General features: G+C 60.6%; 48 protein-coding genes (1 of these 48 running past the window's edge). 35 read left to right on the top strand and 13 right to left on the bottom strand.

Annotated elements, in window-relative coordinates:
* Nucleotides 1-229, top strand: partial view of a DUF1178 family protein gene (locus VF285_RS00725; protein WP_346950697.1) — the 3' portion only. It extends 251 nt beyond the left edge of the window; only the last 229 of its 480 coding nucleotides appear in the window; its start codon lies off the left edge, out of view; the stop codon is at nt 227-229.
* A gap of 113 nt (nt 230-342) precedes the next feature.
* Here VF285_RS00725 and efp read toward each other — a convergent pair whose 3' ends face one another.
* From efp to VF285_RS00680, 9 genes are all read right to left on the bottom strand, one after another.
* A complete protein-coding gene (gene efp / locus VF285_RS00720; protein WP_346950696.1) occupies nt 343-900 on the bottom strand; it encodes an elongation factor P in 558 nt (185 codons plus the stop codon).
* Nucleotides 901-945: 45 nt separating this feature from the next.
* Nucleotides 946-2,040 (bottom strand): elongation factor P maturation arginine rhamnosyltransferase EarP, encoded by a 1,095-nt coding sequence (gene earP, locus VF285_RS00715; RefSeq protein WP_346950695.1) that lies wholly within the window; start codon nt 2,038-2,040, stop codon nt 946-948.
* Nucleotides 2,041-2,088: 48 nt separating this feature from the next.
* The gene (locus tag VF285_RS00710) at nt 2,089-3,285 is read right to left on the bottom strand and encodes a DUF2863 family protein (protein ID WP_346950694.1); all 1,197 of its coding nucleotides are present in this window, start codon (nt 3,283-3,285) and stop codon (nt 2,089-2,091) included.
* A gap of 160 nt (nt 3,286-3,445) precedes the next feature.
* Nucleotides 3,446-6,031, bottom strand: a complete 2,586-nt coding sequence (acnB, locus tag VF285_RS00705) for a bifunctional aconitate hydratase 2/2-methylisocitrate dehydratase (RefSeq protein WP_346950693.1) — start codon at nt 6,029-6,031, stop codon at nt 3,446-3,448.
* A gap of 127 nt (nt 6,032-6,158) precedes the next feature.
* Complete coding sequence (locus VF285_RS00700) at nt 6,159-6,458, bottom strand: GNAT family N-acetyltransferase (protein WP_346950692.1); 300 nt, start codon at nt 6,456-6,458, stop codon at nt 6,159-6,161.
* Complete coding sequence (locus VF285_RS00695; protein WP_346950691.1) at nt 6,448-7,899, bottom strand: bifunctional 2-methylcitrate dehydratase/aconitate hydratase; 1,452 nt, start codon at nt 7,897-7,899, stop codon at nt 6,448-6,450. The genes VF285_RS00700 and VF285_RS00695 overlap by 11 nt, the downstream gene beginning before the upstream one ends.
* Before the next feature lie 23 nt (nt 7,900-7,922).
* Complete coding sequence (gene prpC / locus VF285_RS00690) at nt 7,923-9,113, bottom strand: bifunctional 2-methylcitrate synthase/citrate synthase (RefSeq protein ID WP_346950690.1); 1,191 nt, start codon at nt 9,111-9,113, stop codon at nt 7,923-7,925.
* 47 nt (nt 9,114-9,160) lie between these two features.
* Nucleotides 9,161-10,054 (bottom strand): methylisocitrate lyase, encoded by an 894-nt coding sequence (prpB, locus tag VF285_RS00685; RefSeq protein ID WP_346950689.1) that lies wholly within the window; start codon nt 10,052-10,054, stop codon nt 9,161-9,163.
* Nucleotides 10,055-10,276: 222 nt separating this feature from the next.
* Nucleotides 10,277-11,266, bottom strand: a complete 990-nt coding sequence (locus VF285_RS00680) for a malate dehydrogenase (RefSeq protein ID WP_346950688.1) — start codon at nt 11,264-11,266, stop codon at nt 10,277-10,279.
* 207 nt (nt 11,267-11,473) lie between these two features.
* Here VF285_RS00680 and VF285_RS00675 point away from each other — a divergent pair, with 207 nt between their 5' ends.
* The 7 genes from VF285_RS00675 (at nt 11,474) to gltA (ending at nt 17,199) form a co-directional block, all read left to right on the top strand.
* Nucleotides 11,474-12,244 carry a GntR family transcriptional regulator gene (locus tag VF285_RS00675; RefSeq protein WP_346950687.1) on the top strand — a complete coding sequence of 257 codons (771 nt, stop codon included), beginning with the start codon at nt 11,474-11,476 and terminating at the stop codon, nt 12,242-12,244.
* 69 nt (nt 12,245-12,313) lie between these two features.
* The gene (gene sdhC / locus VF285_RS00670) at nt 12,314-12,724 is read left to right on the top strand and encodes a succinate dehydrogenase, cytochrome b556 subunit (RefSeq protein ID WP_346950686.1); all 411 of its coding nucleotides are present in this window, start codon (nt 12,314-12,316) and stop codon (nt 12,722-12,724) included.
* Nucleotides 12,724-13,104, top strand: coding sequence for a succinate dehydrogenase, hydrophobic membrane anchor protein (gene sdhD / locus VF285_RS00665; RefSeq protein ID WP_346950685.1), 381 nt, complete (start codon nt 12,724-12,726; stop codon nt 13,102-13,104). Before sdhC ends, sdhD begins: the two co-directional genes overlap by 1 nt.
* 1 nt (nt 13,105) lies before the next feature.
* A complete protein-coding gene (gene sdhA, locus VF285_RS00660) occupies nt 13,106-14,881 on the top strand; it encodes a succinate dehydrogenase flavoprotein subunit (RefSeq protein WP_346950684.1) in 1,776 nt (591 codons plus the stop codon).
* A 13-nt stretch (nt 14,882-14,894) separates the two neighbouring features.
* A complete protein-coding gene (locus VF285_RS00655) occupies nt 14,895-15,611 on the top strand; it encodes a succinate dehydrogenase iron-sulfur subunit (RefSeq protein WP_346950683.1) in 717 nt (238 codons plus the stop codon).
* 12 nt (nt 15,612-15,623) lie between these two features.
* Entirely contained in the window at nt 15,624-15,887 is a 264-nt protein-coding gene (locus VF285_RS00650) for a succinate dehydrogenase assembly factor 2 (protein ID WP_346950682.1), read from the top strand.
* 16 nt (nt 15,888-15,903) lie between these two features.
* Nucleotides 15,904-17,199 carry a citrate synthase gene (gene gltA, locus VF285_RS00645; RefSeq protein WP_346950681.1) on the top strand — a complete coding sequence of 432 codons (1,296 nt, stop codon included), beginning with the start codon at nt 15,904-15,906 and terminating at the stop codon, nt 17,197-17,199.
* A 107-nt stretch (nt 17,200-17,306) separates the two neighbouring features.
* On the opposite strand, the gene VF285_RS00640 is transcribed toward gltA, so the two are convergent.
* Nucleotides 17,307-19,601, bottom strand: coding sequence for an NADP-dependent malic enzyme (locus tag VF285_RS00640; protein ID WP_346950680.1), 2,295 nt, complete (start codon nt 19,599-19,601; stop codon nt 17,307-17,309).
* A 263-nt stretch (nt 19,602-19,864) separates the two neighbouring features.
* Between VF285_RS00640 and VF285_RS00635 the strand changes: the two genes are divergently transcribed.
* From VF285_RS00635 to VF285_RS00590, 10 genes are all read left to right on the top strand, one after another.
* A complete protein-coding gene (locus tag VF285_RS00635; protein ID WP_346950679.1) occupies nt 19,865-22,744 on the top strand; it encodes a 2-oxoglutarate dehydrogenase E1 component in 2,880 nt (959 codons plus the stop codon).
* Nucleotides 22,745-22,777: 33 nt separating this feature from the next.
* The gene (gene odhB / locus VF285_RS00630; protein ID WP_346950678.1) at nt 22,778-23,995 is read left to right on the top strand and encodes a 2-oxoglutarate dehydrogenase complex dihydrolipoyllysine-residue succinyltransferase; all 1,218 of its coding nucleotides are present in this window, start codon (nt 22,778-22,780) and stop codon (nt 23,993-23,995) included.
* 129 nt (nt 23,996-24,124) lie between these two features.
* Nucleotides 24,125-25,552 (top strand): dihydrolipoyl dehydrogenase, encoded by a 1,428-nt coding sequence (gene lpdA / locus VF285_RS00625; protein WP_346950677.1) that lies wholly within the window; start codon nt 24,125-24,127, stop codon nt 25,550-25,552.
* A gap of 7 nt (nt 25,553-25,559) precedes the next feature.
* On the top strand, nt 25,560-26,651 hold the full coding sequence (zapE, locus tag VF285_RS00620) for a cell division protein ZapE (protein WP_346950676.1): 1,092 nt from the start codon (nt 25,560-25,562) through the stop codon (nt 26,649-26,651).
* A 38-nt stretch (nt 26,652-26,689) separates the two neighbouring features.
* Entirely contained in the window at nt 26,690-28,018 is a 1,329-nt protein-coding gene (locus VF285_RS00615; RefSeq protein ID WP_346950675.1) for a tryptophan--tRNA ligase, read from the top strand.
* A 63-nt stretch (nt 28,019-28,081) separates the two neighbouring features.
* A complete protein-coding gene (locus VF285_RS00610; RefSeq protein ID WP_346950674.1) occupies nt 28,082-29,335 on the top strand; it encodes a sarcosine oxidase subunit beta family protein in 1,254 nt (417 codons plus the stop codon).
* A gap of 14 nt (nt 29,336-29,349) precedes the next feature.
* Nucleotides 29,350-29,637: a sarcosine oxidase subunit delta gene (locus VF285_RS00605; RefSeq protein ID WP_346950673.1), complete on the top strand. Its 288-nt coding sequence runs from the start codon at nt 29,350-29,352 to the stop codon at nt 29,635-29,637.
* Nucleotides 29,634-32,621 (top strand): sarcosine oxidase subunit alpha family protein, encoded by a 2,988-nt coding sequence (locus VF285_RS00600; RefSeq protein WP_346950672.1) that lies wholly within the window; start codon nt 29,634-29,636, stop codon nt 32,619-32,621. Before VF285_RS00605 ends, VF285_RS00600 begins: the two co-directional genes overlap by 4 nt.
* Entirely contained in the window at nt 32,611-33,234 is a 624-nt protein-coding gene (locus VF285_RS00595) for a sarcosine oxidase subunit gamma (protein WP_346950671.1), read from the top strand. Before VF285_RS00600 ends, VF285_RS00595 begins: the two co-directional genes overlap by 11 nt.
* On the top strand, nt 33,231-33,935 hold the full coding sequence (locus VF285_RS00590; RefSeq protein WP_346950670.1) for an SDR family oxidoreductase: 705 nt from the start codon (nt 33,231-33,233) through the stop codon (nt 33,933-33,935). The genes VF285_RS00595 and VF285_RS00590 overlap by 4 nt, the downstream gene beginning before the upstream one ends.
* A 65-nt stretch (nt 33,936-34,000) precedes the next feature.
* Here the strand turns inward: VF285_RS00590 and VF285_RS00585 are convergent, their stop codons facing one another.
* Entirely contained in the window at nt 34,001-35,506 is a 1,506-nt protein-coding gene (locus VF285_RS00585) for an aldehyde dehydrogenase family protein (RefSeq protein ID WP_346950669.1), read from the bottom strand.
* A 150-nt stretch (nt 35,507-35,656) separates the two neighbouring features.
* Here VF285_RS00585 and VF285_RS00580 point away from each other — a divergent pair, with 150 nt between their 5' ends.
* The 11 genes from VF285_RS00580 to VF285_RS00530 all read left to right on the top strand — a co-directional run bounded on the left by VF285_RS00580 (nt 35,657) and on the right by VF285_RS00530 (nt 47,715).
* On the top strand, nt 35,657-36,880 hold the full coding sequence (locus VF285_RS00580) for an NAD(P)/FAD-dependent oxidoreductase (protein ID WP_414648033.1): 1,224 nt from the start codon (nt 35,657-35,659) through the stop codon (nt 36,878-36,880).
* A gap of 27 nt (nt 36,881-36,907) precedes the next feature.
* Nucleotides 36,908-37,522 (top strand): XRE family transcriptional regulator, encoded by a 615-nt coding sequence (locus VF285_RS00575; RefSeq protein WP_346950668.1) that lies wholly within the window; start codon nt 36,908-36,910, stop codon nt 37,520-37,522.
* A 34-nt stretch (nt 37,523-37,556) separates the two neighbouring features.
* Nucleotides 37,557-38,483 (top strand): delta(1)-pyrroline-2-carboxylate reductase family protein, encoded by a 927-nt coding sequence (locus VF285_RS00570; protein WP_346950667.1) that lies wholly within the window; start codon nt 37,557-37,559, stop codon nt 38,481-38,483.
* Nucleotides 38,480-40,204: a thiamine pyrophosphate-binding protein gene (locus VF285_RS00565; protein ID WP_346950666.1), complete on the top strand. Its 1,725-nt coding sequence runs from the start codon at nt 38,480-38,482 to the stop codon at nt 40,202-40,204. The genes VF285_RS00570 and VF285_RS00565 overlap by 4 nt, the downstream gene beginning before the upstream one ends.
* Nucleotides 40,170-41,105 carry a branched-chain amino acid ABC transporter permease gene (locus tag VF285_RS00560; protein WP_346950665.1) on the top strand — a complete coding sequence of 312 codons (936 nt, stop codon included), beginning with the start codon at nt 40,170-40,172 and terminating at the stop codon, nt 41,103-41,105. Before VF285_RS00565 ends, VF285_RS00560 begins: the two co-directional genes overlap by 35 nt.
* Nucleotides 41,102-42,052 carry a branched-chain amino acid ABC transporter permease gene (locus VF285_RS00555; RefSeq protein ID WP_346950664.1) on the top strand — a complete coding sequence of 317 codons (951 nt, stop codon included), beginning with the start codon at nt 41,102-41,104 and terminating at the stop codon, nt 42,050-42,052. Before VF285_RS00560 ends, VF285_RS00555 begins: the two co-directional genes overlap by 4 nt.
* A complete protein-coding gene (locus tag VF285_RS00550; protein ID WP_346950663.1) occupies nt 42,042-42,836 on the top strand; it encodes an ABC transporter ATP-binding protein in 795 nt (264 codons plus the stop codon). The genes VF285_RS00555 and VF285_RS00550 overlap by 11 nt, the downstream gene beginning before the upstream one ends.
* 4 nt (nt 42,837-42,840) lie before the next feature.
* Complete coding sequence (locus VF285_RS00545) at nt 42,841-43,557, top strand: ABC transporter ATP-binding protein (protein ID WP_346950662.1); 717 nt, start codon at nt 42,841-42,843, stop codon at nt 43,555-43,557.
* A gap of 112 nt (nt 43,558-43,669) precedes the next feature.
* Complete coding sequence (locus VF285_RS00540; protein ID WP_346950661.1) at nt 43,670-44,848, top strand: ABC transporter substrate-binding protein; 1,179 nt, start codon at nt 43,670-43,672, stop codon at nt 44,846-44,848.
* A gap of 135 nt (nt 44,849-44,983) precedes the next feature.
* Nucleotides 44,984-46,429, top strand: a complete 1,446-nt coding sequence (locus VF285_RS00535) for an NAD-dependent succinate-semialdehyde dehydrogenase (RefSeq protein ID WP_346950660.1) — start codon at nt 44,984-44,986, stop codon at nt 46,427-46,429.
* A 98-nt stretch (nt 46,430-46,527) separates the two neighbouring features.
* The gene (locus tag VF285_RS00530) at nt 46,528-47,715 is read left to right on the top strand and encodes an acyl-CoA dehydrogenase (protein ID WP_346950659.1); all 1,188 of its coding nucleotides are present in this window, start codon (nt 46,528-46,530) and stop codon (nt 47,713-47,715) included.
* Between the two features lie 21 nt (nt 47,716-47,736).
* On the opposite strand, the gene VF285_RS00525 is transcribed toward VF285_RS00530, so the two are convergent.
* Nucleotides 47,737-50,082, bottom strand: a complete 2,346-nt coding sequence (locus VF285_RS00525) for a Tex family protein (RefSeq protein ID WP_414648032.1) — start codon at nt 50,080-50,082, stop codon at nt 47,737-47,739.
* A gap of 115 nt (nt 50,083-50,197) precedes the next feature.
* Between VF285_RS00525 and VF285_RS00520 the strand changes: the two genes are divergently transcribed.
* Nucleotides 50,198-52,213, top strand: coding sequence for an ATP-dependent DNA helicase (locus tag VF285_RS00520; protein ID WP_346950657.1), 2,016 nt, complete (start codon nt 50,198-50,200; stop codon nt 52,211-52,213).
* On the opposite strand, the gene VF285_RS00515 is transcribed toward VF285_RS00520, so the two are convergent.
* Nucleotides 52,200-53,036: an outer membrane protein assembly factor BamD gene (locus tag VF285_RS00515; protein ID WP_414648031.1), complete on the bottom strand. Its 837-nt coding sequence runs from the start codon at nt 53,034-53,036 to the stop codon at nt 52,200-52,202. The genes VF285_RS00520 and VF285_RS00515 overlap by 14 nt on opposite strands.
* A gap of 55 nt (nt 53,037-53,091) precedes the next feature.
* On the opposite strand from VF285_RS00515, the gene VF285_RS00510 reads away from it, so the two are divergent.
* The 5 genes from VF285_RS00510 to phaR all read left to right on the top strand — a co-directional run.
* The gene (locus VF285_RS00510) at nt 53,092-54,048 is read left to right on the top strand and encodes an RluA family pseudouridine synthase (protein ID WP_346950656.1); all 957 of its coding nucleotides are present in this window, start codon (nt 53,092-53,094) and stop codon (nt 54,046-54,048) included.
* Nucleotides 53,979-54,824, top strand: a complete 846-nt coding sequence (gene pgeF, locus VF285_RS00505; protein ID WP_414648030.1) for a peptidoglycan editing factor PgeF — start codon at nt 53,979-53,981, stop codon at nt 54,822-54,824. Before VF285_RS00510 ends, pgeF begins: the two co-directional genes overlap by 70 nt.
* Nucleotides 54,825-54,930: 106 nt before the next feature.
* Nucleotides 54,931-56,592, top strand: coding sequence for a PHA/PHB synthase family protein (locus VF285_RS00500; RefSeq protein ID WP_414648029.1), 1,662 nt, complete (start codon nt 54,931-54,933; stop codon nt 56,590-56,592).
* A gap of 12 nt (nt 56,593-56,604) precedes the next feature.
* Complete coding sequence (phbB, locus tag VF285_RS00495) at nt 56,605-57,342, top strand: acetoacetyl-CoA reductase (RefSeq protein WP_346950653.1); 738 nt, start codon at nt 56,605-56,607, stop codon at nt 57,340-57,342.
* Nucleotides 57,343-57,345: 3 nt separating this feature from the next.
* Nucleotides 57,346-57,671: polyhydroxyalkanoate synthesis repressor PhaR (gene phaR / locus VF285_RS00490; protein WP_346950652.1), on the top strand; the 326-nt coding region annotated here is incomplete at its 3' end.

The raw sequence follows: 57,671 nt of genomic DNA, 5'->3' as shown, positions 1-57,671 counted from the left end.
GCTGGCTCGCCTTCAGGCCGAAGTGCTGCGACAGATTCGGCGCATTGTGCGTCAGACGGATGACGTCGGAGCACAGTTCGCCGATGAAGCGCGCCGCATGCACAGCGGCGAAATCGAAGAGCGGCCGATTCGAGGCACGGCTTCGGCGCGCGAATGTGTCGAGTTGTCCGAGGAGGGGATTGCCATCATGCCGATTCCCGATATTCTGGATGACGACCGCCTGCAGTGAGCCGTTGAACTACCGCCACGTGCGGGCAACAAAAAAACCGGGCCATCTATGAACTGGCCCGGTTTTTTGTCGTTGCAGCATTTGCCCAGGCGTCTGGGCAAACCGATCGCGCTTTACATGACGCGGCTGCGGTATTCGTTGGTGCGGGTGTCGATCTCGATCTTGTCGCCGATATTGCAGAACAGCGGCACCTGAATGTCGTACCCCGTGTTGATCTTGGCGGGTTTCAGCACCTTGCCGGAAGTATCGCCCTTGACGGCGGGCTCGGTGTAGATGATTTCGCGCACGATGATGGTGGGCAGCTCAACAGAAATGGCACGGCCGTCGTAGAACACGACTTCGACCGTCATCCCTTCTTCAAGATAGTTGAGTGCGTCGCCCATGCTGTCGGCTTCGACTTCGTGCTGGTTGTATTCTTCGTCCATGAAGACGTACATCGGGTCAGCGAAATAGGAGTAGCTGCATTCCTTGGTTTCGAGCGTGACCTGGTCAAATTTTTCGTCTGCCTTGTAGACTGCTTCGCTGGGACTGCCCGTGAGCAGATTCTTGAATTTCAGCTTGACGACGGCGGCGTTGCGGCCCGATTTGTTGTATTCGGCCTTCTGGACGACCAGGGGGGCATTGCCGACCATGACGACGTTGCCAACGCGCAGTTCCTGTGCGATTTTCATAGAGATAAGATTCCGAGGCAGTGCGAAAGAAATAAACCACGCATTCTAACTCTTTTGCTGGTGGTGCACGCAAAAGTCCAGTAATTGGCTCACCAAGTCGGCCTGTGTGGCCAGTGCCTTCATCGCAGTCTGGCTCTGCTTCTCCCATGAGGTCCACTGCGAGGTGTGCAAGGTGGGCGCCAGTGCCCGCGCCATCTCGTCATTGTCGTCTCCGTTCCACGCGCGCTGTACGGCACATACCTCGGGTGACCACCGCATGCACGCCATCCAGGCTTCCAGCTTGGCAAGGTGAGCTCCGTCGTCTTGCGGATAAATTTGCCAGATGCCAGGGGCACCGGCCCAGAGCGAACGGACCAGAGAGTCTTCTCCCCGGACGAAATTCAGGTCGCAACACCAGAGCAGCTCGTCGAAGCGTGCTTGGGGCACGAAAGGGATGGATCTGACCTTGAGGGCCCCGGTGTCGTAGAGCGCTTCCGGGGTGGGGCCTGGTATCAAGACCCAGTTGGGGAGGGAATCTTGGGCGAGCGCCTGTTGCAGTCCTTCGAAGGGAGCCGTCGGATAACTGAAGAGCAGCAGACACCGTGCATCGTGCGGAAGGTCTGCCCAGCGTTGCCCTGTCAGATTCTCCAGGCGTTCGCGTCGGCTTTGCGCCTGTGCTTGCAGGCGGTGTGCGAGCAGATCCGGTTCACGCAGCAGCCCACCGGTTTTTTGTGTGAATCCCGGGAAGAAGAAATATTTTGGAACCCCATTAGCTTGCAGCGACGGCAAACCGTGGCAGCCTTCGACCCAGGTTTCTGCACTGAGGTACTCGAGGTTGATCCACAGACAATCCTGCCCTGCCATGGCGGCCTGGTAGCTTTCGGGAAGCACGCACGCAAATGCCTCGACGACGACACCTGCAGACGGCGGCTGGGTCGTTGCCGCCAGCTCCCATGGAAGGACGCGCACCGCATCAGTTTGCTGTATACCCTCGTTCGGACTCAGTGCCGGGACCAGTCGAGCGAGCGTACGCATGTCGTCGATCCAGAGGCGCACGACGTGTCCTCGGGCTGCGAGTTGCCGGGCGAGGCGCCAGCACACCCCTGCATCTCCATAGTTGTCGACGACGCGGCAGAAAATGTCGAACGCGGTGGGTGCCATGGTCGGGCCAGTATTCGGATCAGCCAAACCGGCCACCAGGTGGCGGGCTCAGTGCAGCTGCAGGGGTTCGGGATCGATTTCTTCCGGAAGCTCAGGGTGCTGCATTTCTCCCAGCATGTTCGGAAAATACGGTGCCCCACAGTCTTCGCAGAATTCCAGAGCCTGCAGGCCAGGCAGCCGGCGGATGTCCTGGATGCCCGCCTCGCGCAGCAGTGCCGCGATGGTGTCCCAAGGGTCGACCTGGCCTTCGGGGGTCTGGTCTGGCACCGATTCCTCACGGTTCAGGGCTGGCCAGACACAGCCGTAGATGACGTCGTTGCTCTGACGAGTGCAGAAGCCCACACGGTACTCTTCGATGTTCTGTTCACCACACGCCACGATCGCGCAGCGCAGGTCTGCCACAGGCAGTCGTGCGGCTGTCTGCAGCCAGGTGATGGCCGCCTTGAGTGTCAGCGGCCGGATGGCCTGATCCGCCTGACGAGTGCTGCTGTAGTACGCTTCGGGCGGCAGGTATTCCATGCTGCACCCAGTGAACGTAGTCTCGAGGATCTGGGCACAACCTTCCGCCCAGCGCGCAGTAATGGCCTCACGCCGTGAGGCGTCGGTGTCAGTCGACTGCCATTGAAATAGCGCCTGGCCCTGTGGCACCACGATGACGCCGATCAGGAAAAACGCATCTGCCAGGAGGTCCCCGGGCGACTCTGCGTCGTGGATGTCGGGGCGGGTACGCTGGCCGAGTGTCTGCTGCGCCATGGACTGCACCCAGCCGCGAGTTTCACGGAACGACTGTGGCAGGCGGTCGAAGCGGATCAGCTCAGGCAGCAGGCATGCCTGCGCCTCAGGGGCCAGAATCACGTCTTGCAGTAATGCAGAGACCTGCTGAACCTGCGCATCTCTGAGCCGCCCCTCGGGCAGCTGATAGCGTGTCCACGCGAGGCATGGGACAGAAAAGAGAAGCGCATCCCATGGTTTCCCTTCGTGTATCACCTGTGTCGATTCTGAATGCGTCTCTGCCTGCTCCACCAGCACATCGTAGGCCGCGGAATGCTGTTCCAGAAGATGATCGAGCGCGGCTTCTATGGTGCGGCCGCGCCGGGTCGTCAGGGCCTTGTCCAGAGCCTCACCCAGCTTCTGTTCCCAAAAGAGATCCTCGAGGCGACTGCCGGAGCGCGAAAGTGCCTCGGCCAAGGAGATCAAGGTCAGCGAAGTACGTGACGGGGCGGGGGGACGGGGATGGGAGGGCATGAGAGAAAGGGCTGGGCAGTGCGCGCAACGCCTGCGGTGTTGACCGAAGACCTTGCACTATACGGTATTAGTGTACTGCCTGCCCGAGTCATGAAAAAAGCCCTGGGGCAACGCCCCGGGGCTGATGGCAAGCCTTCTGCCGTGGTGTGGAGCTGAAGGCTCAGGCTTCGACCGTATTGGCCACTTCAGTGAAGTCCTCAATTTGATCGAAGTTCATATAGCGGTAGATGCGGCTGCCGTCTTCCGCCAGAACACCCATGTCCTTCAGGTACTCTGCACGCGTCGGGATGCGTCCCAGGCGTGAGCAGATGGCTGCCATTTCGGCCGAGCCCAGGAACACGTTGGTGTTCTTTCCCATGCGGTTGGGGAAGTTCCGCGTGCTGGTCGAGAACACCGTGGCACCTTCGCGGGTCTGGGCCTGATTGCCCATGCACAGCGAGCATCCTGGCATTTCCATGCGAGCGCCAGCCGTTCCGAAGGTGCCGTAATGCCCTTCTTTGGTGAGTTCGCTGGCATCCATCTTGGTAGGGGGAGCCACCCAGAGCTTGGAAGGCAGATCGCGCTGGCCTTCGAGCAGCTTTGCAGCTGCCCGGAAGTGACCGATGTTGGTCATGCAGCTGCCGATGAACACTTCGTCGATCTTCGTGTCTGCCACATCCGACAGCGTCTTGACGTCATCGGGGTCGTTCGGGCATGCGACGATGGGCTCCTGGATTTCAGCCAGGTCGATGTCGATGATGGCGGCATAGTCGGCGTTGGTATCCGGCTCCACCAGCTGCGGGTTGGCCAGCCAGGCTTCCATGTTCTTGATGCGCCGTGCCAAGGTGCGAGCATCCTGGTAGCCGTTGGCGATCATCCACTTGAGCAGCGTGATGTTGCTGTTCAGGTATTCGATGATGGGCTCTTTGTTCAGGCGCACCGTGCAGCCTGCTGCCGAACGTTCCGCTGAGGCGTCGGTCAGTTCGAAGGCCTGTTCGATCTTCAGATTGGGCAGGCCCTCGATTTCGAGGATGCGACCCGAGAAAATATTCTTCTTGCCTTTCTTTTCGACGGTCAACAGCCCTTTCTTGATCGCGTAGAGCGGAATGGCGTTGACCAGATCGCGCAGCGTGACGCCGGGCTGCATGCTGCCCTTGAAACGCACCAGCACGGATTCGGGCATATCCAGGGGCATGACACCCGTGGCGGCGGCGAAGGCCACCAGACCCGAGCCGGCCGGGAAGCTGATGCCGATCGGGAAGCGCGTATGGGAGTCGCCCCCGGTGCCGACGGTGTCGGGCAATAGCATGCGGTTCAACCACGAGTGGATGATGCCGTCGCCTGGGCGCAAGGCCACGCCGCCGCGCGTGCTCATGAAGGCCGGCAGTTCATGGTGTGTCTTCACGTCCACCGGTTTGGGGTAGGCGGCGGTGTGGCAGAAGGATTGCATGACCAGATCGGCCGAGAACCCGACACAGGCCAGATCCTTGAGTTCGTCGCGCGTCATGGGGCCAGTGGTGTCCTGGCTACCCACCGAGGTCATGCGTGGCTCGCAGTAAGTTCCTGGGCGCACGCCTTGGCCCTCGGGAAGACCGCAGGCCCGTCCCACCAATTTCTGCGCCAGCGAGAACCCTTTGCCGGAGTTCGCTGGTGCGTCGGGCAAGCGGAACAGCGTGGTAGGTGCAAGCCCCAGCGACGCGCGTGCCTTGGCTGTCAGGCCGCGGCCAATGATGAGCGGAATGCGCCCCCCTGCGCGGACTTCGTCCAGTAGCACGTCTGACTTGAGCTTGAATTCGGCGATGACCTTACCGTCCTTCAGCGCCTTGCCGTCGTAGGGGCGCAGTTCGATCACATCGCCCATGTTCATGGCCGAGGTGTCCAACTCGATGGGCAGTGCCCCCGAGTCTTCCATCGTGTTGTAGAAGATGGGCGCGATCTTGCCACCCAGGCAGACGCCGCCGAAGCGCTTGTTGGGCACGAAGGGGATGTCTTCCCCCGTGAGCCAGATCACTGAGTTCGTTGCCGATTTGCGGGAAGAGCCCGTGCCCACGACGTCGCCGACGTAGGCCACCACGTGACCCTTGGCCTTGAGTTCGTCGAGCAGCTTGATCGGGCCCACTTTGCCGGGCACGTCGGGCGTGATGCCGTCGCGCGCGTTTTTGAGCATGGCCAGTGCGTGTAGCGGGATGTCTGGCCGACTCCAGGCGTCCGGAGCCGGCGACAGATCGTCGGTGTTGGTTTCGCCCGTCACCTTGAAGACCGTCAGCGTCAGGCTTTGCGGCACGTCTGGACGGCTGGTGAACCATTCACCATCGGCCCAGCTCTGCAGCACGGCTTGTGCCTGTGCGTTACCGGCCTTGGCTTTTTCTTCAATGTCGTGGAATGCGTCGAATACTAGCAGTGTCTTCTTCAATCCTTCAGCAGCCGTGGCTGCGAGGTCCGCGTGATCCAGCAGTTCGACGAGCGCGCTGATGTTGAATCCGCCCAGCATCGTGCCCAGCAGTTCGGTGGCGTGCCTGGCATCGATCAGCGGGCACTTTTCTTTGCCCAGCGCCACGGCTGCGAGGTAAGACGCCTTGACCTTGGCTGCGTCGTCCACCCCGGCAGGCACACGGTGCGTGAACAAGTCCAGCAGGAATTCCGCTTCGTCCGCGGGCGGGCTTTTCAGCAGTTCGATGAGGTCGGCCGTTTGTTGGGCGGTCAGTGGCAGTGGCGCGACGCCGATGGCTTCGCGAGCCGCAGCTTCGGTGCGGTAAGAATCCAGCATGGTGGGGGTCCCGGAAAGAGTGCGTTTCAAACCGCGCCATTTTACGGGGCAAAGCTCATTTCAGCAACAGTCTTATATAAGATATAAGACATTGAAATGTTTTGTAGCTATTGCGGATTCAGAAGTGCTAGCCCATCAAATCCAGATACTCCGGATGCCTCTGCACGTACGCCGCCACGTACGAACAAGAAGGCTTCACCTTCCAACCTCGGGCGCGCGCTGTCTCCAGCGCCGCCCGTGTCAGATCCGCTGCGATCCCACGCCCCCCTACAGCGGGAGGCACCCCCGTGTGGCAGTAGTCGGCCAACGAGCCATCGAGCGCGTAATCCAGCACGCACAGATGACCCTCCTGGGTCGTTTCGAACCGGTGGGCCGCCTCATTGTGGATGATGATGCGGCCCGATTCCTTGACCGGATCAGATGACATACAGGTCCACGTACTCGTGCACCGGCATGGCTTCCAGCACGGCCTGGTCCAGCGAGACATCGAGAATGCGCTGTTGCTGCCGTGCCGGGAACTGCCGTGCCAGGTTCTTGCGGAATTTCGCTTCCAGCAGCGGAATGCCGTCCTTGCGCCGCCGCTTGTGCCCGATCGGGTATTCGCAGACGATCTCGTCCAGCTTTGACCCATCGTTGAACTCCACCGTCAACGCGTTGGCAATCGAACGCCTTTCGGGATCGTGGTAGTCATGGGTGAAGGCCGGATCTTCCACGCAGGTGATCTTTGCGCGCAAGTCATCGATGCGTGGATCGGAGGCTACCGTGTCTTCGTAGTCGCCGGCCGTCAGCCGTCCGAAAAGAATGGGGATGGCCACCATGTATTGCACGCAGTGATCGCGGTCGGCGGGGTTGTTCAACGGCCCCTTCTTGTCGATGATGCGGATGCACGCCTCGTGGGTACGAATCGTGATTTTTTTGATGTCCGCATCCGTCTTGCCCAGTGATTTCAGCCGGTCGTGGATCTGCATGGCGCATTCCACGGCGGTCTGCGAATGGAACTCCGCCGGGAACGAAATCTTGAAGAGCACGTTTTCCATCACGTAGCTGCCGTAGGGGCGTTGGAACTTGAACGGCTGGCCCTTGAAGAGCACGTCGTAAAAGCCCCAGACAGGAGCCGTGAGGACTGACGGGTAGCCCATTTCTCCTGTACGTGCCATGAGCGCCAGGCGTACCGCGCGGCTGGTAGCGTCGCCTGCCGCCCACGACTTGCGGCTGCCGGTGTTGGGAGCGTGCCGGTAGGTGCGCAGGCTTTGGCCGTCGACCCAGGCCAGAGACACCGCATTGATCGCCTCATCGCGTGAGAGCCCGAGCATTTGAGACACGACGGCCGTGGATGCGACCTTGACCAGCAGTACGTGATCCAGGCCCACTTTGTTGAACGAGTTCTCGAGCGCAATGCAGCCTTGGATCTCGTGCGCCTTGACCATGCCTTCGAGTACTGCCCGCATCGTCAGCGGGGCCTTGCCGGCCGCGATGGCATTGCGTGACAGCCAGTCGGCCACGGCCAGGATGCCGCCCAGATTGTCCGAGGGATGGCCCCATTCGGCGGCCAGCCAGGTGTCGTTGAAGTCCAGCCAGCGGATCATGCAGCCAATATTGAAGGCAGCTTGCACCGGATCAAGTTGAAACTGTGTGCCGGGTACTTTGGCACCGTTGGGCACTATAGTGCCAGGCACGATGGGGCCCATGAGCTTGCGGCAGGCCGGATATTCCAGCCCTTCGAGCCCGCAGCCCAAGGTGTCGATCAGGCAGTTACGTGCGGTTTCGAGCGCTAGCGTGCTGGTGATCTTGTAGTTGAAAACGTAGTCGACGATGTCCGTCAGCACCTGGTCGGGCTGGGGACGCACGTTGGAAATAGTCGCAGACATGAAGATTCCTGTGAAATTGCGGCTTATTTGCGCTTGGCGAGCGGGATGAACTTGAGATCTTCGGGGCCCACATAGTTGGCCGTGGGGCGAATGATCTTGTTGTCCACGCGCTGCTCGATGATGTGGGCAGACCAGCCCGCCATGCGGGCAATCACGAAGAGCGGAGTGAACATGCTCGTGGGCACGTTCATCATGTGATAAGAGACGGCCGAGAACCAGTCGAGGTTCGGGAACATCTTCTTTGCGTCCCACATGACGGCTTCCAGGCGGGCAGCAATATCGAACAGTTTGGTCGACCCTGAAGACTTCGACAATTTTTGCGCCACCGCCTTGATCACCTGGTTGCGGGGGTCGGACACCGTGTACACCGGGTGACCGAAGCCAATGACGATTTCCTTGGCCTCGATGCGCCGGCGGATGTCGGCTTCGGCCTCATCTGCCGTGTCGTAGCGGCTTTGAATGTCGAAGGCCACTTCGTTGGCCCCGCCATGTTTGGGTCCGCGCAGCGCACCGATGGCGCCCGTGATGGCCGAATACATGTCGGAGCCCGTTCCGGCGATCACTCGGCCTGTGAAGGTCGAGGCGTTGAATTCGTGTTCTGCGTACAAAATGAGCGACGTGTGCATGGCGCGTACCCATTCGTCCGAAGGCGTTTCGCCGTGCAGCAGGTGCAGGAAGTGCCCGCCGATGCTGTCGTCATCTGTTTCGACATCGATCACGCGCCCGTTGTGGCTGTAGTGGTACCAGAAGAGCAGGGCCGAACCCAGGCTCGCCATGAGCTGATCGGCGATGTCGCGCGCGCCGGGCAGATTGTGGTTGTCCTTTTCTGGCAGCACGCACCCCAGCGTGGAAGCAGCCGTGCGCATGACGTCCATGGGGTGGCTCGACGCCGGTAGCGCCATGAGCACGTCTTGCACCTGGATCGGCAGGCCGCGCAGCCGGCGAAGCTTGGCCTTGTAGGCGACCAGCTCGGACTTGTTCGGAAGCTTGCCGTGGATCAGCAGGTGGGCGACTTCTTCGAACTCGCAGGTATCGGCAATATCCAGAATGTCGTAGCCGCGGTAATGCAGGTCGTTGCCGCTGCGGCCCACCGTGCACAATGCCGTGTTGCCTGCCGCAATGCCCGACAGGGCGACAGATTTCTTGGGTTTGAAGCCGACTGGCGCTGCAGTGGCTGCTGTCTTGGAAGCGGCGGTTCTGGATTTTGTTGCCATGGAAAGTCTCCTTGGATATAAGGTAGTGTGCAGAGCGGTCTGGCCGCTCAGTTTGCGTTGTTCTTCTGAAACAAGGCGTCGAGCTGCTCTTCGAAGCGGTGGTAACCGATGCGCTCGTAGAGTTCTTCGCGAGTTTGCATCATGTCGATGACATTGCGCTGGTGGCCGTCCCGGCGGATTGCGGCGTATACGGTTTCAGCGGCTTTGTTCATGGCGCGAAAGGCCGATAGCGGATAAAGCACGATGCCGACCCCCGCACCGGCCAGGTCCTGCACGGAGAACAGAGGGGTCTTGCCGAATTCGGTGATGTTGGCGAGGACGGGCACCTTCAGGGATCGAGTGAATCGTGTGTAGGTTTCCAGATCATAGGACGCCTCGGCAAAGATGGCGTCTGCACCGGCCTCTGCGCAGGCGTGCGCGCGCTCCAGTGCCGCGTCCACCCCGACGACTGCAATGGCGTCCGTGCGTGCAATGATGTAGAAGTCGCTGTCGGTGCGGGCGTCTACTGCTGCCTTCACTCTATCGACCATTTCGTCGGTGGTGACGATTTCTTTGCCGGGGCGATGTCCGCAGCGCTTGGCGCCCACCTGGTCCTCGATGTGACAACCGGCGGCGCCGAATTTGATCAGCGATTTGATGGTGCGGGCGATGTTGAATGCAGAGGGTCCGAATCCCGTATCGATGTCGACCAGGAGCGGGAGGTCGCAGACGTCCGTAATGCGGCGGATGTCGGTGAGCACGTCGTCCAGGGTATTGATGCCCAGGTCGGGCAGCCCGAGCGAGCCGGCGGCGACCCCACCACCCGATAGATAAATGGCGCGGTAGCCGGCCCGTTGAGCGAGCAGGGCATGGTTGGCGTTGATGGCGCCAATGATTTGCAGGGGGGATTCTTCGATCAGGGCCTGGCGCAACAGGGCACCGGGTGAGGCAGGACGAGTCATGAGAGGGCTCCGGAAGACTGCCTGCCCCACAAGGACGCGCGGGCGGACAGGAGATGTCACCTCGTGGATGCCCCATTGACCTGACTGAGTGGTCCAGCTGGTCGATGTGGCACCGGAGATGCGGTTTCAGACCATTATCAGAGGGCAGCAGCAGAATATCTGTCACTGCCTGGACATTCGCGATCGAAGGGGCTTGTGACCCCTTCGATCGACCAGGGGAATTTATTTCAGCAGGTCCTTGATGCCGTCCCGTTCTTCAAGCAGCTCGTTGAGCGTGTGGTCCATGCGCTCACGCGAGAAGCTGTCGATTTCGAGGCCGGTCACACGGGTGTATTCGCCATTTGCCGTCGTGACGGGCACGCCGTAGATGATGCCTTCGGGGATCCCGTAGGATCCATCGGAAGGGATCCCCATGGTGACCCATTTTCCATTGCTGCCCAGCACCCAGTCACGCACGTGGCAGATGGCGGCGTTGGCAGCGGAAGCCGCCGATGACAGACCCCGGGCGGCAATGATGGCGGCGCCGCGCTTGCCCACGGTGGGGATGAATGTGTCGCGAATCCACGCTTGATCATTGATCAGCGATTGCACGGGCTGGCCGCCGACGGTGGCAAAGCGCGTGTCCGGGTACATGGTGGGCGAGTGGTTGCCCCAGACCACCAGCTTTTCGATGTCGCCCACCGGCTTGCCAATTTTGGCGGAGACCTGGGAGAGCGCACGGTTGTGGTCCAGGCGTAGCATGGCCGTGAAATTCTTGGCCGGAAGATCGGGGGCCGACTTCATGGTGATGTAGGCATTGGTGTTGGCTGGGTTGCCCACGACCAGAACCTTGACGTTGCGGCTGGCTACTTCATTCAGGGCCTTGCCCTGCGCGGTGAAGATCTGTGCGTTGACTTGCAGCAGGTCTTTGCGCTCCATGCCGGGGCCGCGGGGACGTGCGCCGACCAGCAGGGCTACGTCGGCGTCCTTGAAGGCAGTGCGCGGGTCGCTGTGGGCGCTCATGCCCTGCAGGAGCGGGAAGGCGCAGTCTTCGAGTTCCATCATCACGCCCTTGAGCGCGTTCTGAGCCTTTTCAGCCGGGATTTCGAGCAGTTGCAGGATGACGGGCTGGTCCTTGCCCAGCATTTCTCCGGAAGCGATGCGGAACAGCAAGGCATAGCCGATCTGACCGGCCGCGCCGGTGACGGCAACGCGCATGGCGGGTTTGGACATGGTGGTTCTCCTAGATGATGACGTCTCTTGAATACGGTAGAGTGCGGAAGGCACAAGCGCCGGAAAGAGTAGTGTATTTCAAGCGGAGACGTCAAGACTCTTATATCTTATATAAGACACAAGAGTATTAGACATCCTGACGTGGAAATGCGAAAATGCGCCAGTCTCAATTTGTAGCATGGCCGCCCTGCCGCACCTTACTTCCACATGACCGAATCGCGTCTCCTCGATCGTAAACAGCCCTTGGGCCGCACTTCACATAGTGCTGCGTTCAGCCCGCTGTATCAACAGATCAAGGGCTTGATTCTGCAGGGGCTGGACCGCGGGGAATGGAAACCCGGCGAGGCCATCCCCAGCGAACTGGAATTGGCCGGGCGGTTCCAGGTCAGCCAAGGCACCGTACGTAAGGCCATCGACGAGCTGGCAGCCGACAATCTTCTGATTCGGCGTCAGGGCAAGGGCACTTATGTCGCCACCCACAACGAGGCTCGGGTACGGTACCGTTTCTTGCGGTTGACGCCGGATGATGGCGGCCCGCAACCTTCTACCAGCGAGATTCTCGACTGCCGTCGCACCAAGGCCTCGGCCGAGATCGCCTCGGCACTGGGTTTGCGAGCAGGCGATGCAGTCGTCAATCTGCGCCGCGTGCTGTCCTTTGCCGATATTCCTACGATCCTCGACGATATCTGGTTGCCTGGGGGGCCCTTCAAGGGGCTCACGCTCGAGTCGTTGCTGCGTTACCGAGGCCCCATGTATGCGTTGCTCGAGACCGAATTTGGCGTGAGCATGGTGCGTGCCGACGAGAAAATCCGTGCAGTGTCAGCGACGGCATCTCAGGCTGAACTCTTGCAGATCCCTTTGGCCAGCCCCTTGTTGCAGGTTGAGCGTATTGCCTATACCTATGGCGATCGGCCGATGGAGCTGCGCCGAGGCCACTACGTTACCGAACGCTATCATTACCGAAACAGTTTGAATTGACCTCGCAATGGGCGACAATGCCAATTGGGGTCTTCCAGAATTCTTCCATTTATCCACTACGAGGGCATCATGTCTGATTCAACGAAGCCACGCCCGCAGTTCCGTAATCTGGGGTTGAGTGACCTCATGAGCTACCGTCTGCCGCCGGCTGCAAAAACGTCCATCTTGCATCGCGCCAGTGGCGCGCTGCTGCTTCTGGCCTTGCCTCTGGTGATCGTGCCTCTGTTTGGTCAGAGCGTTCAGTCACCCGAGACCTTTGCCGCCATGAAGGCGTGGGTGGCGTCGCCGTTGTGCAAGATCGTGCTGCTGGTCCTGATGTGGGGGTATTTCCACCACTTCTGTGCAGGCATCCGTTTTCTCACGCTGGATCTGCACATTGGCAATTCGCGTGAAGATTCACAGCGGTCCGGGGCCATCGTGATTGGTGTGGCGCTTGCCCTGACGGTGATTTTTGGTTTGAAACTTTTTGGAGCCTGGTAATGGCAGAAGCACGCATTGGTCGCCGGCGCCGCGTCGTCGGCGCGCATTACGGGGCCCGCGACTTTATCGTTCAGCGATCGACCGCAGTGATCATGGCCCTTTATACGTTGGCCCTGGTGATTTACGCGGTCTTTGCTCCTAGCCTTGATTTCAACTCCTGGCGAGCTTTTTTCATGTTCAGGGCAGGTGCGCTGCCGCTGGGGCAGATGTTGGCCTCGGTGGCTTTCCTGTCGCTGGCATGGCACGCGTGGGTGGGCGCTCGCGACATCTTCATGGACTACGCCCATTCAGATGGACTGCGTCTGTTCCTGGAAGTCGTCGCCATCCTGTGGATCGTCGCGTCGGTTGTGTTCTTTGGTCAAATTCTCTGGAGTCTGTAACGTGGCTGCTGTCAAGACATCTATTCCGCACCGCCGATTCGACGTGGTGATCGTCGGCGCTGGCGGGTCGGGCCTGCGTTGCGCCCTGCAACTCTCTCATGCTGGCCTTACCGTGGCTGTCGTGTCCAAGGTCTTCCCCACGCGTTCCCACACGGTGGCGGCGCAGGGGGGCGTCAGCGCCTCGCTGGGCAACATGAGCGAAGACCACTGGCAATGGCACATGTACGATACCGTCAAGGGTTCCGATTGGCTCGGCGACCAGGACGCGATCGAATTCATGGTGCGCGAGGCACCCAACGCGGTGTACGAGCTCGAACACTATGGCATGCCGTTCGACCGTAACGCGGATGGCACGATTTATCAGCGTCCGTTTGGCGGGCATACGGCCAATTTTGGCGAAAAGCCCGTGCAGCGCGCCTGTGCGGCAGCCGACCGCACGGGTCATGCCATGCTGCATACGCTGTACCAGCGCAACGTCGCAGCACACACGCACTTCTTCGTCGAATGGATGGCGCTCGACCTGCTACGCAACAACGCCGGCGATATCCTGGGCGTCACGGCCATGGAAATGGAAACCGGCCAGATGTACGTGCTCGAAGCCAAGCACACCGTGCTCGCCACGGGCGGGTCGGGCCGCATCTGGGCGGCCACCACCAATGCCTTCATCAATACGGGCGACGGACTGGGCATGGCGGCACGCGCCGGCTTGCCGCTTGAAGACATGGAATTCTGGCAGTTTCACCCCACCGGGGTGGCGGGCGCCGGGGTGCTCATTACCGAGGGGGTGCGCGGCGAAGGCGGCTTCCTGCTCAACAAAGACGGTGAGCGCTTCATGGAACGCTACGCGCCGCAGCTCAAGGACCTGGCGCCGCGCGACTTCGTGTCACGCTCCATGGACCAAGAGATCAAAGAAGGGCGGGGCTGTGGCGATGGCGGGCACGTGCTGCTCAAGCTCGACCACCTGGGCGCCGAGACCATCATGAAGCGTCTGCCTTCGATCCGCGAGATCGCCATCCGCTTCGCCAATGTAGACCCCATCCACGATCCGATTCCAGTCGTGCCAACCATCCACTACCAAATGGGTGGCATTCCAGCCAACATGCATGGACAAGTGGTCACGCAGGTCAATGGCGAAGAAAAGGTCGTCAAGGGTCTCTACGCCATTGGTGAGTGCGCAGCCATCTCGATTCACGGTGCCAACCGCCTGGGCACCAACTCGTTGCTCGACTTGCTGGTGTTTGGCCGCGCGGCGGGCAATCACATCATTGGGCAGCACCCCGAAAAGCAGCACTCGCACGAGCCGCTTCCCGACGCTGATGTCGAAGCATCCCGCGATCGGGTCGATCGCATCGAGAGTCGTACGTCCGGTACCAAGGCCCAAGACGTGGCGCACAAGATGCAGACCATCATGCAGGCTCACTGTGGCGTGTTCCGCAAGCTCGAGACGCTCAAAGAAGGCGAGAAATTCATTGCTGACCTGGTTCCTGAAGTCAACGACATCTACTTTGCCGACAAGTCCAAGACTTTCAACACGGCTCGCTTCGAAGCCTTCGAACTGACCAACATGATCGAAGTGGCGCGCGCAACGACCAAGTCGGCCGCCAATCGCCTCGAATCCCGTGGCGCCCACGCGCTCAACGAGTACCCCGAGCGCGATGACGTCAACTGGCTCAAGCACACCTTGTGGTTTGCCGAAGACAGCCGCCTGGAATACAAGCCGGTTCACATGAAGCCGCTCACGGTGGACACCATTCCGCCCAAAGCACGTACCTTCTAATCTGGATAGTGTCATGAGTGAAAAACGTACCATGAAGTTCGAGATTTACCGCTACGATCCGGATAAGGACGAGCGGCCCTATATGCAGAAGTTCGAGGTCGAACTGCAGCCGACCGACCGGATGCTGCTGGACGCCATCCTGCGTATCAAGAATGATCTCGACGATAGCCTGGCCATCCGCCGTTCTTGCCGCGAAGGGGTGTGCGGTTCCGATGCCATGAACATCAATGGCAAGAATGGCCTGGCCTGCATCACGAACTTGAAGACCGTCACGGAACCGGTCGTGCTCAAGCCCTTGCCTGGTCTGCCCGTCGTGCGCGACTTGATCGTGGACATGACCTTCTTCTACGATCAGTACCACTCAGTCAAGCCGTATCTGATCAACAACGATCCGCCACCCGAGAAAGAGCGCCTGCAGTCCCCCGAAGAGCGCGAGCTGCTCAACGGTCTGTACGAGTGCATCTTGTGTGGCTGCTGCTCGACGGCCTGTCCGTCGTTCTGGTGGAACCCCGACAAGTTCGTCGGTCCTGCCGGGCTGTTGCAGGCTTATCGCTTCCTCGTCGATTCACGGGATCAGGCCACGGACGAGCGTCTGGACGACCTCGAGGATCCTTATCGCCTGTTCCGTTGTCATACCATCATGAACTGTACGGATGTCTGTCCCAAGGGGCTGAATCCGTCCAAGGCCATCGGCAGCATCAAAGAAATGCTGGTGCGCCGTACGGTCTAGGGCCGTACCGCAATGTCTGGCGATCTGACCAGTCCAGATCGTGCCCGCCTGCGATGGCGGGCACGCCGTGGGTTGCTGGAAAACGACCTCATGATCACGCGCTTTCTCGATGCCTGTGAAGCGCAACTGACTGAGGCCGAGGTCCAGGCTCTGACAAAGCTCTTCGAGATGGACGATACCGATTTGCTCGATGTCCTTCTAGGACGCGCCGAGCTCCCGGCATCGTTTGACGAACCGCAGATTCGCCAACTCGTCGAGCGTATGAAATCGCTGTAATTTTAAGGAAAGTCACATGCAGCTATCCAATAAGAAAGCCACGCTATCGTTCTCTGATGGCAGCCCTTCAGTTGAATTTCCTGTCTACCAGGGCAGCATTGGCCCGGATGTGATCGACGTTCGCTCACTCTACGGCAAGACCGGGATGTTCACCTTTGATCCGGGCTTCAAGTCGACGGCCTCGTGCGAATCTGCCATCACCTTCATCAACGGCGAACAGGGGCAGCTTCTGTATCGCGGCTACCCGATCGAACAGTTGGCGCACAAGTGCGACTTCCTGTCGGTGGCCTACCTGATCATGAATGGCGAGCTGCCCAACGCGCAGCAAAAGCACGAATTCGATGATCTGGTCACGCACCACACGCTGGTGCACGAGCAGATGCACATCTTCCTGCGCGGGTTTCGCAGCGATGCCCACCCGATGGCCGTGTTGACGGGGCTGGTGGGTGCGCTCTCGGCCTTCTACCATGATTCCACCGATATCACGAACCCGCGTCATCGCGAGATCTCTGCCGTTCGCCTGATCGCCAAGATGCCGACCCTGGTCGCCATGGCCTACAAGCATTCCATGGGCCAGCCATTCATCTACCCGCAAAACAATCTGTCGTATACGGGCAATTTCCTGCGCATGATGTTCGCTACGCCCTGCGATGACTACAAGGTCAACGAGGTCGTCGAGCGTGCGCTGGATCGCATCTTCATCCTGCACGCCGACCACGAGCAGAATGCGTCGACTTCCACGGTGCGTCTGTGCGGTTCGTCTGGAACCAACCCGTTTGCGGCCATTGCAGCCGGCGTGGCGTGCTTGTGGGGCCCCGCCCACGGCGGTGCCAACGAAGCCTGCCTGAACATGCTCGAGCATTTGCAAGCCAATGGCGGCGTGGCCAAGGTGGGCGAGTTCATGGAAAAGGTCAAGGACAAGAATTCAGGCGTACGCCTGATGGGTTTCGGCCATCGTGTCTACAAAAATTTCGACCCTCGGGCCAAGCTCATGCAGGAAACCTGCCGCGAAGTGCTGGATGCGCTGGGTCTGCACAGTGATCCCCTCTTCAAGCTCGCCATGGAAGTTGAACGCATTGCGCTGGAAGACCGTTATTTTGTGGATCGCAAGCTGTACCCGAACGTGGACTTTTATTCGGGGATCGTGGAGCGTGCCATCGGTATTCCGTCGTCGATGTTCACTGCTGTCTTCGCGCTGGCGCGCACGGTTGGCTGGATTGCGCAGTGGAATGAAATGCTCTCTGACCCGGACTACAAGATCGGTCGCCCGCGTCAGCTGTACACGGGTTCTGCCTCGCGCGATGTGAAGTAATTCGCAGTTGCTGCCAAAAAGAAATCGGGCCTTTCGGGGCCCGATTTCTTTTTGGCTGGACGTCTAAAAAGACCTGCGGGCAGAAATCATTTGCCCGCAGGTCTTTTTTATCGGCCTTCGCCTGCTTCCTGCTGTGCGTCCACGACGGCCAGGGCCGTCATGTTCACGATGCGACGCACCGTGGAGCTGGTGGTCAGGATGTGCACAGGACGAGCCGCACCCAGGAGCACCGGACCCATGGCGACGCCGTGGCTACCCGTCATCTTGAGGATGTTGTAGGTGATGTTGCCGGTATCCAGATTCGGCGTGATGAGCAGGTTGGCCGGCCCTTTCAGCGTGGACTCCGGATAAGCCTTCAACCGGATGGCCTCTGACAGCGCCGAGTCGGCGTGCATTTCGCCGTCGACTTCGAGGTCGGGGGCCCGTTGCGTGATGAGACGACGTGCCTCGGCCATTTTGCGTGAAGATGCCGTCGGGCGGCTCCCGAAGTTGGAGTGTGAGAGCAGGGCTACCTTGGGTACGACGCCGAAGCGTCGAACTTCTTCTGCAGCCAGGATGGTCATGTCGGCAATCTGCTCGGCGGTGGGATCTTCGTTGACGTGTGTGTCGCAGATGAACAGCGTCTGGGTGGGGAGCATCAGAACGTTCATGGCGGCGAAGGTGCCGGCACCAGGTTTCAGGCCGATGACTTGATCGACATACTTGAGCTGATTGTCGAAGCGGCTGGCGACCCCGCAGAGCATGGCATCTGCATCGCCGCGCTGCAGCAGCATGACGCCAATGAGGGAGTTGTGCTTGCGCACCATCGCCTTTGCAATGTCGGGAGTCACGCCTTCACGGCCCAGGAGCTTGTAGTAGGCGTTCCAGGTTTCGTTGAAGCGCGAGTCGTCTTCCGGATTCACGACTTCGACGTTTTTACCGGGCGCCAGATGCAGGCCGAATTTGCGAATGCGCATTTCGATGACGGCTGGACGTCCCACCAGGATGGGTTGTGCGATCTTTTCTTCGATGACCGTCTGGGCGGCACGCAGAACGCGTTCGTCTTCGCCATCGGCGTAAATCACGCGCTTGGGCGATGCCTTGGCCTGGTTGAAGAGCGGGCGCATCAGCTGGCCGGAGTGGTAGACGATGCTCATGAGGGACTGTCGATAGGCGTCCATGTCCTGGATCGGACGTCGCGCCACGCCCGAGGCCGCAGCGGCCTCGGCAACCGCCGGTGCAATCTTCAGGATCAGGCGCGGATCGAAAGGCTTGGGGATGATGTAATCCGGGCCAAAGCTCAGATCCTGGTCTGCATAGGCGCTGGCCATTTCGGCGCTGGGTTCGGCCTCGGCGAGTTCGGCGATGGCCTTCACGCAGGCGAGCTTCATCTCTTCGTTGATGACGCTGGCCCCGCAATCCAGAGCGCCCCGGAAGATGAACGGGAAGCACAGAACGTTGTTGACCTGGTTCGGATAGTCGGAGCGGCCGGTTGCCACGATGCAATCCGGACGGGCGGCCTTGGCGTCTTCGGGACGGATTTCAGGGTCGGGATTTGCCAGGGCCAGAATGAACGGGCGGTCGGCCATGGTGCGCACCATGTCCTGCGTGAGCACACCAGGCGCCGAGCAACCCAGGAATACGTCGGCACCCTTGACGACGTCGGCCAGCGTACGGGCTGTCGTGTCCTGTGCGTAGCGTGCCTTGTTGGGTTCCATGTGTTCGTCGCGACCCTTCCAGATCACGCCGCGCGAATCCACCACGAACACGTTTTCGTGCTTGATGCCGAGCTTGACCAGCAGGTCCAGACACGCGATGGCGGCCGCGCCAGCCCCTGAGCAGATGAGCTTGACTTCGCCCATTTTCTTGCCCACCACTTTCAGCCCGTTAAGGACGGCGGCCGAGGAGATGATGGCAGTGCCGTGCTGATCATCGTGGAACACGGGGATCTTCATGCGCTCGCGCAGCTTCTTCTCGATGTAGAAGCATTCCGGCGCCTTGATGTCTTCGAGGTTGATGCCCCCTAGCGTGGGCTCCAGCGCTGCGATGATGTCGACCAGCTTATCGGGATCGTGTTCATTCAGTTCAATGTCGAACACGTCGATGCCGGCAAACTTCTTGAAGAGGCATCCTTTGCCTTCCATGACGGGTTTGGCCGCCATGGGGCCAATGTTGCCCAACCCAAGGACGGCCGTGCCGTTGGTCACGACACCGACCAGATTGCCCCGGGACGTGTACTTGGTAGCGGCAGGTTCCCCCTCCGCGTAAATGGCCATGCTGGCAGCCGCCACCCCGGGCGAGTAGGCAAGGGTCAGGTCATCCTGATTGGCCAGCGGCTTGGTGGGCACCACGGAAATCTTTCCGGGTGTCGGGTAGGCGTGATAATCCAGCGCCCTTTTGGCGCGATCGTCATTGAGGTCCATAGCGGCGTGTGCTCCTGCAGTCTGCTGGCGGGTTCTGAAGGGTGTTATGAAATGCCAACGCGAAACGACGCCGATTGCGCCGTTTCGAGCCGTCAAGTGTATACCCCAGTCTCAACCCGGGTATACTTTACCCTTAATACGGCATATGCAAGGCGTCGTACAACTGCCTTCTGCCCTGCTATCCGCCCATCGGTCTGGCCGAGTCGCGGAAGGTTTTGCAATCTGCATCGTTCGAGTGAAGCACTCGTCAGGTGAAGCACACAATGTCCACGGAACAAGAACTCCAGTCTAATTCCTATCTTTTTGGCGCCAACGCCCCATACGTAGAAGATCTCTACGAATCCTATCTAGGCAATCCCGGCGCCGTGCCGGTTCAGTGGCGCAGTTACTTCGATCAACTCCAGCACCAACCTGCGGCTGACGGCCGTGAGGCCACGCGCGATCAAGCGCATGCGCCCATTGTGGCTTCGTTTGCGCTGCGCGCCCGCGAAAACGCTTTCCAGGTAAAGCCCGCTGTTGCCTCCGACCAGGCTCTGGCCATTGCGGGCAAGCAGGTCTACGTTCAGTCCATCATTGCCGCCTATCGTTCGCTGGGCCTGCGTCTGGCGCAGCTCGATCCCCTGAAGCGCCGTGATCGCCCGGAAATTCCCGAGCTTGATCCCGCTTTTTACGGCTTGTCCGAAGCTGACCTCGATCAGATCTATTCGGCGACCAACACGTATTTCACCAAAGCCGATACGATGACCCTGCGGGACATCCTGAGGGCCTTGCAGGACACCTACTGCCGCAACGTGGGTGCCGAATTCATGCATATTTCTGATCCAACGGTCAAACGCTGGATTCAAGAACGCCTCGAGTCCACGCTGGGCTTGCCGGAATACACCAAAGAACAAAAGCACAACATCCTGCGTCAGGTCACTGAGGCCGAAGGCCTCGAGCGTTTCCTGCACACCAAGTATGTGGGCCAGAAGCGCTTTTCGCTGGAAGGCGGTGAAAGCTTCATTGCCGCCATGGACGAGGTCGTGAACCACGCGGGCGAAAACGGCGTGCAGGACATTGTCGTAGGCATGGCCCACCGGGGTCGCTTGAACATGCTGGTCAACATCATGGGCAAGATGCCGGGTGACCTGTTTGCCGAGTTCGAAGGCAAGCACACGCTGGCCTTGAGCGATGGCGACGTCAAGTATCACAACGGCTTCTCCAGCGACTTGTCCACGCGCGGCGGCCCAGTGCACCTGTCGCTGGCGTTCAATCCGTCCCACCTTGAAATCGTCGACCCCGTGGTCGAAGGCAGCGTACGCGCTCGCCAGGACCGTCGAGGCGACCACGAAGGCAGCCAGGTGCTGCCCGTCGTGGTTCATGGCGATGCCGCCTTTGCAGGCCAGGGCGTGGTCATGGAAACCCTGAACCTCTCGCAGACGCGTGGCTATGGTACGGGTGGCACGCTGCACATTGTCATCAATAATCAGATTGGCTTTACGACGTCGGACCCGCGCGACACGCGGTCGTCTACCTATTGCACCGACGTGGTCAAGCTCATCGAAGCGCCGGTATTTCACGTCAATGGCGACGATCCCGAAGCGGTCGTGTTCGTTACACAGATTGCACTGGATTATCGCTTGCAGTTCCACCACGACGTCGTGGTCGACATCGTGTGCTTCCGCAAGCTCGGCCACAACGAGCAAGACACGCCGTCGCTCACGCAGCCGCTCATGTACAAGAGCATCGGCAAGCACCCAGGCACCCGCAAGGTATACGCGGATCGTCTGGTAGCGCAGGGTATTCTGGCCGACGGCGAGCCCGACCAAATGGTCAAAGACTATCGCCAGCTCATGGAAGACGGCCAGCACACGGTGGAGCCGGTACTGACGGACTACAAGAACAAATATTCCACCGATTGGTCATCGTTTCTGTCGGCCAAATGGACGGACCACGCCGATACTGGCGTGCCGCTGGCTGAACTTACCCGGATTGGCGAGAAAATCACCCAGGTTCCAGATGGTTTCACGGTCCATCCTCTGGTCAAGAAGCTGCTGGGTGATCGCCTGGCGATGGCGCAAGGCACGCACCCTGTTGACTGGGGCATGGGCGAACACCTGGCTTTCGCAACGCTGCTGACCAATGGCTACGCCATTCGCCTGACGGGCCAGGATTCCGGCCGTGGCACGTTCAGCCACCGTCACTCCGTGTTGCACGATCAAAACCGCGAGCGCTGGGATGCGGGCGTTTATGTTCCGCTGGAACACGTCTCCGATACTCAAGCCAATTTCACGGTGATCGATTCGGTTCTGTCCGAGCTTTCCGTCCTGGCTTTTGAATACGGTTATGCGACGGCCGAGCCGAACGTCATGACCATCTGGGAAGCGCAGTTTGGCGATTTTGCCAATGGTGCGCAGGTCGTCATTGACCAGTTCATCACTTCGGGTGAAGCCAAGTGGGGGCGCCAGTGCGGCCTTACGCTCATGCTGCCGCACGGTTACGAAGGGCAGGGGCCTGAACACTCGTCAGCGCGTATTGAACGCTTCCTGCAGCTGTGCGCAGACAACAATATCCAGGTGGTGCAACCTACCAATGGCGCGCAGATCTTCCACGTGCTGCGCCGGCAGATGATTCGACCGTTCCGCAAGCCACTGGTCATCTTCACGCCCAAGTCACTGCTACGCAACAAACACGCGACGTCTTCTCTGGAAGATCTGGCAACCGGTACGTTCCAGCCCGTCATGGGTGAGGTCGACCCCGCGATCGTAGCCGACGACGTCAAGCGTGTCATGGTGTGTTCGGGCAAGGTTTATTACGATCTGGTGCAGGCCCGTGCTGACCAGAACCGCCAGGATGTCGCCATCTTGCGCATCGAGCAGCTCTATCCGTTTGCGCACAAGTCCTTCCAGACCGAACTGCAAAAATATCCCAATGCCAAGGAATTGGTCTGGGTTCAGGACGAGCCGCAAAATCAGGGCCCGTGGTTCTACGTGCAGCATCATCTGTACGAAAACATGAACGACGGGCAGCGCCTGGGCTACGCCGGCCGCCCGGCATCTGCCTCGCCTGCCGTAGGGTACCTAGCCAAGCATCAGGAGCAGCAACGCGCGCTGGTCGAGCAGGCGTTTGCCTCCAAGCTGAAAAGCTTCTCGATGATCAAATAAGACCAACACATTTAGACAATACGGAAAATTATCATGGCCATTACAGAAGTCCTCGTCCCGCAGCTTTCAGAGTCGGTTTCCGAAGCCACGCTGCTGAACTGGAAAAAACAGCCGGGTGAAGCCGTGCAGGCTGACGAGATCCTGATCGAAGTCGAGACCGACAAGGTGGTCCTCGAGGTTCCGGCTCCGGTGTCGGGGGTGTTGACTGAAATCGTCAAGGCCGACGGCAGTACCGTCACGGCGGGCGAAGTGCTGGCGCGCATCGACAATGCCGCCAAGGCATCGGCTCCGGCCCCGGCGGCCGAAGCACCCAAGGCAGCCCCGGTGGCTGCAGCTCCTGCTGCGGCCGAAGCGCCCAAGGCTGCGGCCAAATCTTCGGTCGCCTCGCCGGCCGCGGGCAAGATTCTGTCCGAAAAAGGCATTGACCCTGCTACCGTGGCGGGCTCCGGCCGCGATGGTCGTGTGACCAAGGGTGATGCCCTCAGTGCTTCGACACAGGCGGCGCCAGCACCCGCCACCCCCTCGGCCCCGGTTCCCGTGGGGCTGGACGGCCGCCCCGAGCAGCGCGTGCCAATGAGCCGTCTGCGCGCGCGCGTCGCCGAACGTCTGCTGCAATCTCAGTCTGAAAACGCCATCCTGACGACTTTCAACGAAGTCAACATGCAGGCCGTGATGGACCTGCGCAAGAAATACAAAGAAGCATTCGAAAAAGAGCATGGCGTGAAGCTGGGCTTTACGTCTTTCTTCGTGAAGGCGGCGGTGGCAGCACTCAAGCGCTACCCGGTGGTCAATGCCTCGGTCGATGGCAAAGACATTATCTACCATGGCTATTTTGATATTGGCGTGGCGGTTGGCAGCCCGCGCGGGCTGGTAGTGCCCATTTTGCGCAATGCCGACCAAATGTCGATGGCCGACATCGAAAAGCAGATTGCCGACTTTGGTCGTCGTGCTCAAGATGGCAAGATTACGCTCGACGAGCTCACGGGCGGTACCTTCTCGGTCTCCAACGGTGGCGTGTTTGGTTCCATGCTGTCCACCCCCATCATTAATCCGCCGCAAGCTGCCATTTTGGGGATTCACGCGACCAAAGAACGTGCCGTGGTTGAAAACGGCCAGATCGTGATTCGTCCCATGAATTATCTGGCACTGTCCTACGACCACCGCCTCATCGACGGCCGCGAGGCTGTTCTGGCGCTGGTGGCCATGAAGGACGCACTGGAAGACCCGCAGCGTCTGCTGCTCAATATCTGAGTCAATAGCTTGCCCGCGCCTTCGAGGCGCGTGGCGCAAGCCGTGTCGGGCAGCATGGCTCTGAACGACGCGGCTTTTTTTACGGACATGCTCTTTGCGCATGTCGGGTAATCTTTTTGTGAGACAGTGATGGCAAAACAATTTGATGTGGTCGTGATTGGTGCCGGCCCTGGAGGCTATACCGCGGCCATTCGAGCGGCACAACTGGGCCTGGGTGTCGCTTGTATCGACGCCTGGACCAGCCCCGCCGGCAAGCCCGCCCCTGGCGGTACCTGCACGAACGTCGGCTGCATTCCGTCCAAGGCCTTGTTGCAGTCGTCAGAGCATTACGAGCAGCTCAACGAACATTTTGCCGAGCACGGCATCACCGCGAAAGGTGTAAGCCTGGATCTGGCCAAGCTGATTGGCCGCAAGGACACGGTCGTTCGCCAGAATAACGAAGGCATTCTGTACCTGTTCAAGAAGAACAAGATATCCTTTTTCCATGGCACCGGGGCGCTGGTCGCCAAGACCGATTTCGGCTGGTTGATCAAGGTTTCCGGCAAGGCAGAAGAAGACCTCGAAGCTCGCCATGTGATCGTGGCGACGGGTTCCAATGCCCGTGAACTTCCGGGTGCTCCGTTTGACGAGGACCGCATTCTTTCCAACGATGGTGCGCTGCGTCTGGGTGCGATTCCCAAGAAGCTTGGCATCATCGGCGCGGGTGTGATCGGTCTCGAAATGGGCAGCGTCTGGCGGCGCCTGGGCGCTGAAGTCACTATCCTCGAAGCACTGCCTGATTTTCTCGGACCTGTGGATCGCGACGTCGCCAAAGAGACGCAGAAGGCCTTGGCCAAGCAAGGGCTGGATATTCACACGGGGGTGCGTATCACCGAAGTGAAGGCAGCCGCAAAGAACGTGACGGTTCAGTACACCGATGCAGCAGGTGCAGAACAAAAACTGGTGGTCGATCATCTCATGGTGTCCATTGGCCGCGTGCCGAACACCCAAGGGCTGGGGAGCGACACCGTAGGGCTCAAGCTCGACGAACGAGGCTTCGTGGTGGTCGATGCCGATTGCCGCAGCAACCTGCCCAACGTCTGGGCTGTGGGTGACGTCGTGCGCGGTCCCATGCTGGCACACAAGGCCGAAGAAGAAGGCGTGGCGGTGGCCGAGCGTATCGCGGGCCAGCATGGCCATGTGAACTTCGACACGATTCCATGGGTCATCTATACGTCTCCAGAAGTGGCCTGGGTGGGCAAGTCCGAGCAGGCACTGAAAGCTGCCGGGCAAGACTACAAGGTGGGCAGCTTCCCGTTCATGGCCAATGGCCGGGCGCGCGCACTGGGTGATACCACGGGCTTCGTCAAGATCCTGGCCGATGCCAAGACGGATGAAGTGCTGGGCGTGCACATCGTGGGGCCCATGGCCTCAGAGCTGATTTCCGAGGCCGTGACCATCATGGAATTCCGTGGTGCCTCTGAAGACATTGCCCGCATCTGCCATGCGCACCCCACGTTGTCCGAAGCTGTGAAAGAAGCTGCGTTGGCAGTCGACAAGCGCACGCTGAATATGTAAGGCTGGGATGAACGTCAGCGAGTATTTCGCGCAGGCTCTGCGCGAGAGGGGCTTCGTCGCCGACGAGGCCCAGCAGGCTGCAGTCCAGCGTCTGCAGCAGTATTACGATGCCTGGATCGAGTTCAAGCGGCAGCGCTCGAATCGCCTGAAAAAGCTCTTGCTGCATCCTGTCGTGCCCCGTGGCGTGTATTTATGGGGTGGGGTGGGGCGTGGCAAGAGTTTTCTCATGGATGCGTTCTACCAGACCGTGCCGGTCAAGCGCAAGGTGCGACTGCATTTTCATGAATTCATGCGCGGCGTGCACCGCGAGATTCGCGCGGTCAGCGGCGAGGCCGATCCACTGGATCATGTGGCGCGCAATATTGCCAAGCGCTACAGACTTATCTGCTTCGATGAGTTCCACGTCTCTGACGTGGCTGATGCCATGATTCTGTACCGGCTGCTCATGCGGCTGTTCGAATATGGCACGTCGTTCGTCATGACCTCCAATTACGAACCCTCCACGCTGTATCCCGATGGCTTGCATCGCGACCGCATTCTGCCGGCCATTGCGCTCATTCAGAATCAGATGGATATCCTGGAACTGGATGCGGGCATCGATTATCGACGCCAGACTTTGGCCGAGATCCGGACCTACATCACGCCTGTGGTGGCGTCCACCCACGACGAGCTGCGGTCGACCTTCAATCGCCTGGCGGATACGGCGGAACAAAAGCCTGTGCTTATGATCGAGAATCGCCCCATCCAGGCCATTGCCTTGGCGGGGACTGTCGTCTGGTTTGATTTCGAGGCGCTGTGCGGGACGCCCCGTTCGCAGAACGATTACCTGGATCTGGCCGATCGGTTCCAGACCGTGATCGTGTCGGACGTGCCGCGCATGGCGCCGCGACACGCCTCGGAGTCTCGGCGCTTCACGTGGCTCGTGGACGTGCTCTACGATCACAAAGTGAAGCTGATTCTGTCCGCTCAGTGCCCCGCCGATGAGCTTTATACTCAAGGCCCCATGTCCAATGAGTTTCAGCGGACGGTCTCGCGTTTGATGGAAATGCAGTCGCGCGAGTATCTGTCCGAGGCGCGTCGCATGGCCGTCGTCCTTTAGTCGGCCAGCATCACTCACTATTCGCAGGATTTATCCCCATGTCTACAGAGGTTACCCGTGTCCTGACGGGCATCACCACTTCCGGCACCCCGCATTTGGGCAATTACGCGGGCGCGATACGCCCCGCGATTCAGGCAAGTACACAAGCCGGTGTGGACGCGTTCTTCTTTCTGGCGGATTTCCATGCACTCATCAAATGTGGCGATCCTTCCATGGTGTCGCGTTCCCGCATGGAGATTGCCTCGACCTGGCTGGCAGCGGGCCTGAACCCCGACCGCGTGACGTTTTACCGTCAGTCGGACGTGCCTGAAATCCCTGAGCTGTGCTGGATGCTCACCTGCGTCACAGCCAAGGGGCTGATGAATCGCGCGCATGCTTACAAGGCGGCGGTGGACGCCAATGCAGCCAAGGGGGTAGAGCCTGACGATGGCGTCACCATGGGGCTGTTTTCATACCCGGTGCTCATGGCGGCCGATATCCTGATGTTCAATGCCCACCGCGTGCCGGTGGGCCGCGATCAGATCCAGCATCTGGAAATGGCACGCGACATTGCTCAACGCTTCAATCACTTGTACGGTGGCGGACAAGACCTGTTCGTTCTACCCGAAGTCCAGATTGACGAAGACGTGGCAACGCTTCCAGGGTTGGATGGCCGCAAGATGTCCAAGAGCTATCACAACACTATTCCACTCTTCGAGGGCGGGCCAAAGGCCCTGAAGGCGGCAGTGGCGCAGATTGTGACGGATTCCCGTTTGCCGGGAGAACCCAAGGATGCGGAAGACTCGCATCTCTACACGCTTTATCGGGCGTTTGCGACCCATGAACAGGCGGCAGCGTTCAAAGCAGCCCTGGAAGGTGGCCTGGGTTGGGGGGATGCCAAGCACGCCCTGTGTGAACAGATCGAGTCTCAGATAGGCCCCATGCGGGCACATTATGCCGACCTGATGGCGCATCCGGATCGGGTTGAAGAGATTCTGCGGGCAGGGGCACAGAAGGCGCGTGGCCATGCCGTACCCTTCATGGCGCGCTTGCGCGAGGCAGTCGGTTTGCGGCAGCCGACAGCAAAAGCAGGGAAGGCCAGGCACGAGAGAGAGGCTGCAAAGGCCAAATTGGTATCTTTCAAGGACTCCACTGGGGCATTTCGGCAGCGCCTGTTTGCCTCTGATGGTCGCGAGCTGTTGCTATCGGAGCCCTTCGAGGACCCCAAGCTGCTGAATCATCTGGGGCGAGTGCTGTCTGGCGCCGACTTGTCGGCCTTTGCCGTCGATGCAGAAGGCCTGGTGTCGCTGATGGCAGAAGGCCACTGCTGGGCTCGTTGTGCGCAAGCGCAAGTGGCCGCTGTGCAGGAGTCCTTGCGCAGCCTCTGAGCGCCCGCAGGCCCCCGGTTGCGGTAACCTGTGCTGTAATTCGGCAGAAGGGCATCTGAGGGAATGAAAGTGAAAAACCGCTATTCGGTCTTCAGCTTGATTCGCCATGGGCTGAGGCACAACGAACAATGGCCCCGGGCGTGGCGCACTCCAGAGCCAAAGCGAGAATACGACATCATCATCGTTGGTGGCGGCGGGCATGGCCTGGCCACGGCGTATTACCTGGCCAAGCTTCATGGTGCACAGCGGGTTGCCGTTCTTGAAAAGGGGTGGCTTGGGGGCGGCAACACGGCTCGCAACACGACGATCGTGCGTTCCAACTACCTGTGGGATGAGTCCACCCGCCTGTTCGAAAAATCCATGCAGCTGTGGGAAGGTCTTTCCCAAGATCTGAACTACAACGTCATGTTCAGTCAGCGCGGGGTCCTCAATCTTGCCCATACCCTGCAAGAAGTTCGCGACACACACCGGCGCATCAATGCCAATCGGTACAACGGGGTGGATGCCCAGTGGCTGAGCCCCGAGCAAATTCGCGATTTTGTGCCAGGGATCAATCTGAACTGTCACTATCCAGTCTTGGGTGCTTCGTTCCAGCCTCGGGGCGGCGTGGCCCGGCATGATGCAGTTGCATGGGGGTTTGCTCGGGCAGCCGACCAGCTGGGAGTGGACATCATCGAGAATTGCCCGGTCACTCAAATTCGTCGTAAAGATGGCGCAATCGAAGGAGTGGACACTGGCAAGGGATTCATTCGTACCAAGAAGCTGGGGGTCGTGGTGGCGGGCCATTCCGGGCTCCTGGCTGCCATGGCGGGCTTGCGGCTTCCCATTGAAAGCCACCCACTTCAGGCGCTGGTATCCGAACCCATCAAGCCCGTCATCAATACGGTGGTGATGTCCAACGCCATCCATGCCTACGTCAGCCAATCCGACAAGGGAGATCTGGTCATTGGGGCGGGTATCGACCAGTACCTGGGGTACGGTCAGCGCGGCAGCTTCCAGACCATCGAACACACCTTGCAGGCTATTGTCGAGATGTTCCCCAACTTGAGCCGAGTGCGCATGAACCGGCAGTGGGGAGGCATTGTCGATGTGTCTCCCGATGCCTGCCCGATCATTTCCAAGATGCCGATCAAAGGCTTGTACTTCAATTGCGGGTGGGGCACGGGGGGATTCAAGGCTACGCCCGGCTCAGGTTGGGTGTTTGCCCACACCATCGCGCACGACGAGCCTCACCCGCTCAATGCGGCATTTTCCATCGATCGTTTCTACAACGGCCACCTCATCGACGAACATGGTGCGGCGGCAGTGGCTCATTGACGAGGACCTCAGTCATGTTATTGATCCGGTGCCCCTGGTGTGGCGAACGGGCCGAATCCGAATTCACCTATGGGGGTGAAGCCGGCATTGCGCGACCGGTGGACGCAGCCGTCCAAGAGTCCCGGCTCACCGACGCACAGTGGGGAGATTACTTGTTCATGCGAACCAACTCCTGCGGGCCTTTTCGTGAATTGTGGCTGCATGCGCATGGTTGCCGTCGGTGGTTCGAGGCTGAACGCGACACGCGGACCTATGTGTTCAAGTCCACTCGTCCGCTCGGTGCTCTTGAGGACCCGTTATGAGTCAGGTGTGTCGATTGCCGTCTGGTGGCCGGGTTCAGCGCGGTGCCATCGTCCGATTTCAGTTCAACAGCCGGCCCTATGAAGGGTTCGCTGGGGATACGTTGGCCTCGGCTTTGCTGGCCAACGGCGTGCACTTTGTGGCGCGCAGCTTCAAGTATCACCGGCCGCGCGGCATCTTGAGCGCGGGGGTCGAAGAACCCAATGCGCTGGTACAGCTCGAAACCGGTCCGTGGACCATTCCCAACGCGCGCGCAACCGAGGTCGAACTCTACGAGGGCTTGTCGGCCACGAGCGTCAACGCCAAGCCGGATCTGGAACACGATCGCCTGGCATTCATGCATCGCCTGGGCCGCTTCATCCCAGCGGGCTTCTATTACAAGACCTTCATGTGGCCCCGCAGCTGGTGGCGCAAGCACTACGAAGAGCGGATTCGCGATGCCGCGGGGCTTGGCACCGCGCCGGTCGAACGCGATCCCGATCGCTATGAAAAAAGCTACGTGCATTGCGACGTACTGGTGGTGGGGGCAGGGCCGGCCGGCTTGTCGGCTGCCCTGGCCGCGGGAAGGGCGGGGGCTCGCGTGTTGCTGGTCGACAATCAGCCTGAAGCCGGAGGTAGCCTGCTTGGGGCAGCCGATCTCATCGACGGTCAGCCGGCAGTCGACTGGGTTGCGCAGGTCCTGGCCGAGTTACGTACCTTGCCAGAGGTTCAGGTCCGGCTGCGCACGACTGCGTTTGGTTATCACGATTCCAATCTGGTGACGGCCTGCGAGCGTTGTACGGACCACTTGGCGCTTGCCAATCGCCATGGGGTCCGCGAACGTCTGCTGAAGATTCGCGCGCGACACGTCGTGTTGGCCACAGGGGCCATCGAGCGCCCCCTGGTCTTTGGCAACAATGATCTACCTGGCGTACTGCTGGCCTCAGCGGTCTCGACCTATATCAACCGCTACGGGGTGTTGCCGGGCCGCAGGGCTGTCGTCTTCACGAACAACGACAGCGGGTACCGGACGGCGCTGGATCTTCACCGTGCGGGTGCCACCGTGACGGTCGTCGATCCCCGGGTGCATAGCGAAGGCGCCTTGCCGCAGCAGGCGCAGGCTGAAGGCATTGCCATCCTTTATCAGGCGATTGTGCGCTCGGCACGGGGTGGCAAGCGGGTGGCCTCTGTCGATCTGTGCGGGTACAAGGCCAGCCGGGCTGCCATTCCGCATTCCCTGGAATGTGATCTGCTTGCGACATCGGGCGGCTGGAATCCGGTCATCCATCTGTTTGCGCAATCTCAGGGCCGATCGCGTTGGTGTGAAGGTCGCGCGTGCTTCGTGCCCGAGACGTCTGCACAAATGCAAAGCAATGTGGGGGCTGCCAACGGAGATTTTTCACTGCAAGCGGCCCTTGAAAACGGGTGGCAAGCGGGGTGGCGTGCAGCCGGCGCCGCCGCTCAAGCCGTTCCGTGGCGGGTGGAAGCACCTCACGAGAGCCCGTTGTTACCTCTATGGCAGACGCTCAGTGGCACTGAAGCGAGCCGGGGCCCGAAGCAGTTCATCGATTTTCAAAATGATGTCACGGTGGCCGACATTCATCTTGCGGTGCGCGAAGGTTACCGCAATGTAGAACACGTCAAACGCTACACCGCAATGGGCTTTGGCACCGATCAGGGCAAACTGGGCAACATCAACGGGATGGCAGTGCTGGCGCAAGCCTTGGGAAGATCCATTCCCGAGACAGGCACCACGACCTTCCGGCCCAATTACACCCCCGTGAGTTTTGGTGCCCTGGCCGGCCGGGAGCTGGGCGAGTTTTTCGATCCCGTGCGCAAGACCTGCACGTATGGTTGGCATGTGCAGCGTCATGCCGTTTTCGAAGACGTGGGGCAATGGAAACGGGCGCATTACTATCCCGCACCTGGTGAAGGCATGAGTGCTGCCGTGCTGCGCGAATGCCGCGCCGTACGTGAGCACGTAGGGCTTCTGGATTACAGCACCTTGGGCAAGATCGATGTCCGAGGCCCGGATGCCGTCGAGTTCCTCAATCGGGTCTATATCAATTCGTGGACCAAGCTCAAGCCAGGGAGTTGCCGCTATGGCCTCTTGCTGGATGAGAACGGCATGGTCCTGGACGACGGCGTGGGCATACGGCTTGCCGAAGATCACTTCGTTCTGACCACGACTTCGGGCGGGGCCGCGCGTGTCATGAACTGGCTGGAGCGCTGGTTGCAGACAGAATGGCCAGACCTGAAGGTCTATCTCACTTCGCTGACCGATCACTATGCCGTCACGACGGTGGCCGGGCCCGACGCGCGCAAGGTCTTGCAGCAGGTCTGTCAGGACATCGAGTTCGACGGGGATGCGTTCCCGTTCATGACTTTCCGAGAAGGAACGATCTCAGGCGTGGCCGTGCGGGTGCTCAGAGTCAGCTTTTCGGGCGAGCTCTCGTTCGAGGTGTATGCACCGGCCAACGCAGGGCAACTTATCTGGAATCTTTTGTGGGCGGCGGGCGAGCCTTACCAGATCGCTGCCTATGGTACCGAGGCGATGCATGTGCTGCGCGCCGAAAAAGGCTATGTCATTGTCGGGCAGGATACCGACGGCTCCATGACGCCAGCCGATATTGGCTTGGGCAAGATGGTCAGTGCTTCCAAGGATTGTCTGGGCCAACGCTCTCTTGAACGTGAATACACAGGTGGCCCAGGCCGAAAGCAGCTGGTGGGCCTGCTGGCAGCAGACTCGCAATGTGTCTTGCCCGAGGGAGCGCAGATCCTGAATGCGCCCAGCACGGCGCCATTGGCTGCCATGCAGGGGCACGTGACGTCCAGCTATTACAGTGGTGTGCTAGGCCGTTCGATAGCGTTGGCAGTCCTGGTCGACGGCCACGATCGCGTAGGCCAGGACGTGACGGTCGTGACAGGCGAGGGCCAGTTCATGCAGGCGCGCGTGGCGGGGACGGTGTTCTACGACCCAGAGGGGGTGCGACAAGATGTGGCGTGATCAACAAACGGCGCTTGTGGGTTTGGTTGACCAGCCTGGTGCCTCCCTCGTTGAAGGAGATCAGTCAAAGATCCTGTTGTCGGAGCAGCGTTTCCCTGCGCTGATCAATCTGCGCGGCGATCCGGCGCGGCCAGCGTTTCAGACGGCGGTTCAAGAAGCTTGTGACATCAGCCTGCCCACTCGGGCGAATTCAACTTCAGCAGGCAGCGACTGGCTGGCTTTGTGGTTGGGGCCTGACGAATGGATGCTGCGTTCCAGGCAATGTCCGAACGATGCGGCACCGACGGTGCATGCATTGGAGCAGTATCTGGCAGGCCAGTTTTTTGCGGTGACCGATCAATCCAGCGGGTTTTCGGTCATCCAGCTGATGGGGCCTTGTGCAGCTGAAGTCCTCAACAAAGGATGCCCTCTGGATCTTCATCCGCGTGCTTTTCCTGTGGGCGACTGTGCGCAGAGTCATTACTTCAAGGCACACATTCTGATTCACCGGATCGAGGAACAGGTTTGGGAAATCATCGTGCGGCGCAGCTTTGCAGACGTCACCGCGCGCCTGCTGAAGGACGCCATGTGGGAATATCTCGAAATTGCTGAAGATGACAGGGGGATGGCATGAAGGACAGACAAGTGGCCCTGGTAGTGGGCGGCGGCAGCGGCATGGGTGCTGCTTGTGCCCGTAAGCTCGCGGCAGCGGGATATGAAATCGGGGTGCTTTCATCCTCCGGGAAGGGAGAGGCGCTCGCCAAAGAGCTCGGAGGCGTCGGGGTCACCGGCACCAACCGCTCAAGCGCCGACATCCAAAGTTTGGCAGACCACGCCATGCAGCGGTGGGGGCACGTGGATGTGCTCGTCAACAGTGCCGGGCATGGCCCGCGTGGGGCGTTGCTTGATCTGTCGGATGACGATTGGCATCTGGGGGCCGAGGTCTATCTCATGAACGTGATCCGGGCTGCGCGCATCGTGACGCCGCTGATGCAGGCCCGGAAAAAAGGCTCCATTGTCAATATTTCGTCCGCCTGGGCGCAGGAACCCTCTACGCTATTCCCGGCGTCCAGCGTCTTTCGGGCTGGCCTGGCGTCGTTTGCCAAACTGTATGCCGATACGTACGCAGCCGACAATGTGCGGATGAACAACGTACTGCCAGGCTGGATCGACAGCCTGCCGGCGACTGAAGAACGGCGCGTCAGTGTGCCCATGCAGCGCTATGGTCGTGCCGATGAAGTCGCTGCCACGGTCGCGTTCCTGGCATCGGACGATGCCGGGTACATCACAGGGCAGAACCTGCGGGTGGATGGTGGCCTGATGCGCCATATTTGAAGAATGCCGAGGGCAGTTCCCATAAGCGCTGCGGCAGCTCTGGAGCTGCTGCAGCGCTTCTTCGGTCAGTCGTCGCCGAAGTGGATGCCTTGGGCCAACGGCAACTCGTGAGAGTAGTTGATCGTGTTGGTGGCACGGCGCATGTAGGCCTTCCAGGCGTCTGACCCGGATTCCCGCCCGCCCCCGGTTTCTTTCTCGCCCCCGAAGGCCCCCCCGATTTCTGCCCCCGAGGTGCCAATGTTGACGTTGGCAATCCCGCAGTCTGAGCCGGTGGCGCCGATGAAGGTCTCGGATTCGCGCAGATCGGTCGTGAAGATGGCCGAAGACAAGCCCTGTGGCACCGCGTTGTGCATTTCAAGCGCCGCGTCGAAGCTCGAGTAGCGCATGACGTACAGAATGGGTGCGAAAGTCTCGCTGCATACCAGCTCGATCTGTTGCGGCATTTCAGCGATGGCCGGGTTGACGTACCAGGCATTCGGGTAGCGGTCTGCCAGCGTTCGCTCACCGCCCGTGACGGTACCTCCCGCATCACGGGCTTGTTGTAAGGCCTTCTGCATATTGTCGAATGCGGCCTTGTCGATGAGCGGGCCCACGAGCGTGCCCGCTTCCAGCGGGTTCCCGACCTTGGCGCTGGCGTAGGCTTTCTTCAGGCGTGCCACCAGGTTGTCGGCAATGGATTCGTGCGCGATGATGCGCCGCGCTGTGGTGCAGCGTTGGCCTGCGGTGCCGATGGCACCAAACAGAATGCCTCGGGTCGCCATGTTCAGATCGGCGGAGGGCGCCACGATGATGCCGTTGTTGCCACCAAGCTCCAGCAGACAGCGGCCAAAGCGCTGAGCCACGCGCGGCCCGACCGCGCGTCCCATGCGGGTAGAACCCGTGGCGGACACCAGTGCCACCTTTGGGTCGTCGACCATGGCTTCGCCGGTTTCGCGGTGCCCGATCAGGACTTGCAGCAGGTGCTCTGGGGCCTCTTTGCCAAAGCGTTCGCAGACGCGGCGGAAGATCACCTGGCAGGCCAGTGCCGTCAGGGGAGTTTTTTCGGAAGGCTTCCAGACCAGAGCGTCTCCGCAGACCAGCGCGATGGCTGCATTCCATGACCAGACGGCGACGGGGAAGTTGAATGCCGAGATGATGCCTACCACACCCAGCGGATGCCAGGTTTCGAGCATGTGGTGCCCGGGCCGTTCTGAGGCAATGGTGCGACCGTAGAGCTGCCGTGAAAGGCCGACGGCAAAGTCGCAGATGTCGATCATTTCCTGGACTTCACCTTCGCCTTCGGCAGGGATCTTGCCTGCCTCGATCGAGACCAGCCGACCCAGCGCCTGCTTCTGGGCGCGGAGTTCGTCGCCAAGCATGCGCACGAGCTGACCACGCCGGGGCGCCGGAACGTTGCGCCACTGCAGGAAGGCCGCGTGTGCCTGGGTGATCAATGAGTGAACGTCGGCCGGCGAGTGGGTGTGTACGGCGGCAATCTGTGCGCCGTCAATGGGCGAGTGGACGGAGAGGTTGCCTCCCGTGGTGACAGAGCCTGCCAGACCAAGCGACTGCAGCAATTCTTTGATATCCATCAGAAGACGCTCCATAAGCTAGAAAGATCAACGGCGTAGGTCAGCATATCATGCGTGAGTCATGCCAGAAATTATTTTCTCTACAGGAAAATACTTAGAGAAATAGGAAAAAATAACTCTCACAATAGGGCTGCTCCAAAGATGTGACACATGAAACAGGGCAGCCCGTTGGCTGCGAAAGGTCAGGTGAACATGGGACAGCAGCATTTCGATGTGGTGATTGCCGGGGGCGCTGCTGTCGGAAGTGCGGCAGCCTATTTCTTGACCCGTGACTCTGCGTTTTCGGGCCGTGTCGCTGTCATGGAGCCTGACCCAAGCTACCAGCATTGCGCGACGGCACTGTCGGCCGCTTCCATCCGGCATCAGTTCTCGACTGCCGAAAACATCCGCATGTCTTTGTTCGGTACCGAGTTTCTGCGGCATTTCGGCGAAACCATGTCGGTTGAGGGCTCGCGGCCCGATCCGGAGTTTCATGAAGGCGGTTACCTGTTGCTGGCCACGCCTGATGGCATGCCCACCTTGCATGAAAACCAGGCTTTGCAGCGCAGCCTCGGAGCCGACATTGCGTTGCTGGATGCGGCTCAGCTGGCTGCCCGTTTTCCCTGGATGCAGGTCGACGATCTTGCGGGCGGAGCCTTGGGCATGAGCGGCGAAGGCTGGCTGGACGCTTATGGCATGCTGCAGGGCATGCGGCACAAGGCGATTGCCCAGGGCGCCATCTACATGCCTCGTCGCGTCGTAGGAATCGATCATCAACGGGGTCACGTCAGTTCGGTGCGTCTGGATGATGGTCAGACGGTCGGATGCGGCGCGCTGGTCAATTGTGCAGGCACGGGGGCTCCGGCACTGGCCCGTCTGGTGGGCATAGATCTGCCGGTTCAGGCGCGCAAGCGCAGTGTCTTTTATGTGCAGTGTCCCCAGCCCTTGCCGGGGTGCCCTATGGTCTTCGATCCCACGGGAGCTTATTTCCGTCCCGAAGGCACCGGCTTCATCATGGGGATTGCGCCGCCCGAGGACCAAGACCCCGAGTCGTTCGACTTCGACGTGCAGTACAGCCTGTTCGAAGAAATTCTGTGGCCCACGCTGGCTGCCCGGGTCCCGGCCTTTGAGGCTTTGCGTAGTGGCCGAAGCTGGGCGGGGCACTACGACATGAATCTGGTGGATCACAACGTCATCGTGGGCTTGCATCCGGCGATCGACAACCTCTTTTTCGCCAACGGATTCAGCGGCCATGGCATGCAGCAATCACCGGCCGTCGGGCGTGCGCTTTCCGAGCTCATCGTACATGGGGCGTTCAAGACGCTCGACCTGAGCCGCCTGGGCTGGCGGCGCATTCTGGACAATGACCCCATCATCGAGAAGAACGTGGTGTGACCCTGTAGACAACGGAGTGGAGCCGTCGTGGAAACAGAACTGAGTGATGCCCTCGCATTGGAACAAAAGTCTGCACTGGCAGAACGCCTCCGTTTTTTGCGGCTGCAACGTGGCTGGACACAGGGGCAGGTCGGTGCTGCCAGCGGTCTTTCCACTCCGACGCTCTCGAAGATTGAAAACGGGCAGGTCTCGCCCACGTATGACGTGCTCTTGCGGCTGGCGTACGGCCTGGGGGTCGACGTCGCCGAATTGTTCGTGTCCGCGCAGTCGCACATGGGGGCGGGGCGATGCAGCATCGAGCGCTTCGGGCACGGTGAAATCCACGATACGCCGCTCTATCACCACCGCCTGCTGTGCTCGCAGTTGGCCAACAAGTGCATGATGCCTTTTCACTCGCGTATCAAGGCACATCACCTCGAGGCTGACGAAGGCTGGAGCCGCCATGAAGGCGAAGAGCTCGTGTATGTGCTCTCCGGCATCATCGAGCTGCACACCGAGTTCTACCAGCCGGCCGCCTTGCACGCGGGCGACAGCTTTTACATTGACAGCCGGATGCGCCATCGCGTCATCAGCCTGAGCGAAGAGGATGCCGAGGTCCTCTGGGTCTGCACGGCGCCTGAAGTCAGCCGCCTGTCGCAATGAGCCCACTGATGACCGAGCCCCAAGGAAGCCCGCCATGATCGCCCAGCCTGTGACCGTGCTCGATGCCATTCATACCGAGGCTTTGCTCCCCTACGAAGCCCTGATGCAGGGTATTGCACAGGCCGCGCGCGAGGTCAGAGCCGGTTTGATTCACGCGCCTGCGCGCCAGGCACTGCCGCTTTCAACAGATGGGACGCTCATCTCGATGCCTGCCACAGGGAGCGACGTGGCAGTTCACAAGCTCGTGAGCGTCATTCCGTCCAACAAGGCGCGGGGTTGGCCGACCATCAATGGGATCGTCTCGATCTATGACAGTGAAACCGGGCGCTTGCAGCTGTTGCTGGACGGCCCGACGGTCACCGTGCGGCGCACGGTGGCAGTGTCCATGCTGGGACTGAGCCTTTTATGTCCACAAGGGCCGCAGCATGCGGCGATTTATGGCACTGGGACGCAAGCCCGAGGTCACGCGCGGGCCTTGCTGGAGCTTTACCCCGCCGCACGGGTCGACATCATCGGCCATACCCTGGCCAAGGCACGCGAGTTCGTGCGGGCCTGTGGCGACAAACGGCTGCAGCCGGTGGATACTGTGGAATCTGCGACCGATCTGGTGATTACGACTACGACAAGCGCCAGGCCTGTTTACGACGAGGCGGCTCGCGCCGAGCGCCTTGTGATTGCGGTCGGTGCGTACCGCGCCGACCTGGCTGAAATCGCGCCACGTACGCTGGCAGGAAGCACACTTTACGTTGATGACCTGGAAGGGGCTCGCCACGAAGCGGGCGATTATCTCCAGGCGGGTGTGGACTGGCAGGCGGTGCATGGTCTGGCTGACCTGCTGGAGCGACGGCCTGCTGACCTGGACGCTTGCGTGTTCAAGACGGTAGGTTGCGCCGCCTGGGATTTGGCGGCCGCACGTTGTGCGCTGCAGCATCGATCGATCTTCGAGGAGTCACACTCATGACGGAAGCATCGTCCCCCCGCAGGCGCCTTGCGGGTCACGTGTTGGTGGATCAGCTGCGCATTCATGGCGTAGAGCAGGTTTTCTGTGTACCAGGTGAAAGCTATCTGGCGGTCCTCGATGGCCTATATGATTCTGGCATCCCCGTCACAGTGTGTCGCCAAGAGGGCGGCGCAGCCATGATGGCCGAGGCTTACGGCAAGCTCACCGGACGCCCGGGGATCTGTATGGTGACGCGGGCCCCGGGAGCGTCGAACGCCGTGGCCGGCATCCATATTGCTTCCCAGGATTCCACGCCCATGATTCTGCTCGTGGGCCAGATCGCGCGAGGCCATCGTGACCGCGAAGCCTTCCAGGAAATGGATTACCGCGCAGTCTTCGGGTCACAGGTGAAGTGGGCTGCCGAGATCGACCAGGCCGAGCGCATTCCCGAGTATCTGGCGCGCGCCTTTCACGTGGCACAGTCGGGTCGCCCGGGGCCCGTGGTGCTGGCGTTGCCAGAAGACGTGCTGACCGAAACCCTTGAAGTCGCCGATGCCCGGCCGTGCGTGCGCACCGACACCCAGCCGACCCCTGCACAGATTCAGGCGTTCGAGGCTCTGCTGGCACGGGCACAGCGGCCTTTGGCCATTCTGGGGGGGAGTACCTGGGATGCAGAATCGGTTCGCGCATTTGGTGACTTTGCGGCGCGCCATGCGATTCCCGTGGCTGTGCAGTTTCGCCGGCAGATGCTGTGTTCGGTGGAGCACCCTTGTTTTATCGGCGACCTGGGCCTGGGGGGCGACCCCAGGCTGCTCGCGGCGATTCGTGAATCCGATCTGATTCTTGCTGTCGGCGGGCGCCTCTCCGAGGTCCCTTCGCAAAGCTACACGCTGTTCGGGATTCCCCAGATGGCGCAGGCTTTGGTGCATGTGCATCCCGACGTCAATGAGCTCAATCGCGTGTATCAGGCCGATGTTGCCATGGCGTGCACGGCGCGCACCTGGGTTGGCCTGGTGGATGGCCTGGCCAGTACTTCAACCGAGGCGCGCCGCGCGCGGTGCAGCGCGCTTCACGCTGCGCGCCAGGCCTGGAGCGACCCCTCGAAGATTCAGGTTCCAGGCCCCTTGCAGATGGGCCAGATTGTGGCGCACCTGAATGCGACCTTGCCTGATGACGCCATCATCACGAATGGTGCCGGCAATTACGCGACCTGGATTCACCGCTTCTACCATTTTCGTGCCTACGACACGCAGCTGGCACCTACGTCCGGTTCCATGGGTTACGGCCTTCCGGCTGCCGTGGCGGCCAAGCGGATACTCCCCGACCGCACGGTAGTGTGTTTCACCGGCGACGGCAGCTTCATGATGCATGGCCAGGAATTCGCGACGGCCGTGCAGTATCGACTGCCCATCCTCGTCATCATCATCGACAACCATATGCTGGGTACCATCCGGATGCACCAGGAGCGTCACTATCCGGGCCGGGTCTCGGCCACGACCTTGGTCAACCCGGATTTTGCTGCGTATGCGCGCGCATTTGGAGGGTATGGCGAGCGGGTTGAAAAGACCGAGGACTTTGGGCCTGCACTGGCGCGAGCCATGGCCAGCGGCCTGCCGGCCATCGTGCATTGCATCCTTGATCCGGAAGCCATTACGCCCACCACCACGATAGCCAAGCTGCGAGCTGGCGCGTCGTCGCAGATTCCCCATGCGGAGGACCGCCGTGTTCCAGGTCATCATTGACAGCCTTACCCGGGCGTCCGAGCTGGCCCTGATTGCCGTAGGCCTGACCATGGTCTACGACATTCTTCGGTTTGCGAGTTTCGCCCATGTGCAGTTCGGAACCATTGGGGCGTTCATTGCCCTGATGGTGAGCCTGAACCTGCCACTTCCGGCGGGGTGGGCGATTCCGGTTGGCGCTGTGGTAGCCTGCGTCGTGACGGGCGGCTTGGGCGTCCTGAGCGATCGCCTGATATTTGCCAAGTTGCGCAACAGTTCTCCGGCCATCTTGATGATTGCCTCCTTTGGCTTGGGCATCGTCATGCAATATGGCGTTCAGGCGATCTGGGGAGCCAGCGCGCATTCGTATCCGATTCCTCTTGCGCGCCCCTGGGTCATCTTCGACGGGCGCCTGTCGCCCGCCGGCGCGGCCGTGATTGCGGCAGCGGCCCTGTCCATGCTGGCGTTTCATTTGCTCCTGACGCGGACCAAGCTGGGGGTCGCCATGCGGGCCACGGCCGACAATCAACAGCTCTCCGAAGCCAGTGGCATTTTCACTGAGCGCATCATCCGCATCGTCTGGTTCATTGGCGCAGGGCTGGGGGCACTGGGCGGCATCATGCTGGGCCTGGTGGCTCAGATCCAGTCTGATATGGGGCTGCAGATCATGCTGGCCGTGTTTGCGGCCGCCATCGTCGGCGGCATTGGCAATATTTACGGCGCGGTCCTGGGCGCCTGCATCGTGGCGTTTGCCGAAAACGTCGGGCTGTTCATCAATTGGGCCCCGCTGGGACATGTTCTGGGGCTCACGTCCGCCAGCGATCTTTACATTCCAGTCGGCTACAAGACGGGCATTTCCTTTGCCATTCTGATTCTGATTCTGCTGGTGCTCCCCAAGGGGATACTGGGGAGGCGCGCGCGATGATCAGTTTTCTCGTCTATTTGCTGACGATCGTCGGCATCTATGGCCTCATGAGTTTGAGCCTCAGCTTCCAGTATGGTCGCACCGGGCTGGTCAATTTTGGTCAGGTGGCGTTTTTCATGGTGGGCGCTTACGCCTCCAGCATCGCGACGGCCATCCTGGGGTGGCCCATTGGCGTGGGGTTCATTCTGGCCATCGTCGCGGGTGGGGTCCTGGGGGCGCTCATGGCCTTGCCCATTGGCGATCTGCGGCAAGATTATTGGGGGATCGCGACGCTGGCGGCTGCCGAGCTCATCCGCATCATCTTCCTGAACACCAACCTGGGAAGCGATTACGTGGGTGCCTCGTATGGCATCACCAATATTCCCGCACCATTTCAGGGCCTGTTCACAACAGCGCAATATGGCTATTTCTACCTGGCACTGGTGGTCGTCTGTGTCGGGGCCGCCTATTGGCTGGTGACCTGGCTGGATCGCACCCCCTATGGCCGGCTGCTCAAGGGCATTCGCGAAAGCGACGAAGTTGCGAGGGCACTCGGGAAAGACGTGCGCCGTGCCCGCATCAGCGCACTCATCATTGGGGGGGCGTTGGCGGCAGCCGGCGGCAGCATCTACGCGCACTTCGTGGGTTTCATCGATCCTCGGTTCTTCTTGCCGATGGAAACTTTTCTGGTCTGGGCCATGGTGATCATGGGCGGGCCGGGCAACAACCTGGGGGCGCTGGTGGGTACGCTGGTGGTCGAGTTCATCTACAACTCCACGCGCTTCATCGACGTGCCCTCTCAGTATTCGGCCACGGTTGCGGCGCTGCGCATGGTGCTGATCGGCGTGCTGATCATCCTGGTCATCCTGTACCTGCCGCGCGGTCTGGTACCCGAGCGCAAGCGCCGCTATGGTCGCCCGGGTGGGGTGTCGCCGTCAGCTCGGCCTGGAGAACGCCATGCTTCTTGAAGTGGACCGAGTCGCACGCCATTTTGGCGGCCTGATTGCCTTGCATGACGTTTCGCTGACAGCCGAGGAAGGCAAGATTACAGGCCTGATTGGCCCCAACGGGTCGGGCAAGACCACGCTGGTCAATATCATTTCGGGCTTTCTCCGGCCGACTTCGGGGCGCATCACGTTTGATGGCCAGTCCATTGAAGGTAGCCCGCCCTACAAAATCGCGCGCATGGGGTTGTGTCGAACCTTCCAGATCACGCTTAATCCTCAGCGCATGACGGTCATGGAGAACATGCTGCTGGGGGCTCGCCAGCAACTGGGTGAGCAGGTCATCATGGCGGCGTTGCACCCGTGGGCCGTGCGGCGCGAAGAACAGCGCAACCTCGAACGTGCGTGGCATCTGCTTGAACTGGTGAAGCTGCAGAACCACGCCAACGAACTTGCGGGCGGGCTGTCCGGCGGTCAGAAGAAGTTGCTGGCGCTGGTGCAGGTTCTCATGGCGCGGCCACGACTCATTCTGCTCGATGAGCCTGTTGCGGGTGTCAATCCCCGCCTGATCGACGATATCGTCGAGGTCATCAAGCAGTTGCAAAAGGATGGTGAAACCTTCCTCATCATCGAGCACAACATGGCAGTGATTCGCGAATTATGCGACACCATATGTGTGCTCGACATGGGTCGCGTGTTGGCGGAAGGGCCGGTAGAGGCAGTCCTGGCGCGCGAAGACGTGCTGCGGGCCTACATCGCAGCTGGGGGAGAAGTGGGCACCCCGGCAGAAATAGCGACACAGGGGTAAGTACATGGGCATTCTACGCGTTGAAAATCTGGTGGCTGGCTACGGTGATACCGAGATCCTGCACGGAGTCGACCTGGACGTCGCCGAAGGGAAGGTCACCACCATCATCGGGCCCAACGGGGCCGGGAAGTCCACGTTGCTCAAAGCCCTGATGGGGTACCTCATTCCGCGTGCCGGCACGGTCAGCTTTGACGGTGACGAAGTCACTGCCTTGCCAGCGCATGTCCGCGTCTCTAAAGGCATTGCGTTCGTGCCACAGCTCGACAATGTGTTTCCATCCCTTTCGGTCGAAGAAAACCTGAAGATGGGCGGCTACACGCTGACTCGCGAGCTGCTGGGGAGGCGCATTGCCCTGCAGTACGAGCGCTTTCCCCGGCTGGCCGAGCGCCGACGCCAGCGTGTTCACACCATGAGTGGCGGTGAGCGCCAGATGCTGGCGCTGGCGCGGGCCTTGATGACCGAGCCCCGGTTGCTGTTGCTCGATGAGCCGACGGCAGCGCTTTCGCCCCGCATCGCCGCCGAGGTCTTCGAGAAAATTCGTGAGATCAACACGCAAGGGCGCACGGTGCTGATCGTGGAACAGAATGCAGAGCTGTCCTTGCGAGCCTCGACGACCGGCATTGTGATGGCTGATGGCTGCAAAGCTTTTGAAGGTCCGGCAGACAAAATACTGACGGATGAAAAAATTCGTGAAGCCTATCTCGGGACTGCCAAGGACTAGATCCGGTGCCGAGCTCGCGAACGTGACCCTCACCCTCGGGTGGGGGTATTGAGTACCCGCCGCCAGAGTGCGGCTGCTGGATGCATTAAATGTTCAACAGGAGACAAACGCTATGAAGAAGCAACTCGTTCATTTCGCTGCAGGCGTAACGGCGGCGCTTTTTTGTGCAGGCCTGGTCAGCCCCGCATCGGCCGCCGACATCAAGATTGGCGTGCTCGTGCCGCTCACGGGCACCAATGCCATTCAAGGCAAGGACATCTCCCAGGGCATTCAACTGGCGATCGATCAGATCAATCAGGGCCACGACATCCCCATGAAAGGCGGTAGCGCGGTCAAGGTCGATCCGAAGGTGCTGGGTGGGACGATCAAATTGGTGATCGAAGATACCGAGTCGCGGCCGGCTTCGGCCCTGGATGCCATGCGCAAGCTGGTAAACGTCGACAAAGTGCCGGTCGTTCTGGGGATTCTGTCCAGCGGCGTGTGTGTGCCTACTGGCCAGTTTGCGCAGAAGTCCAAGGTGGTCGAGATCTGCTCGTCGTCCACCTCTCCAGAGCTGCGCAAGATCGGACCCTACCTGTTTAGCGCCATGGGGCTCGACGACCTGATGGGTAAGGCCATTGCGGACTTTGCCCACGAGGATTCGGGCGCCAAGACCTATGGCAGCCTGGCGGCGAACAATCCGTTTGGTGTGGGGATGGAAATCCAGTCCTGCAACGAGCTCAAGTCCAAAGATGGCGCAGATTGCGTGACCAAGGTCCGCTACGAAGAAGGCAAGTCTGATTACAACGCCGATTTGCGGCGCACGGTTTCACAAAAGCCGGGTGCCGTGCTCTTTACGGCCTATGGCGCTGACGCGCGCCTGATGTTGCAAGAGGCTTATCAGCTGGGTATTCAGGTGTCGCAGAACTGGTATGCCGATTATCCGTCGCTGTGGGTGACTGACATCCAGAAGTCGCCTCAGGTGGGTGAAGGCATCAAGGGTCTGGAACCGGGTGCCGCCGGCCCGGCCTACGATGCCTATACCGCCGACTTCACGAAGAAGTTTGGGGCAGGCCCGACGACCGTGTTCAGCAGCTATGCTTACGATTCCGCGATGCTCGTGGCTTTGGCCATCCAGAAGGCGAAGGCATCGAATGCCGACGCCATTCGCGATGCCCTGATTCCGGTGTCTCAGAATTACGCTGGCGTCACCGGCAGCAAGGCGTTCGACAAGGACGGCATGCAAAAGAGTGAGTCTTACCGCCGCGTCATCGTGAAGGATGGCAAGATGGTTCCTTACGTGAAGAAGTGATGATCGGAAGTTGATGGCGCGGGGGCGGATCTGGGGTCCGCCCCCGATTCAATTTCGGCGGGCTATGATCAAGGAGGCACTTTGTTCGAGTGCTTCTGGTTTCGACGTGAAAGACTGTTTCGTAAGGATTAAAGAATGACGACTGCTCAATACCCTGACACCAAGCTTCTGATCAATAACCAATGGGTCGACGCGGCCGATGGCAAAACCTTGGATGTGCTCAATCCTGCGACTGGCGAGGTCATTGGCCGCGTGGCTTGCGCAGGCACTCGGGACCTTGATCGTGCCCTGGAGGCCGCGCAGAAGGGCTTCGATGCCTGGCGCAAGATTCCGGCCTTCGAGCGCGCTGCAATGATGCGCCGTGCGGCAGCTCTGCTGCGTGAACGAGCCGAGGACATCGCCCATATTCTGACGCTGGAACAAGGCAAGCCGCTGGCCGAGGCCAGGGGCGAAACGCTGGCGGGTGCCAACATCATCGACTGGTTTGCCGATGAGGGCATGCGCGTGTATGGCCGCATCGTGCCGTCGCGCAATCCGGCTGCCCATCAGATGGCGCTCAAAGAGCCGGTGGGGCCGGTGGCCGCCTTCACCCCCTGGAATTTCCCGATCAACCAGGTGGTGCGCAAGATCGGTGCTGCGTTGGCCGCCGGCTGCTCGTTTCTATGCAAAGCAGCTGAAGAAACACCTGCCTCACCCGCCGCGCTCATTCAGGCTTTTGTCGACGCGGGTGTGCCTGCCGGGGTGGTGGGCCTGGTGTATGGCAACCCAGCCGAGATTTCCAATTATCTGATCCCGCACCCTGTAATTCGCAAGGTGACGTTCACGGGCTCGACCGTGGTCGGCAAGCAGCTGGCCGCGCTCGCCGGAGCACACATGAAGCGGGTCACCATGGAGCTCGGTGGCCATGCTCCGGTCATTGTGGCTGAAGATGCTGACGTCGCCCTGGCCGTCAAGGTTTCGGCCGCGTCAAAGTTCCGCAACGCCGGTCAGGTCTGCATTTCACCCACCCGCTTTCTGGTGCACCGCAGCCTGGTGAAAGAATTCACCCAGGCCTTTGTGCAGCATGCCGAATCGCTCAAGCTGGGGGATGGCCTGGTGGAGGGTACGACGATGGGGCCGCTGGCGAATCCTCGCCGGCTGACCGCCATGGCCAAGGTGGTCGACGATGCGCGCCAGCGCGGTGCCGAAATCCTCACCGGCGGCAAGCGCGTGGGCGAGCATGGCAATTTCTTCGCCCCGACCGTGGTCACCCGTATCGAGACCGACGCCGATTTGTTCAATAACGAGCCCTTTGGCCCCATTGCCGGCATTCGCGCCTTCGATCGCCTTGACGAGGCCGTCAACGAGGCGAACCGCCTGTCGTATGGGCTGGCGGCATACGCATTCACCACGTCCTTCAAGAACGTGCAGTATCTTTCGGATGAAGTTCAGGCCGGCATGCTCTGGATCAATCAGCCGGCTTCCCCTTCGGCCGAGTTGCCGTTTGGTGGCATCAAGGACTCTGGCTACGGGACTGAAGGTGGCCACGAAGCCATCGAAGCCCATCTGAACACCAAGGCGGTGTCGGTGGTGGGGGTTTAGGATTCGGCCTGTGCGCCCGCCCTGTATGTCAGGGCGGGCGCATTCCGGGCACCGCCCTTGCGAGCTTATTTGCAGATTTCCATTTCAGGAGCTTCCCCATGTCATCTTCCCGCGCGCCGTTCCAGTGGCTGGACCCTCTTTTGCTCGATGCCCAGCTCAGCGACACCGAACGCATGATTCGCGATGCCGCGCATGACTATTGCCAAGGCCGGCTGGCGCCGCGAGTACAAGAAGCGTTTCGTCACGAGAAGGCAGACCCGTCGATCTTTCGTGAGATGGGTGAGCTGGGCCTGCTCGGGATCACCATCCCTGAACAATACGGTGGCGCGGGGTTGAACTACGTGAGCTACGGGCTCGTCGCTCGTGAAGTCGAACGAGTCGATTCGGGTTACCGCTCCATGATGAGCGTGCAGAGCTCATTGGTGATGGTGCCCATCAATGCCTTCGGCACTGAAGCCCAAAAGCAAAAATATCTGCCGCGCCTGGCTACCGGCGAGCTCATTGGCTGTTTTGGCCTGACTGAGCCTGATCACGGCTCCGATCCAGGCTCCATGGTGACGCGCGCAAAGAAGGTGTCGGGAGGTTTCACCTTGTCAGGCGCCAAGACCTGGATCACCAATAGCCCGATTGCCGATGTGTTCGTGGTGTGGGCCAAGGATGACGAAGGGGTGATTCGTGGTTTCATTCTCGAGAAAGGGATGAAGGGGCTTTCCGCGCCTGCAATTCATGGCAAAGTGGGCTTGCGGGCCTCGGTCACAGGTGAAATCGTGCTCGATCAGGTCTTTGTTCCGGACGACAATGCGTTCCCTGAAGTCCGTGGCCTCAAAGGCCCGTTCACTTGCTTGAATTCGGCGCGTTTCGGGATCGCCTGGGGGGCCTTGGGCGCTGCCGAGGCGTGTTACGAGACGGCTCGCCAGTATGTGATCGACCGGCAGCAGTTCGGACGACCTTTGGCAGCCAATCAGCTGATCCAGAAAAAGCTGGCCGATATGCTCACCGAGATCACGCTGGGGTTGCAGGCTGTGCTGCGCGTGGCGAGGCTCAAGGACGAAGGCGCGTCCGTAGTAGAAGTGACCTCGCTCATCAAGCGCAATTCGTGCGGCAAGGCGCTGGACATTGCCCGCTTGGCCCGAGACATGCTGGGCGGCAATGGCATCTCCGACGAGTTCTGCATCGCGCGTCATCTGGTGAATCTCGAGGTGGTCAATACCTACGAAGGGACCCACGACGTGCACGCGCTGATCCTGGGGCGAGCCATTACGGGCATCGCCGCGTTTGCGAACTGAACCTGGGCCAGCGCTGGCAGGCTAGCGCTTTAATCGTGCGAAAGCCTCTGCCATCGCGCCTTGCGGCGCACTGGAGGGGCGCCCGGGGCGCCCTTGTCTACTGTCCCGCCGTTGAGGGGCCGCAGTCGTGCGGGCGTGTGTTCCGGCGTCATCCTTGCGCATGCTCAGTGCGATGCGTTTGCGGGCCACGTCCACTTCGACCACGCGCACCGTGACGGTCTGACCGACCCGCACGACGTCGCGGGGATCTTTCACGAACTTGTCTGCAAGCGCTGAAACATGCACGAGTCCGTCCTGGTGCACGCCGATGTTCACGAAGGCACCAAAGTTTGCGACGTTGCTGACCACGCCTTCCAGTACCATGCCGGGGACGAGATCCTTGATGTCCTTGACGCCTTCCATGAATCGGGCAGTCTTGAATTCGGGGCGCGGATCACGACCCGGCTTTTCCAGCTCGGCAAAAATGTCTCGGACGGTGGGAAGGCCGAAGCGCTCGCTGGTGAAATCTGCAGGCGACAGTCCCTTGAGGGCTTCTGGCTGTCCCATGATCTCTGCGGCAGGTTTGCCGGCCTTGAGCACGATCTGTTCGACGACCGGATAGGCCTCGGGGTGTACAGAGGAGGCATCCAGCGGGTTGTCGGAGCCCGGGATGCGCAGAAAACCGGCTGCTTGTTCAAAGGCCTTGTCGCCAAAGCGTGGCACGTCGAGCAGATTGCGCCGGTTGTGGAAGGCGCCGTGCGTTTCACGCCACTGGACGATGTTGTGAGCCAGCGTGGTGTTCAATCCCGACACGCGCGTGAGCAGCGGGGCGGAGGCCGTGTTCACGTCCACGCCCACGGCGTTGACACAGTCTTCCACGACGGCGTCGAGTGACCGTGCCAGCTCGCGTTGGTTGACGTCGTGCTGATACTGACCCACGCCGATGGCCTTGGGGTCGATCTTCACCAGTTCGGCCAGTGGGTCCTGGAGGCGTCGTGCGATCGAAACCGCACCGCGCAAGCTGACGTCCAGTTCCGGGAATTCGTGGGCTGCGAGCTCTGAGGCGGAATACACCGAGGCTCCCGCCTCAGATACCACCACACGTTCGAAGATGAGCTCCGGGTGTCGTTCTTTCAAGGCCGCCATCAGCTGTTCGGTTTCACGCGATGCAGTGCCATTGCCGATGGCAACCAGCGGGATCTGGTGGCGCGATTGAATGGTGGCCAGCGTGCGCAGACTGCCTTCGACGTCCTTGCGCGGTTCGAAAGGATAAATGGTGGCGGTTTCCAGCAGTTTGCCCGTCGCGTCGATGGCGGCCACCTTTACGCCCGTGCGAATCCCCGGATCCAACCCGAGCACGGCCTTGGGGCCCGCCGGCGCCGCCAGCAGCAGGTCTTTCAGATTGGCGGCGAAGACGCGGATGGCCTCGGACTCGGCACTTTCGCGCAGTCGGCCCATCAGCTCGGTTTCGAATGTGGTCAGCAGCTTGACTCGCCACGTCCAGCGGCAGACTTCTGCGAGCCAATGTTGACGTGATGTGGCTTGTGTGTCGAAGCGGGCGTCTACGGACAGGAGTTCAGCCACCTGGCGTACGCAGGGATGGGGAGTCTCGCCCTCGCGCGTGGGGTCCAGCCCCAGACGCAGGTCCAGAATTCCTTGCTGGCGTCCGCGCAGCAAGGCAAGAATGCGATGCGATGGAAGGGTGCGCAGGGCTTCGCTGAAGTCGAACCAATCGCGAAAATTCGCGCCCTCGGTCTCTTTGCCTTCCATGACCTTGGCATACAGAAGTCCGGTCTCCCAGAGTTCCGTGCGCAGTGTTTGCAGCAGGATGGCTTGTTCTGCAAAGCGTTCGGCCAGGATGTCGCGGGCGCCATTGAGCGTGGCGCGTACGTCGGCGAACCCGGCCTCTGCATTCAGGTAGGCGCCCGCCTGAGTCTCGGGGTCTGCCGATGCGTCCCTGAGGATCAGGTCGGCCAGGGGCTCGAGGCCGGCCTCACGCGCAATCTGTGCTCGCGTGCGGCGTTTGGGTTTGTAGGGGGCGTACAGGTCTTCCAGCTGTTGCTTGCTGTCTGCGGCGATCAGCTGTGCCTGCAGCGCGTCGGTGAGCTTGCCCTGTTCCAGGATCGAGTTCAGGATGGCTGTGCGGCGTGCCTCGAGTTCGCGGATATAGAGCAGCCGTACTTCAAGCTGGCGCAAGATGGTGTCGTCCAGCCCTCCGGTAGCTTCCTTTCGGTAGCGCGCAATGAAAGGGACTGTAGCGCCCGAGTCCAGCAGGTCCACCGCCGCGGCAACTTGCGCAGGACGCGCGTTCAGTTCTGCCGTGAGAAGTCGCAGGATGCGCGCAGGGTCGGTTCCCTGCTGGAGAGTGCCTGAAAGAGAGGAATTCATGTCCATCTTAAAATACGGTCTTCAAGCGCCGCATTGTGCCATAGCTGTCCCTGGGCTTCGCTGGGATTGACGTATCATCTTTCGCATTTGGCGCTGCTGTCACATCGTTTACCTTATGTTTCCTGAAGATCTGAGCCAGGTGTTTGGTCCTGAAGGGCCACTGGCGGGCTCCTTGAGCGGTTACGTGCCGCGCGTCGCGCAGCTTGAGCTTGCGAGCGCAATTGAAGATGCCATCGCCAGCCAGCAAGTACTGGTGGCCGAGGCAGGGACGGGCACGGGCAAGACCTGGGCCTACCTCGTGCCGGCTTTCCTGTCAGGCGGAAAAACCCTGGTGTCTACGGGGACGCGAACGCTGCAGGACCAGCTGTTTCGCCGCGACATTCCCCGCTTGCGCGAGGCGCTCGCTTTGCCGGTTGACGTGGCTCTGCTCAAGGGGCGCAGCAATTATGTGTGCCACTATCACCTGGACCGTCTGACACAGGACTCCCGAGCACTGAAGTCCCGCGAAGAGATCCCGCAACTGCGAGAAATTCAACGGTTCTTGCGTGAGACCGACAGCGGGGACAAGGCCGAGCTGCCCACGGTCCCAGAGAATGCCGACCTCTGGAATCGCGTGACGTCTACCCGCGAAAACTGCCTGGGCCAGGAGTGTCCATTCATCAAAGACTGTTTTTTGATGAAGGCCAGGCGTCATGCGCAGGAGGCAGACGTGGTGGTGGTGAATCATGCCTTGTTCATGGCCGATCTGGCTTTGCGCGAGGAAGGAATTGCGGATTTGCTGCCTGAGACGCAGCTGGTGGTGTTTGACGAAGCGCACCAGTTGCCAGAGACCGCGACGCGTTTCCTGGGGCAAAGCGTGTCCCTGCACCAGATTCTGGATTGTATGCGGCTTGCCGAGGCGGCCGGGCTGGCTCACGCGCGTGAGACAGTGCATTGGAGCGATTTGTGTCGGGTGCTGGAATCGTCCGTACGCGAGTTTCGGCTGGCGGGGGCAGCCATCTCGCAGCTGCCGGGCGGACGGGTCACGTTTGAGCAGATCCCCGAGGCAGAGCCGTTCGACGCCGCGCTGGAGGCCATGGTGAAGGCGCTGGACACCTTGGCTGAGGCGTTGGCCACACAGGAAGAGCGCCATCCCGACCTGGCGACGGCGACGCGGACGGCACGTTCGCTGCGAGCCCGCCTGGTGCAATGGACTCAGCCGGCCCGGGGTGAGTCGGATCCCCCGGATCAGGCGGCGGTGCGATGGATCGAGCACGGGCAGCAGTCCGTGCGGTTGTTTCGCGCACCGCTATCGGTAGCCCGGATTTTTTCGGGCTTTCGGCGTCCCGAGCAGACCTGGGTGCTCACCTCTGCCACGCTGTCGGTGAAGGGTAATTTTGCGCATTTTCAGCACCAGCTGGGGTTGGGAGATGCCCAGACCCGTAGCTGGGCTTCTCCCTTTGATTATCCCGCCCAGGGCTTGCTGTACGTGCCTCAGGCGCTGCCCTGGCCCAGCGCTGCGGGGTTTACGGACGCTTTCGTGGCGGCATTGCTGCCGCTGGTGGATGCTTGTACGGGTGGCGTCCTGGTGCTTTGCACCACGTTGCGCGCCGTTGAGCGTGTCGCCGATCAACTATTGCGCGGGATGCTGCAGTCAGACCGTTCTGTCATGCGTCAAGGGGAGGCGACGCGCGGCGTGTTGCTCGAGCGCTTTCGGGCAGCCGGCAATGCTGTGCTGGTCGGGAGCACCAGCTTCTGGGAAGGCATCGACGTCCCGGGTGATGCACTGACCTTGGTGGCCATCGACAAACTCCCGTTCGCGCCGCCTGACGATCCGGTGCTCGAAGCTCGCCTGAATGCCTGCCGGGCTGAAGGAGGCAATCCCTTCATGGAGTACCAGTTGCCCCAGGCCGCGTTGCTGCTCAAGCAGGGGGCAGGCCGGCTGATCCGCTCGGAACGGGATTGGGGCGTACTGATGGTGGGCGATGGCCGCCTGGTCGACAAACCCTACGGCCGATTGCTGTGGCAGGGTTTGCCGCCCTTTGCCCGCACCCGCGATCCACAAGTGGCCTTGGGTTTCATATCCGCTTCGCCCCATCAGGGCTCAGCGGAGGGTGCAGAAGAGGCAGCCGGCGGTGTCAGAGCCAGTTGAGTGGGTTCCAGGCGCTTTCAGGGTCGTCCAGCCCTTGCTTGTAGTACTTGCTGTTCGGAAAGTTTTTATCCAGCACGCGCTTGGCGTCGTCGCGCAGTTTGTCGAGGTGCAGCTTGTTGTAGCTGATCACCATGATGTAGAGCGCCTTCTGGACGATGGGCGCCCCCTGAAAATCGGTGACCACCTTTTGTGCACGGTTGGCGGCGGCCACGTAGGCACCGCGTTTGTAGTAGTACTCGGCGACGTGGACTTCGTTTTCTGCAATCGTATTCACCAGCCAGGCGGCGCGCTTGCGTGCATCTGGGGTGTAGCGGCTGTCCGGGTAGCGCTTGATGAGCTCGTTGAAGGCTTCGTAGGATTCACGCAGGCCCTTGGGGTCTCGCTCGCTGGGGTCCTGACGCGTGATGTTCGACAAGATGGCGCTGGGGGGCGTGAAGGTAATCATGCCCTTCAGGTACAGCATGTAGTCGGTGCCCGAGTGGTTGGGGTACTGCTGCATGAACCGGTCGATCGCCGATCTGGCCTGTTCGGGCTCGTCGTCTTTCCAGTCGACGTAGGCTTCATCGATCAGGGCTTGTTGCGCATACACGCCAAAGGGGTAGCGGGCTTCCAGGGCTTGAAGATTTTTGCGCGCATCAGTCCAGCTGCCGCCGCTCATGTCGGATTTGGCTTGGGTGTACAACTGCTGCGCGGTCCAGCCCGCAGTGGGGTCTGCCGTGTTGGTCAGAGAGCAGCCTGCCACCAGCGTGACGAACAGGCAAGCGCTGGTAATGCGCGCGAGGCGCGGCAGGGATTTCAGGCAAACGGATGCATGCACGGCCACAGAGCGTCCTTGATCAAGGTGATAGCATTGTCGGCAGATTATATGATTAGTCGCCATGCCTGACACGGATACCCCCCCAGTAGACCTAGAGGCCAATGAGCCCAGGCGCTTCAGCGTACCACTGACCGCATTGCCAGATCGTCTGGACAAGGTCTTGGCCCATCTCATGCCTCAGCATTCGCGCAGCCGCCTTCAGACCTGGATTGAGGGCGGCCATGTGCGGGTCGATGGGACGCTCGGACACGTCAGGACGCGTGTTGGCCCGGGGGCGCACATTCTGGTGTGGCCGCAGCAGGCGCCGGAAGACCTGGCTTTCATCCCCGAGGCCGTCGATTTCGAGGTTGTCGCGGAATCTCCCGACTGGATCGTCGTGAACAAGCCGGCAGGCCTGGTTACCCACCCGGGGGCAGGGAACTGGCATGGGACTTTGCTGAACGGTTTGCTGCACCGGTATCCAGAGCTCGCCCACGTGGCGCGTGCCGGGATCGTGCATCGCCTGGACAAGGACACCTCGGGTCTTCTGGTGGTGGCTCGCACCGAAACCGCACAGACAAATTTGGTTCGGCAGCTGCAGGCCCGCACCGTCAAGCGCGAATACCGAGCATTGGTGCGAGGCACGCTGACGGGTGACGGCGTCGTCCGCGCGCCGATTGGTCGCGATCCCCGTGTACCAGTGCGCATGACCGCTGACCGACCTGTGGCGCCCAAGGTCGCCATCACACACTACACCGTTCTGACCTGCGGTCAGGTTCAGGGCCAGGCGGTAACCGAAGTCATGTGCCGGCTCGAAACTGGCCGTACTCATCAGATCCGGGTGCACATGGCGCTTCTGCATCATCCTTTGGTTGGCGATGGGCTGTATGGCGGGCCGGGCCTGTTGGGCGCGTCGCGCCAGATGCTCCATGCGCGCGCCTTGAGCTTTCAAGACCCGTGCACTGAAGAATGGCAGTCTTTTTCAGCCGAATTGCCAGACGACTTTCAACGCATTCGCAGTCAGATTACCTGGGGGTAGTGTTCATGCCGTCTATTGCTCTTGCATCTGGCCTCTGCGGAACTGCAGGCCAGCCATGGCCGGGTGTGCGATATTTCTGCACTCAACGACAGGGGGGGGTGAGCCAGCCGCCCTGGGATGGACTGAACCTGGGGCTGCACGTGCAGGATGATCCTCTGGCCGTACGTGCCAATCGTGCGAGTCTGCTGCAGTCGGTGCCCTCGGAGCCGCTCTGGCTGGAACAGGTCCATGGCACGCAGGTGTGCGAGGCCGACGTCGGCGGCGTGTGGTGTGCCACTGGGGTCCCTTGTGCCGATGCGGCGGTCACGACAGTGCGCAATCGGCCCTTGGCCATCATGACGGCGGATTGCCTGCCGGTCGTCCTGGCGGATGATGCTGGTAGCGTGCTGGGGGTCGCTCATGCCGGTTGGCGAGGCCTGGCGGCGGGCGTACTCGAGAACGTCGTGGCCGTCATGCGGCGGCGGGCGCTTCGGGCGACGGGCTGGCGTGCCTGGGTGGGTCCGGCCATCGGTCAAGAAGCTTTCGAAGTGGGTGATGAGGTCTTTCACGCGTTCGTCGATCCCGATCCGCAGGCTGCTACCTGTTTTGCGCGCTGGCCGGGTACGCAGCGATGGCATGCGGATCTGGCCGGTCTCGCACGGCGGCGGCTGAAGCTGGCCGGTGTGGCTCGGGTAGAACTCAGCGGCGAGTGCACGTATCGTCAAGCGGATCGGTATTTTTCTTATCGCCGCGAAACCCCTACGGGGCGCCAGGCAACGCTCGCGTGGCTGGTATAAAGTGCAAGAATGTCGATGTGTAAAGCCTTATATGCGCCTTTCGGGCTCCCGACTTACCCGAATTGACGTGATCTGTCAGGATGTCAGAATGAGTCACAGATGATTGATGTCGGCGCGGGCTGGCAGGGAGGATAAAGTGGGTGATGGCAATCCTTCTCAACCGTTGAATTCGCCGCGCGTTGCGCCGGATCTGCTGGCGGCCATTCAGTCTGATTTTGTCAGCGGCTGGCAGTCGCTCATGGATCAAGCCCGGCGGGGTGTCTTGTCCGCACCCGACGATCGGCGGTTTTCATCCGACGCGTGGCTGCGTAATCCACAGTCTCTTTTTTCCGCACATGCTTATTTGCTGGTGGCACGCACCATGCAGCGATTGGCCAACGCCTCCGATCTTAGCCACTCCGTCCGAGCACGGCTTCAGTTTTCAGTGATGCAGTGGGTCGAGGCCTGTTCTCCTGCCAATTTCCTTGCCAGCAACCCGAAGGCTCTGCAGGCCTTGGCCGAGTCGGGGGGCGCGTCTTTGCAGCAAGGCTTGTCCAATCTGCTCAACGACCTCCGGCGGGGTCGCATCACGCAGACCGACGAGTCCGCCTTTGCACCGGGCCGCAATCTGGCGATGACCCAGGGCGCCGTGGTCTACGAAAACGCGCTCATGCAGGTCATACAGTACCAGCCTCAGACATCCCAGGTGCATGTGCGGCCGCTGCTCATGGTGCCGCCATGCATCAACAAGTACTACATTCTCGACCTGCAGCCCGCCAATTCGCTGGTGCAGCATATCGTGCAGGCCGGTTTTCAGGTCTTCATGGTGTCCTGGCGCAACCCCCAGGCGGGTGACACTGACGGCATCGATCACAAAACGTGGGATGACTATATTGAACAGGGCGTGCTGCAGGCCGTCCGGGTCGTCCAGGCGTTGACTCGCGAGCCTCAGATCAACGCGCTTGGGTTTTGCGTAGGTGGGACCCTGCTGGCCTGTGCCTTGGCCGTGGCACGAGCACGAGGCGAAGATCCGGTGGCTGCGCTCACCCTGCTCACGACCTTTCTCGATTTTCGCGACACCGGTCTCCTGGGCGTTTTCGTCGATGAGTCCCATGCCCGCATACGCGAGCAGCAATTGGGTAAAGAGGGACTCATGACGGCGGGCGAGCTGTCCACTACATTTTCGTTCTTGCGGCCGTCTGAACTCGTCTGGGACTACGTCGATTCCAACTATCTCATGGGGCAGGCGCCGCGGGCATTTGATCTGCTGTCCTGGAACGCCGATGCCACGAATCTTCCCGGCCCGTTTTTTGCCTGGTATTTCCGTAATACCTATCTCGAGAATCGGCTGAAGTCCGGCAGCCTGCAGGTCTGCGGCAAGGTCGTCGATCTGCGAGCGCTCGACATGCCGACCTATCTCTATGCCTCCAAAGACGACCACATCGTACCCTGGATGTCGGCCTACGCGTCCACGTTGCTGCTGCGGGGGCCGCTGCGTTTCGTGCTGGGGGAATCCGGGCATATTGCAGGCGTCATCAACCCCCCAGAAAAGGGTCGTCGAGGCTATTGGGTCACCGGCGGTGGCGATGCAGATGCCGGACTTCCAAGTGATCCGCAGTCCTGGCTGGACAATGCCGCCCACCGGCAGGGTAGCTGGTGGCCCGATTGGCTTGCCTGGCTCGAGGATCAGTCCGGACCCTTGCGGCGCCCTCGCCGCACGCTGGGGAGCAAACAGTATCCGGTCATAGAGCCCGCTCCGGGGCGCTACGTCATGGTAAAAGCAGACTGAAAGGAGAAAGCGATGAGCGGAAAACTGGCTTATGTCACAGGAGGTATGGGCGGCATCGGAACGTCAATCTGTCAGCGCCTGGCCAAGGAGGGCTTCAATGTCGTGGCTGGCTGCGGGCCTAGTCGTGATTATGCAAAGTGGCTGAACGAACAGGCTGCACTGGGTTACAAGTTCAGCGCTTCCGTGGGCAATGTGGCCAATTGGGACTCAACGGTCGAAGCCTTCGTGAAGGTCAAAGAGCAGTTTGGACCCGTCGACGTGCTGGTCAACAATGCCGGCATCACTCGCGATGGCACGTTTCGCAAAATGTCTCTCGAAGACTGGCGTGGGGTCATAGACACCAATCTGAACAGCCTGTTCAACGTCACCAAGCAGGTGATCGATGACATGGTCGAGCGACAGTGGGGGCGCATCATCAACATCAGTTCCGTGAACGGACAGAAGGGCCAGTTCGGACAGACCAACTATTCCACGGCAAAGGCGGGGATTCACGGCTTTACCATGGCGCTGGCACAGGAAGTCGCCAGCAGGGGCGTGACCGTGAATACGGTATCGCCTGGCTACATCGGGACGGATATGGTTCGTTCGATCCGCCCCGACGTCTTGGAAAAAATCGTTGCCACCATCCCGGTGAAACGTCTGGGTACCCCTGAAGAGATCGGCTCCATCGTCGCCTGGCTGGCTTCTGATGACGCGGGTTTTGCGACGGGTGCGGACTTTTCGCTGAACGGCGGCTTGCACATGGGTTGAATGATGACGCGGCGGAATACAACTTCAGAACAGACTCACCGGTTGATCAAGAAATACCCCAACCGGCGGCTTTACGACACGCAGTCCAGCGCCTATATCACGCTGGCGGACATCAAGCGGCTGGTGCTGGACAATGCGGACTTTCAGGTCGTTGATGCCAAAAGCGGCGACGACCTGACCCGCAGCATTCTGCTGCAGATCATTCTCGAAGAAGAAACTGGCGGGGTGCCGATGTTCTCGGCCAACGCCCTGGAACAAATCATCCGCTTCTACGGCCATGCCATGCAGGGGGTGATGGGGATCTTCCTGGAGAAGAATATCCAGGTTCT

The organism is Castellaniella sp., from assembly GCF_036379515.1.
GTDB lineage: Bacteria > Pseudomonadota > Gammaproteobacteria > Burkholderiales > Burkholderiaceae_B > Castellaniella.
The sequence above is the reverse complement of the archived record's forward strand: the minus strand, read 5'-3'. Positions and strand labels throughout refer to the sequence as shown.

What these genes read in the sequence shown, in the direction of transcription:
- efp (WP_346950696.1), bottom strand. Translation starts at nt 900, where the DNA reads ATGAAAATCGCACAGGAACTGCGCGTTGGCAACGTCGTCATGGTCGGC.
- earP (WP_346950695.1), bottom strand. Translation starts at nt 2,040, where the DNA reads ATGGCACCCACCGCGTTCGACATTTTCTGCCGCGTCGTCGACAACTAT.
- VF285_RS00710 (WP_346950694.1), bottom strand. Translation starts at nt 3,285, where the DNA reads ATGCCCTCCCATCCCCGTCCCCCCGCCCCGTCACGTACTTCGCTGACC.
- acnB (WP_346950693.1), bottom strand. Translation starts at nt 6,031, where the DNA reads ATGCTGGATTCTTACCGCACCGAAGCTGCGGCTCGCGAAGCCATCGGC.
- VF285_RS00700 (WP_346950692.1), bottom strand. Translation starts at nt 6,458, where the DNA reads ATGTCATCTGATCCGGTCAAGGAATCGGGCCGCATCATCATCCACAAT.
- VF285_RS00695 (WP_346950691.1), bottom strand. Translation starts at nt 7,899, where the DNA reads ATGTCTGCGACTATTTCCAACGTGCGTCCCCAGCCCGACCAGGTGCTG.
- prpC (WP_346950690.1), bottom strand. Translation starts at nt 9,113, where the DNA reads ATGGCAACAAAATCCAGAACCGCCGCTTCCAAGACAGCAGCCACTGCA.
- prpB (WP_346950689.1), bottom strand. Translation starts at nt 10,054, where the DNA reads ATGACTCGTCCTGCCTCACCCGGTGCCCTGTTGCGCCAGGCCCTGATC.
- VF285_RS00680 (WP_346950688.1), bottom strand. Translation starts at nt 11,266, where the DNA reads ATGTCCAAACCCGCCATGCGCGTTGCCGTCACCGGCGCGGCCGGTCAG.
- VF285_RS00675 (WP_346950687.1), top strand. Translation starts at nt 11,474, where the DNA reads ATGACCGAATCGCGTCTCCTCGATCGTAAACAGCCCTTGGGCCGCACT.
- sdhC (WP_346950686.1), top strand. Translation starts at nt 12,314, where the DNA reads ATGTCTGATTCAACGAAGCCACGCCCGCAGTTCCGTAATCTGGGGTTG.
- sdhD (WP_346950685.1), top strand. Translation starts at nt 12,724, where the DNA reads ATGGCAGAAGCACGCATTGGTCGCCGGCGCCGCGTCGTCGGCGCGCAT.
- VF285_RS00655 (WP_346950683.1), top strand. Translation starts at nt 14,895, where the DNA reads ATGAGTGAAAAACGTACCATGAAGTTCGAGATTTACCGCTACGATCCG.
- VF285_RS00650 (WP_346950682.1), top strand. Translation starts at nt 15,624, where the DNA reads ATGTCTGGCGATCTGACCAGTCCAGATCGTGCCCGCCTGCGATGGCGG.
- gltA (WP_346950681.1), top strand. Translation starts at nt 15,904, where the DNA reads ATGCAGCTATCCAATAAGAAAGCCACGCTATCGTTCTCTGATGGCAGC.
- VF285_RS00640 (WP_346950680.1), bottom strand. Translation starts at nt 19,601, where the DNA reads ATGGACCTCAATGACGATCGCGCCAAAAGGGCGCTGGATTATCACGCC.
- VF285_RS00635 (WP_346950679.1), top strand. Translation starts at nt 19,865, where the DNA reads ATGTCCACGGAACAAGAACTCCAGTCTAATTCCTATCTTTTTGGCGCC.
- odhB (WP_346950678.1), top strand. Translation starts at nt 22,778, where the DNA reads ATGGCCATTACAGAAGTCCTCGTCCCGCAGCTTTCAGAGTCGGTTTCC.
- lpdA (WP_346950677.1), top strand. Translation starts at nt 24,125, where the DNA reads ATGGCAAAACAATTTGATGTGGTCGTGATTGGTGCCGGCCCTGGAGGC.
- zapE (WP_346950676.1), top strand. Translation starts at nt 25,560, where the DNA reads ATGAACGTCAGCGAGTATTTCGCGCAGGCTCTGCGCGAGAGGGGCTTC.
- VF285_RS00615 (WP_346950675.1), top strand. Translation starts at nt 26,690, where the DNA reads ATGTCTACAGAGGTTACCCGTGTCCTGACGGGCATCACCACTTCCGGC.
- VF285_RS00610 (WP_346950674.1), top strand. Translation starts at nt 28,082, where the DNA reads ATGAAAGTGAAAAACCGCTATTCGGTCTTCAGCTTGATTCGCCATGGG.
- VF285_RS00605 (WP_346950673.1), top strand. Translation starts at nt 29,350, where the DNA reads ATGTTATTGATCCGGTGCCCCTGGTGTGGCGAACGGGCCGAATCCGAA.
- VF285_RS00600 (WP_346950672.1), top strand. Translation starts at nt 29,634, where the DNA reads ATGAGTCAGGTGTGTCGATTGCCGTCTGGTGGCCGGGTTCAGCGCGGT.
- VF285_RS00595 (WP_346950671.1), top strand. Translation starts at nt 32,611, where the DNA reads ATGTGGCGTGATCAACAAACGGCGCTTGTGGGTTTGGTTGACCAGCCT.
- VF285_RS00590 (WP_346950670.1), top strand. Translation starts at nt 33,231, where the DNA reads ATGAAGGACAGACAAGTGGCCCTGGTAGTGGGCGGCGGCAGCGGCATG.
- VF285_RS00585 (WP_346950669.1), bottom strand. Translation starts at nt 35,506, where the DNA reads ATGGATATCAAAGAATTGCTGCAGTCGCTTGGTCTGGCAGGCTCTGTC.
- VF285_RS00580 (WP_414648033.1), top strand. Translation starts at nt 35,657, where the DNA reads ATGAAACAGGGCAGCCCGTTGGCTGCGAAAGGTCAGGTGAACATGGGA.
- VF285_RS00570 (WP_346950667.1), top strand. Translation starts at nt 37,557, where the DNA reads ATGATCGCCCAGCCTGTGACCGTGCTCGATGCCATTCATACCGAGGCT.
- VF285_RS00565 (WP_346950666.1), top strand. Translation starts at nt 38,480, where the DNA reads ATGACGGAAGCATCGTCCCCCCGCAGGCGCCTTGCGGGTCACGTGTTG.
- VF285_RS00560 (WP_346950665.1), top strand. Translation starts at nt 40,170, where the DNA reads ATGCGGAGGACCGCCGTGTTCCAGGTCATCATTGACAGCCTTACCCGG.
- VF285_RS00555 (WP_346950664.1), top strand. Translation starts at nt 41,102, where the DNA reads ATGATCAGTTTTCTCGTCTATTTGCTGACGATCGTCGGCATCTATGGC.
- VF285_RS00550 (WP_346950663.1), top strand. Translation starts at nt 42,042, where the DNA reads ATGCTTCTTGAAGTGGACCGAGTCGCACGCCATTTTGGCGGCCTGATT.
- VF285_RS00545 (WP_346950662.1), top strand. Translation starts at nt 42,841, where the DNA reads ATGGGCATTCTACGCGTTGAAAATCTGGTGGCTGGCTACGGTGATACC.
- VF285_RS00540 (WP_346950661.1), top strand. Translation starts at nt 43,670, where the DNA reads ATGAAGAAGCAACTCGTTCATTTCGCTGCAGGCGTAACGGCGGCGCTT.
- VF285_RS00535 (WP_346950660.1), top strand. Translation starts at nt 44,984, where the DNA reads ATGACGACTGCTCAATACCCTGACACCAAGCTTCTGATCAATAACCAA.
- VF285_RS00530 (WP_346950659.1), top strand. Translation starts at nt 46,528, where the DNA reads ATGTCATCTTCCCGCGCGCCGTTCCAGTGGCTGGACCCTCTTTTGCTC.
- VF285_RS00525 (WP_414648032.1), bottom strand. Translation starts at nt 50,082, where the DNA reads ATGAATTCCTCTCTTTCAGGCACTCTCCAGCAGGGAACCGACCCTGCG.
- VF285_RS00520 (WP_346950657.1), top strand. Translation starts at nt 50,198, where the DNA reads ATGTTTCCTGAAGATCTGAGCCAGGTGTTTGGTCCTGAAGGGCCACTG.
- VF285_RS00510 (WP_346950656.1), top strand. Translation starts at nt 53,092, where the DNA reads ATGCCTGACACGGATACCCCCCCAGTAGACCTAGAGGCCAATGAGCCC.
- pgeF (WP_414648030.1), top strand. Translation starts at nt 53,979, where the DNA reads ATGGCAGTCTTTTTCAGCCGAATTGCCAGACGACTTTCAACGCATTCG.
- VF285_RS00500 (WP_414648029.1), top strand. Translation starts at nt 54,931, where the DNA reads ATGTCGGCGCGGGCTGGCAGGGAGGATAAAGTGGGTGATGGCAATCCT.
- phbB (WP_346950653.1), top strand. Translation starts at nt 56,605, where the DNA reads ATGAGCGGAAAACTGGCTTATGTCACAGGAGGTATGGGCGGCATCGGA.